This is a genomic window from Streptomyces sp. NPDC029044 (genome assembly GCF_040637495.1).
GTDB lineage: Bacteria > Actinomycetota > Actinomycetes > Streptomycetales > Streptomycetaceae > Streptomyces.
The window spans coordinates 57,048-99,003 of record NZ_JBEZWN010000017.1; the positions used below are offsets into that span (position 1 = coordinate 57,048).

Genomic DNA, 41,956 nt, shown 5'->3' on the forward strand with positions numbered 1-41,956 from the left:
CCACGCCTGGGTCGACGGCCGCAAGAAGGACGCCGACGTCGACGCCCTGGCCCGGCGACTGGAGGACACCGGCATCCGGGACCTGTACGTCCACTCGGGCCCGCTGGAGCACGACGGGACACTCCCGAAGTCGGTCTATCCGAAGGCTCGCTGGTTCATCGACGCCGTGCACGAGAAACTGCCCGGCGTCCGCGTCCAGGCCTTCCTCGGCGACGTCCTCGCCTCCGAGAACAGCGAGGGCATGCTCCTGAACGACCGGGACACCCGCGCGGCCGTCGTCCGCTCCGCGCGTCAGGTCCTGGACACCGGCTACGAGGGCATCCACCTCGACCTGGAGCCGATGCCGTCCGACGACCGCGACTTCCTCACCCTCCTCGACGCCCTGCGCCGCGAGACCCGCTCCCGGGACGCCCAACTCTCCGTCGCCGCCCACCAGATCGACCCGCTCCCGGCCCTCCACACCGTGTTCGGCCTCTTCACCGAACACCCCAAGTGGTGGTCGCAGGAGTTCTTCGGCCAGGTCGCCCGCCGCGTCGACCAGATCGCCGTGATGACGTACGACACCGCGCAGCCGCTGGAGGGCACCTACGGCGGCTACGTCGCCCAGCAGACCTCCCTCGCCCTGGAGGTCACCCCGCCCTCCACCGACCTGCTGATGGGCCTGCCCTTCTACTACGAGAGCAACTTCGACCACTGGGGCCACGCCGAGACCGTGCCGGCAGCCGTCCGGGGCGTCCGGCTCGGGCTCTCCCGCACCGACGCCGACCGGGCCAACTTCGGCGTCGCGCTGTACATCGACTTCGCCGCGACCGAGGCGGACTGGCGTGCCTACAAGGAGGACTGGGTGCGATGACCCGACCGCGCCCTCAGCCTGTTGAAGAGCGCCTCCTGATCTTCGAGCCCAGCCACACCAGCGGGTCGTACTTGCGGTCCACCGCCCGCTCCTTCAGCGGGATCAGCGCGTTGTCCGTGATCTTGATGCCCTCGGGGCAGACCTCGGTGCAGCACTTGGTGATGTTGCAGTAGCCGAGGCCGTGTTCGTCCTGGGCGGTGGTCTTGCGGTCCAGGCCGGTGTCCGCCGCCGCGTCCAGGGGGTGCATGTCCAGCTCCGCCACCCGCATCAGGAACCGGGGCCCGGCGAACGCCTGTTTGTTCTCCTCGTGGTCGCGGACCACATGGCAGGTGTCCTGGCACAGGAAGCACTCGATGCACTTGCGGAACTCCTGCGAGCGGTCCACGTCCTCCTGCATCATCCGGTACTCGCCCGGGGCGACACCGGCCGGCGGCACGAAGGCCGGGACCTCCCTGGCCTTGGTGTAGTTGAAGCCCACGTCGGTGACCAGGTCGCGGACGACCGGGAACGCCCGCAGCGGTGTCACCGTGATCGTCTCGTCCCGGTCGAACACCGACATGCGCGTCATGCACATCAGCCGCGGCCGGCCGTTGATCTCCGCCGAGCAGGAACCGCACTTGCCGGCCTTGCAGTTCCAGCGCACGGCGAGGTCGGGCGTCTGGGTGGCCTGGAGGCGGTGGATGATGTCGAGCACCACCTCGCCCTCGTTGGCCTCGACCTCGAAGTCCTCAAGGCCGCCGCCGCTCACGTCCCCGCGCCACACCTTGAAGTGGGCCGTGTAGCCGCTCATTCGTAGAGCTCCTCTTCGGCGAGGTACTTGACCAGCTCCTCCTTGTCGAACAGAGCGAGCAGGTCGGCACGGACGGGTTCGGTCGTCTCACGGGTGAGGGCGATCTGGCCGCGGACCGGGTCCGTCGCCGCCAGGCCGCCCGTCGGGTCGGTGAGCGCGCACAGCAGGTTGATCCGCCGCCAGGCGCGGTCCATCCCCGGATGGTCCTCGCGCGTGTGGCCGCCGCGCGACTCGGTGCGCTCCAGCGCGGCCCGCGCCACGCACTCGCTGACCAGCAGCATGTTCCTGAGGTCCAGGGCGAGGTGCCAGCCCGGGTTGAACTGCCGGTGCCCCTCGACCCCGGCCCGGCGCGCCCGCACCCGCAGCTCGGCCAGCTTCTGAAGGGCCTGCTCCATCTCCGGCTCCCGGCGGATGATGCCGACCAGGTCGTTCATCGTCTGCTGGAGTTCCTGGTGGAGGGTGTACGGGTTCTCCGGCGGGCCACCCGCAGGTTCCTCGGTCTCCGCCTCGGCCGAGAAGGGCCGCAGGGCCTCGGCGGCGGCCGCGTCGATCTGGACGTCGTCGACGACGGGCCGCGCTCCGGACACCCCCGCCGCGTAATCGGCCGCGTGCCGGCCCGCCCGGCGGCCGAACACCAGCAGGTCGGACAGCGAGTTGCCGCCGAGCCGGTTGGAGCCGTGCATGCCGCCGGCCACCTCACCGGCCGCGTACAGCCCGGGCACCCCGCGCGCCGCCGCCGTGTCGGACTCCACCGCGACCCCGCCCATCACGTAGTGGCAGGTGGGCCCGACCTCCATGGCCTCCGCCGTGATGTCGACGTCCGCCAGCTCCTTGAACTGGTGGTACATCGACGGCAGTCGCCGCTTGATGACCTCGGCGGGCATCCGTGTCGACACGTCCAGGAACACGCCCCCGTGCGGCGAGCCGCGCCCCTCCTTCACCTCGGCGTTGATCGCCCGCGCGACCTCGTCGCGGGGGAGCAGCTCGGGCGGGCGCCGGTTGTGGTCCGGGTCGTCGTACCAGCGGTCGCCCTCCTCCTCCGTCTCGGCGTACTTGTCCTTGAAGACGTCGGGGATGTAGTCGAACATGAACCGCTTGCCGTCGGAGTTGCGCAGCACACCGCCGTCGCCGCGCACCGACTCGGTGACGAGGATGCCCTTCACGGAGGGCGGCCAGACCATCCCCGTCGGGTGGAACTGCACGAACTCCATGTTCAGCAGGGGAGCACCCGCGAGGAGGGCCAGGGCGTGGCCGTCGCCGGTGTACTCCCACGAGTTCGACGTCACCTTGAAGGACTTGCCGATCCCGCCGGTGGCGATCACCACGGCCGGTGCCTCCAGCACGAAGAAGCGGCCCGACTCGCGCTCGTAGGCGAAGACCCCGCAGACCCGGCCGCCCTCTTTCAGCACGCGCGTGACGGTGCACTCCTGGAAGACCTTCAGCCGGGACTCGTAGTCGCCGGTCTCCCTGAAGTCCTCCTGCTGGAGGGAGACGATCTTCTGCTGGAGGGTGCGGATCAGCTCCAGGCCCGTGCGGTCGCCGACGTGGGCGAGGCGCGGGTACTCGTGGCCGCCGAAGTTGCGCTGGGAGATCCGGCCGTCCTTGGTGCGGTCGAACAGCGCGCCCCAGGTCTCCAGCTCCCACACCCGCTGCGGCGCCTCCTGGGCGTGCAGCTCGGCCATCCGCCACTGGTTGAGGAACTTGCCGCCGCGCATGGTGTCGCGGAAGTGCACCTGCCAGGTGTCGTTCTCGTTGGCGTTGGCCATCGCCGCGGCGATGCCGCCCTCGGCCATCACGGTGTGTGCCTTGCCGAACAGCGACTTGCAGATCACGGCCGTACGGGCGCCCCGCTCGCGGGCCTCGATGGCGGCGCGCAGCCCGGCACCGCCCGCGCCCACCACGACGACGTCCCACTCCTGCCGGTCGACCACGGACATCAGTAAGGCCTCATCCCTCTAGAAGAAGCGCGGATCGTCGAAGGCGCCCGACGCGACCAGGTAGACGTAGAAGTCGGCGAGCGCCACGCTCACCAGCGACGCCCAGGCGAGCTGCATGTGCCGGGCGTTGAGCTTCCCCGCCCACTGCCACATCCGGTAGCGCACGGGATGCCGGGAGAAGTGCTTGAGCTTGCCGCCGACGATGTGCCGGCAGGAGTGGCAGGAGATCGTGTACGCCCAGATCAGCACGATGTTGACCAGGAACACGAGGGTGCCGAGCCCCATGTGGCCCCAGGCGTAGGTCTCGTCCCGGAAGGCGAGCACGGTGTCGTAGGTCAGGATCCCGGCGACCGCGATCGCGGCGTAGAAGAAGTAACGGTGGATGTTCTGCAGGACCAGCGGGAAGCGGGTCTCACCGCTGTACTTCCGGTGCGGCTCGGCCACCGCGCAGGCCGGTGGGGACGCCCAGAAGCCGCGGTAGTAGGCCTTGCGGTAGTAGTAGCAGGTCAGGCGGAAGCCGAGCGGGAAGATCAGGATGATGATCGCGGGCGAGATGCCCCACCAGCTGCCGAAGATCTCCCAGTTCGGGCCGGCCTTCATCGGCTCGCAGTTCTCCGCCAGGCAGGGGGAGTAGAAGGGCGAGACGTACGGCGCCGCGTAGTAGTCGGCGTTCGCGAAGGCCCGCCAGGTCGAGTACACGATGAACGCGAGCAGACCGGCCGCGGTGCCGGCCGGGGCCAGCCACCAGCGGTCGGTGCGCAGATGCGGGGCGGCGATCGCGGCGCGCGTACCACCCCGCACACCGCCGCTCTCAGGTCTGGGTTCGGTGGCGGGGGATTCCGTACCAGTGGCCACGTGACGACTCCGGTCGGGTTCGGGGGAGGTGCCGGTCGCGCTCGACTCCTCCCCGGGTCAGGGAGCGCGCCGGTCCCGGGCGCCGAGCCCCTCGTCGTCCGAGTCGCTCCACAAGGCGGAGTCGTACGGCGTGTCCGAGATGGTGACCAGCTCGGGGCGCTTCGGCGCGGCCGGTGACGCGGCGGCGTCGCGCAGCAGGGCGACGCTCTCGCGCAGGTGGTTGGCGTCGGCACGCACGCGGCGCATCTCCAGACCGCCGGTGCCGAGCTGCTTCTCCAGGCGTCCCAGCGATCGGAACACTTCGTCGAGACTGCGCTGGACTGACATCAGTTCGTCGTGAACGGACATGACTTGCCCTCACTTCCACGGGTCTTCGCGGCCCAAGGCGGCAACGCTCATGCGCCTGCGAGTGTTGCGCGTCACACCTTGTGCTGTGAAGGGATGTGCATCGATTGGCCGAGGCGCGTGGGTGCACTGTGCGGTGCGTTGCGCCGCACGGGTGGCTTCCCGCCCGTGACCGCCGTGTCGCCCTGTGTTGCCGAACCCTTTCCTCTTCAGTGGCCGCATACATCAGATGAACTCCAAATACCGCCAAAAGTGATCATAACGCCCGCGGCTTCCCGGAGGTAGCACAGATGTCCCAGCACGGCGTCGGCCCGCGCGCGGTCACGCGTTCGGTCGCCTTCCTCACCGCAGGAGTGCTCGCGGTGCCCGCGCTCGCCGGATGCGGCTCCGAGGACCCGTCCGGCAAGCCGCTCGCCGGGCAGGACATCCAGCCCGCCCCCCGGGACCGGATCGCCGACGGCGGCACCCTGCGCTGGGCCGTCGACTCCGTGCCCGACACCCTGAACACCTTCCAGTCGGACGCCGACGCCACCACCACCCGCGTCGCCCAGGCCGTCCTGCCGTCGATGTTCCGCATGGACGCCTCCGGCCGCCCGGAGCGCAACGCCGACTACCTGGAGTCCGCCGAGGTCGTCGACACCGAGCCCAAGCAGGTCGTCCTGTACAAGCTCAATCAGCAGGCCGTCTGGAGCGACGGCCAGGAGATCGGCGCCGCCGACTTCGCCGCCCAGTGGCGTGCCCTGTCCGGCAAGGACACCGCCTACTGGACCGCCCGCAACGCCGGCTACGACCGCATCCAGAAGATCGAGCGCGGTGACAGCGCCCTGGAGGTCCGGGTCACCTTCAGCCGCCCCTACGCCGACTGGCGTTCGCTGTTCTCGCCGCTGTACCCGAAGGACGTCATGGGCACCCCGGACTCCTTCAACGACGGAGCCCGCAAGAAGCTCAAGGTCACCGCGGGCCCCTTCCGGGTGCAGAAGGCCGACCGCGAGGACGGGGAGATCACCCTCGCCCGCAACCCGCGCTGGTGGGGCGAGCCGGCCAGGCTCTCCGAGATCGTGCTGCGCGCCGTCCCGCGCGACAAGCGGGCCGCGGAGCTGGCCGCCGGCACCCTCGACCTGGCCGAGATCGACCCCGCCGCGGCCCGCCGCATCACCCTCGCCGCCCGCCCCCACAGCTCCAGCAGCCCCCTGATGGGCCCGGGCGCCGACCGGTCCGCCGCGGACTCCCTGAGATCCTGGGCCGTCGCCAACGGCTCCGACGAGGACGCCGCCGACGAGGAGACCGTCGCCCGCAAGAAGCTGCGCAAGGCGGCCGTCAAGTACGCCCGGCAGCAGCGGGCCCTCAGCGGCTTCGAGGTCCGCAAGTCCCTGGAGCCCGCCTACACCCAGCTCGCCCTGAACGGCGCCGAGGGCCCGCTCACCGACGAACGCGTCCGCAGGGCCGTCGCCCGCGCCCTGGACCGCAAGGAACTCGCCCAGGCCGTCCTCAAGCCCCTCGGCCTGCCCTCCGTCCCGGTCGGCAGCCACCTCGCCCTGTCCGGCCAGGCCCACTACGCCGACAACAGCGGCGCCCTCGGCGGCCAGGACACCAAGGAGGCCCAGGCGCTGCTCGCGGACGCCGGGTGGGTACGCGGCGGCCCGGTCAAGGAGCAGAAGAAGGAGAAGGCGGCCGGCCCCGAGGGCGACAAGGCCGACGACACCGGCGAGGACAACAAGGCCCAGCACGGGCCGGACCCGGCCGGTCACCTCGCCCAGGACGGCAGGCAGTACAAGTCGCACCAGGGTGGCGCCCCCGGCGCGTACGCGCCCCGGGGCACCGCCGCCCCGGCGAACCAGGAGGCCGCCCGGCTCGCCAAGAACGGCAAGGCGCTCACCCTCCGCTTCGTGCTCCCCTCCGGGCCCGGCTCCCAGACGCTGCGCACCGTCGCGGACCGCATCTCCCGCATGCTGGAGCGCGTCGGCATCGGCACGGAGATCTCCAAGGTCTCCGACGAGTCCTACTTCAAGGACCACATCGCCTCCGGCCAGTACGACCTCGCCCTGTACTCCTGGCCCGCCACGGCGTACCCGGCCACCGACGCCCGCCCCGTCTTCGCCAAGCCCGTCCCGGCCGCCGACGGCTCGCTGAACGTCGAGCAGAACTACACCCGCGTCGGCACCGACCAGGTCGACCAGCTCTTCGACGAGGCCGTGGCCACCCTCGACGAGGGCGAGTCCCGCTCCCTGATCCGCAAGGCCGACTCCCGCATCTGGGCGGCGGCCGGCTCGATCCCCCTCTTCCAGCGCCCCCAGCTCCTCGCGGCCCGCAAGAACCTCGTCAACGCCGGCGCCTTCGGCTTCGGAACACCGGTCCACGAGGACATGGGCTTCCTGAAGAAGGGCGCGAAGCCGGCGTCCGGCCCCTCGGCGAAGGGCTCGGCCGCCCGGTAGCTCTGGGAACGCTCAAACGCCTTGCCGTCCCCGCCCGGCGTCCGCACCATGAGGAGCAGTGATCATGGTGCGGACGCCGGGCGTCCGCACGCGGGGGACGGGAGCCGGCGAATGCGCGGCATGGTGAGGCGGGCCTGCACGGCCGGACTGGTCGTCGGGGTGCTGGTGACGGGGCTGACGGGCTGCACGGGGGAGGCGGGGGGCGACGGCAAGGCCGAGGCCTGCACGAACGGCGGCTATGCCTGGTCCGGCGTGCAGCGGACGCAGAAGCTGACGGCGCTGGCCGACCCGATCAGGCTAAAGAAGAAGACCAGCAGCTACACCTCCCGCCTCAAGCCCGTCGGCGACACGGTGTACCGGCCCTCGGTGACCGGTACGCCCGAGGGCGTCGGCGCGGCCGACGTGATCAAGGCCCTGGGCAGACACCTGAAGGCCGAGGAACCGCTCGCCGGTCCCTCCGAGAAGGAGGTCCCGGAGGAGGACCACTTCTTCGAGGTGGCGACCGGCGACCTCAAGGGCGCGTACTACTCCTGGGGCTACATCAGGCTGGTCACCGCAGACTTCACGTACACCTGCGGAAACGGCGAGCCCGTCAAGGGGCGGGTGCGGACGTGGGAGGGCACCGGCAGCGGCTTCCTGCCCTGTTCCGAGCCGTTCGACGAAATCGCCGGACGTCTTGCCGCGCAGCGGACCTGTCCGGCCGGTTCCGCGGCCGCGAAGGGCACCTGACCTGCACCGACGCAGCCCGGCTAACCCCTGCGGCCGCAGCCCCGTACCATGGGGTGAGGCCGTGGCACGTTCAGCCCGGCAGGGCCCGCGCACCGCAGACGTCCGCGCAGGGCATTCCTCACACTCCGGGAGAACGCCGCAATATGGCCACGCGCCACGACATCCGCAACGTCGCCATCGTCGCCCACGTCGACCACGGCAAGACCACCATCGTCGACGGCATGCTGAAGCAGGCCGGCGCCTTCGCCGCGCACCAGCTCGACTCGGTCGACGACCGCATGATGGACTCGAACGACCTGGAGCGTGAGAAGGGCATCACGATCCTGGCCAAGAACACGGCGGTGAAGTACCACCCGAAGGACGGGGGGGACGTCATCACCATCAACATCATCGACACCCCCGGTCACGCCGACTTCGGCGGCGAGGTGGAGCGCGGTCTGTCGATGGTCGACGGCGTCGTCCTGCTCGTGGACGCCTCCGAGGGTCCGCTCCCGCAGACCCGCTTCGTGCTGCGCAAGGCGCTCCAGCAGCGCCTGCCCGTCATCCTGTGCATCAACAAGACGGACCGCCCGGACTCCCGGATCGACGAGGTCGTCAACGAGACCTACGACCTCTTCCTCGACCTGGACGCGGACGAGGAGCAGATCGAGTTCCCGATCGTCTACGCCTGCGGCCGCGACGGCATCGCCTCGCTGACCAAGCCGGAGAACGGCACGGTCCCGTCCGACTCCACCAGCCTGGAGCCGTTCTTCTCCACGATCCTGGAGCACATCCCGGCCCCGACCTACGACGAGGACGCCCCGCTCCAGGCCCACGTGACCAACCTGGACGCCGACAACTTCCTCGGCCGTATCGCGCTGCTCCGCGTCGAGCAGGGCGAGCTGCGCAAGGGCCAGACCGTCGCGTGGATGAAGCGCGACGGGTCCGTCAGCAACGTCCGCATCTCCGAGCTGATGATGACCGAGGCGCTCACCCGCAAGCCGGCCGAGATGGCCGGCCCCGGTGACATCTGTGCCGTCGCCGGTATCCCGGACATCATGATCGGCGAGACCCTGGCCGACCCGGAGAACCCGGTCGCGCTGCCGCTGATCACGGTCGACGAGCCCGCGATCTCCATGGTCATCGGCACCAACACCTCCCCGCTGGTCGGCCGTGGCGCCACCGGCAAGGGCGCCGACAACAAGGCGGCCGTCAAGGACCGCAAGGTCACCGCCCGCCAGGTCAAGGACCGCCTCGACCGTGAGCTGATCGGTAACGTCAGCCTCCGGGTGCTGGACACCGACCGGCCGGACGCCTGGGAGGTGCAGGGCCGCGGTGAGCTGGCGCTGGCCATCCTGGTCGAGACGATGCGCCGGGAAGGCTTCGAGCTGACCATCGGCAAGCCGCAGGTCGTCACCAAGGAGGTCGACGGCAAGACCTACGAGCCCGTCGAGCGCATGACGATCGACGTGCCCGAGGAGCACATGGGCGCCGTCACGCAGCTCATGGGCGTCCGCAAGGGCCGCATGGACAACATGTCCAACCACGGCTCCGGCTGGGTCCGCATGGAGTTCGTCGTGCCCTCGCGCGGCCTCATCGGCTTCCGGACCGAGTTCCTGACCCAGACCCGCGGCACCGGCATCGGCCACTCCATCCACGAGGGCTTCGAGCCCTGGTTCGGCGCGCTCCAGACCCGTAACAACGGCTCCCTGGTCGCCGACCGCGCCGGTGCGGTCACCGCGTTCGCGATGACCAACCTCCAGGAGCGCGGCGTGCTGTTCACCGAGCCGGGCACCGAGGTGTACGAGGGCATGATCGTCGGCGAGAACTCCCGCTCCGACGACATGGACGTCAACATCACCAAGGAGAAGAAGCTCACGAACATGCGGTCCTCCACGGCCGATGTGACCGAGTCGATCGTCCCGCCCCGCAAGCTGTCGCTGGAGCAGTCCCTGGAGTTCTGCCGGGACGACGAGTGCGTCGAGGTCACCCCGGAGGCCGTGCGCATCCGCAAGGTGAACCTGGACGCCCGCGAGCGCGCCCGCGCCGCGAGCCGTGCCAAGCACGGCTGACACCTGCCGCACACGACAGCACCGGGCACTCCGCGTGAGCGGGGTGCCCGGTGCCGTTGTCTGAAGGGGAGGTAACGCACGGGCAAGGGGTAGGGAAAACCCTCGACTTGCCGGTGACAGCCGTCAGGGGCGGTCTTCTCCCACTACCCTGCTGCGGAAGTGCCCTGCCTCCCCGGCCCCGGGGAACGCACAACGGCCTTGCCGCACAAGCCTCTTGGGTGCGCGACAGACTCCGGTGGAACCCTGCACGGGACTCACGGTACGTCGCAAGCGGTTTTCTCACTCTCGCGTCCGGAATACGGACAGTCCTTACCGATAGATGTGTAACAAGTCCGTTTCGCAGGGATCTCTCACCAAACCCTTTGTCCGGATTTTGGAAGATGTATACGCGAGCTGTGATCGAACCGAGACCTCGTGGGTGTGGTTCGGCCCAGGCGTTTGGCAGATAGTTAGGCGCGTAGAGCTCGGATGTACGGGTCAGTAGCCGACAGTGGCGCGACTCACGAGCGCGGGGGCACTCGACGAATTCCGGCACCGGCGACGGGCGGGGGCCGTGATGTGTCGTGTGCTCCCTTCGCGGTGAACCAATGACTTCTTAGGAGGAACCCATGCGCGGTGCCAAGAGCGCCAAGTGGGTCGCGGGGGCGATAGTCGTCGCCCTGGCCGCCACCGCCTGCGGCGGCAACGGTGATGGTGAGGGTAAGAGCAAGGGTTCCGGACCCGCCGGCTACGTCTCGATCGACGTCGGCGAGCCCCAGAAGCCCCTGATCCCGGCTGACACCAACGAGTCCAACGGCTCGTACGTCATCCAGTCCATCTTCACCCAGCTGCTGGACTTCGACTCCAAGGGCGACATCGTCTACACGAACGCGGAGTCGGTCACCACCGACGACTCCAAGACGTGGACGGTCAAGCTCAAGAAGGGCTGGAAGTTCCACAACGGCGAAGAAGTCACCTCCAAGTCGTACATCGACGCTTGGAACTGGTACGCCAACATCAAGAACAACCAGCAGAACTCGTTCTGGTTCCAGGACATCAAGGGCTACGACGACGTCCACCCGGAGAAGGGCGACCCGAAGGCCGAGACCATGTCCGGTCTGAAGGCCGTGGACGACCACACCTTCACCATCGAGCTGAAGTACACGATGCCGTACTTCAACTACAAGCTCGGCTACACCACGTGGGCCCCGCTGCCCAAGGTCTTCTACGACGACCCGAAGGCCTTCGGCCAGAAGCCGATCGGCAACGGTCCCTACACGTTCGAGAAGTGGGACCACAAGAAGCTCATCCAGGTCAAGGCCTGGGACGACTACCAGGGCCCGAACAAGGCGAAGAACAAGGGCGTCCAGTTCAAGGCCTACACGACGCTCGAGGCCGCCTACAAGGACGTCGTCTCCGGCAACCTGGACATGATCCGCCAGGTCGGCCCGACGGACCTGCCGAAGTACAAGCAGGACCTCGGCGACGGCGCCATCGAGCAGCCGTACGCGGCCCTCCAGTCGCTGACCCCGGCGTTCTACTCCAAGACCTTCAAGGACATCGACCCGAAGGTCCTCCAGGGTCTGTCGATGGCGATCGACCGTGACACGATCACCAAGACGGTTCTGAACAACACCCGCACCCCGGCGAAGTCCTTCACGCCGCCCGGTGTCAAGGGCAACCAGAACCTGGACACCGACGTGTTCACGTACAACCCGGGGAAGGCCAAGAAGCTCATCGAGGAGGGTGGCGGCGTCCCGGGCAACAAGTTCACCATCCAGTACAACACCGACGGTGGCCACAAGGAGTGGGTGACCGCGGTCTGCGAGTCCATCCGCAAGGCCACCGGTGTCGACTGCACCGGCGACCCCAAGCCGGACTTCGCCACGGACCTCGAGGCCCGTGACAACGACCAGGTGAAGGGCATGTACCGCGGTGGCTGGGTCGCCGACTACCCGGTCAACGCCAACTTCATGAAGGAGCTGTACCACACCACCGCCGAGGCCAACAACGGTCGCTTCTCCAACAAGGAGATCGACGGGCTGATGAACAAGGCCGACAAGGCCAAGTCGCTCGACGAGTCGGTGAAGGCCTTCCAGGAGGTCGAGAAGAAGCTGGTCGACTTCATGCCGGCCATCCCGCTCTGGTACTACCGCATCAACGGCGGCCACGGTAAGAACGTCGACAACGTCAACGTCGACTTCCACGGTGACCTCGAAGTGTGGGCCGTCACCACCAAGTAAGAGGAGCCCTCCGGGCTTTTCCCACTCGGCCGTAAGCCCACCGCCGATTCAGGCGGCGGTGGGAGGTGCGTGGGGCCGTCTCGTCATCGGGAGACGGCCCCCGCACCTGCGTTAACCCCTCACGGAGGCACCTATGGGGCGCTATGTCGCACGACGACTGCTCCAGATGATCCCGGTGTTCATCGGGTCAACCCTGCTCATCTTCTGCATGATGTACGCCCTGCCCGGCGATCCCGTCCGGGCGATGATGGGGGATCAGGCGTACGACCCGACGGTGGTCGCGAGCATCAAGAAGGAACTGGGCCTCGACCAGCCGCTCCTTCAGCAGTACGTGAACTACATGACCGGGCTGTTCCAAGGCGACTTCGGCACCCAGATCGCCAGCCAGCGGCCCATCGCGGACGTCATCGCCGACGCGTTCCCGGTGACGATCAGACTGACGCTGTTCGCCTTCACCTTCGTCACGCTCGTGGGCATCGGCCTCGGTGTCGTCGCCGGACTGCGCCCCGACACGCTGCGGGACCGCGGGCTGCTGACGCTGACGCTGGTCCTCGTCTCGATGCCGTCCTTCGTGCTGGGCTTCCTGCTGCAGTACCTGCTCGCCTTCCAGTGGTCGGTCACCACGCCCACGGTGACGGACTCGACCGACTTCGGCCAGCTCATGCTTCCCGCCATCGTGCTGGCGTCCCTCTCGCTCGCCTACGTCGCCCGGCTGACCCGCACGTCGATCGCGGAGAACCTGCGGTCCGACTACATGCGCACCGCCGTGGCCAAGGGGCTGCCGCGCCGCCGCGTCATCGGTGTCCACCTGATGCGAAACTCGCTGATCCCCGTGGTCACCTTCCTCGGTATCGAGCTCGGCAACCTGATGACCGGCGCCATCGTGACCGAGGGCATCTTCAACGTCCGGGGTATCGGCATCGAGATCTACGACGCGCTCAGCCGGCGTGAGGGCGCCACGGTCGTGGGAATCGCCTCGCTGATGGTGCTCATCTACCTCGCCGCCAGCCTGATCGTCGACCTGCTTTACGCGGTCCTGGACCCGAGGATCCGGTATGCCTGACAAGACCGTCGAGAAGGTCGAAGCCCTTCCCGGTGACACCGCGAGCACTGCGGGCGTCATCGTGACCGACGCCGGCCCGGCTCCCGAGAAGGCCCGCAGCCTGTGGTCCGACGCCTGGCACGACCTGCGTCGCAACCCGCTGTTCCTGGTATCGGCCGTGCTGATCGTGTTCCTGCTGGTGATGTCGCTCTGGCCGGGCCTGTTCACCAGCGCCTCGCCGCGCGACGCCGACCTGGCCAAGCACTACCTGGGCAAGCCGAACTGGGGCCACTTCTTCGCCCCGGACTGGCTCGGCTACGACGTCCAGGGCCGTTCGATCTACGCCCGTGTCGTCTACGGTGCCCGCGCCTCGATCACCGTGGGTGTGGGTGTCACCGTCGCCGTCACCGTGATCGGCACGGTGATCGGCATGATCGCCGGCTACTTCGGCGGCTGGACCGACACCCTGCTCTCGCGGACGACCGACATCTTCCTCGGCATCCCGTTCCTGCTCGGTGCCCTGGTGGTGCTCAACTCCTTCGACGACCGCACCGTCTGGGTCGTCATCATGGCCCTGGCCTTCCTCGGCTGGACCCAGATCGCCCGAGTCGCCCGCGGTGCCGTGATCACCATCAAGCAGGCGGACTACGTGGTGGCCGCCAAGGCGCTCGGCGCCTCGACCTCCCGGATCCTGTTCCGGCACATCCTGCCCAACGCGCTCGCGCCGATCATCGTCGTGGCGACCATCGCACTCGGCGGCTACATCGCGGCCGAAGCCACCCTGTCCTTCCTGGGCGTGGGTCTCGGTGACACGGCCGTGTCCTGGGGCGGCGACGTGGCACGAGGACGTGAGCAGCTCCGTATCGCCCCCCACACCCTGATCATCCCCTCGGTGATGGTCTCGATCACGGTGCTCTCGTTCCTGATGTTCGGCGATGCTGTACGCAACGCCCTCGACCCCAAGCTGCGCTGAGGGAGGCGTACGTGACCATCATCGATGAAACGGCCGAGAGCCCCTCGGCCGACGGTTCGCAGGACGCGGGCCGCCCGCTGCTCGAAGTCCGCGACCTGCACGTGGAGTTCCGCACCCGCGACGGCGTGGCCAAGGCCGTCAACGGCGTCAACTACTCCGTCGCCGCGGGCGAGACGCTCGCCGTGCTCGGCGAGTCCGGCTCCGGCAAGTCCGTCACCGCCCAGGCCATCATGGGCATCCTCGACATGCCGCCCGGCAGCATCCCCAAGGGAGAGATCCTCTTCCGCGGCCAGGACATGCTGAAGATGTCCGGCGAGGAGCGCCGGAAGATCCGCGGCAACAAGATCGCGATGATCTTCCAGGACGCGCTCTCCTCGCTGAACCCGGTGCTCTCCGTGGGCTACCAGCTCGGCGAGATGTTCCGCGTGCACCAGGGCCTGTCCAAGAAGGACGCCAAGGCCAAGGCGATCGAGCTGATGGACCGGGTGAAGATCCCGGCCGCCAAGGAGCGCGTCGGGGACTACCCGCACCAGTTCTCCGGCGGTATGCGTCAGCGCATCATGATCGCCATGGCGCTCGCGCTGGAGCCGGACCTGATCATCGCCGACGAGCCGACCACGGCCCTCGACGTGACGGTCCAGGCCCAGGTGATGGACCTGCTCGCGGAGTTGCAGCGCGAGTACAACATGGGCCTGATCCTGATCACCCACGACCTCGGCGTGGTCGCCGACGTCGCGGACAAGATCGCGGTGATGTACGCCGGCCGGATCGTGGAGACCGCCCCGGTGCACGAGCTGTACAAGCGGCCCGCGCACCCGTACACCAAGGGTCTGCTCGACTCGATCCCGCGCCTGGACCAGAAGGGCCAGGACCTGTACGCGATCAAGGGCCTGCCGCCCAACCTGACGCGTATCCCGTCCGGCTGCGCCTTCAACCCGCGGTGTCCGAAGGCGCAGGACATCTGCCGCACGGACGTCCCGCAGCTGTTCCCCGTCACCGAGCGGGACGGCGGCGAGCTGACCGGCCGCGGCAGCGCGTGCCACTTCTGGAAGGAGACGATCCATGGCTGAGCTGGGCAAGAAGGACGAGTCCATGGACGCCACCCCCAACGTCACCGAGGTCGAGACGGTCGACGTCGCGACCGAGGAGGCGGCGGTGGCCGCGCTCGACGCGCCGGTGGAGCGCGGTGAGCCGATCCTCCAGGTGCGCAACCTGGTCAAGCACTTCCCGCTGACCCAGGGCATCCTGTTCAAGCGTCAGGTCGGCGCGGTCAAGGCCGTGGACGGAATCTCCTTCGACCTCTACCAGGGCGAGACGCTCGGCATCGTGGGCGAGTCCGGCTGTGGCAAGTCCACGGTCGCCAAGCTGCTGATGATGCTGGAGAAGGCGACCGCGGGCGAGATCTTCTACAAGGGCCAGGACATCACCAAGCTGTCCGGGCGGGCGCTGAAGGCGGTCCGCCGGAACATCCAGATGGTGTTCCAGGACCCGTACACCTCGCTCAACCCCCGTATGACGGTGGGCGACATCATCGGGGAGACCTTCGAGATCCACCCCGAGGTGGCGCCGAAGGGCGACCGCCGCCGCAAGGTCCAGGACCTCCTGGACGTGGTCGGCCTCAACCCCGAGTACATCAACCGCTACCCGCACCAGTTCTCGGGCGGTCAGCGCCAGCGCATCGGCATCGCCCGCGGCCTGGCCCTGAACCCCGAGATCATCGTCTGCGACGAGCCGGTCTCCGCGCTGGACGTGTCCGTCCAGGCGCAGGTCATCAACCTGATGGAGAAGCTCCAGAACGAGTTCAACCTCTCGTACCTCTTCATCGCGCACGACCTGTCGATCGTCCGGCACATCTCGGACCGCGTGGGCGTGATGTACCTCGGCAAGATGGCCGAGATCGGCACGGACACGGAGATCTACGACCACCCGACGCACCCCTACACCCAGGCGCTGCTGTCGGCCGTCCCGGTCCCCGACCCGGAGTCCCGCGAGGGCCGCGAGCGGATCATCCTCACCGGCGACGTCCCGTCCCCGGCCAACCCGCCCTCGGGCTGCCGCTTCCGCACCCGCTGCTGGAAGGCCGAGGACAAGTGCGCCCAGGAGGTCCCGCTCCTGGCGGTCCCCGAGCGCTTCAAGGGCGAGGACACCCCGGCGGCCCACGAGTCCGCCTGCCACTTCGCGGAGGAGAAGGACGTGGTCCACGCGGCCTGACCGACTGCTCCCGGTTCCCGGCACCCTCCACAGGGTGCCGGGAACCGGCGTCGGAGGATCACGGCATGCTGCATCACATCGAACTGTGGGTTCCCGACCTGCCGCGGGCGGTCCGCGCATGGGGCTGGCTCCTCGGCCGCCTCGGCTGCCGGCCGTACCAGGAGTGGGAGCACGGCCGTAGCTGGCGGCTCGGCCCGACGTACCTCGTCGTCGAGCAGTCGCCGGCGATGAGTGCGGCCGCGCACGACCGCATGCGGCCGGGGCTCAACCACCTCGCGTTCCACGCCGGATCCCCCGCGCGGGTCGACGCGCTGGCGGCCGAGGCTCCCGCGCACGGCTGGAGGCCGCTGTTCGCCGACCGCTACCCGCACGCCGGCGGTGCGGAGCACTACGCGGCCTATCTCTCGGACAGCGACGGCTTCGAGGTGGAACTCGTGGCGACCGAGACCGGCGACCCCGCGAACCCCGGCCAACTGCGTTAACACGCAGGCAACTTCGCTGACCCGGTTCCGATATACGGACACGTCAGGCTGGTCAGCGTACGGCCGTGCGGGTGCCGTAGACGGGCCGGGCGCCGGCAGGCGTCCCGGCCCGTTGCCGTGTTCAGGCGGTCGGCATGCCCAGGGAGCGCTTCAGGAAGTCGACCTGGAGCAGGAGCAGGTTCTCGGCGACCTGTTCCTGAGGGGTGATGTGGGTGACGCCGGACAGCGGAAGCACCTCGTGGGGGCGGCCGGCGGCCAGCAGCGCCGAGGACAGGCGCAGGGCGTGGGCGACCACCACGTTGTCGTCGGCGAGGCCGTGCACGATCATCAGGGGGCGGTGCGGCCCGGCGGGGGAGGACAGCCCCTCGGCGGTCGCCAGGGAGCTCTTGGCGTAGGACTCCGGGTGGTCCGCGGGCGTCCCCAGGTAGCGCTCCGTGTAGTGGGTGTCGTACAGGGCCCAGTCCGTCACCGGCGCGCCCGCGATGCCCGCGTGGAAGACGTCCGGGCGCCGCAGCACCGCCAGGCCCGCCAGCCAGCCACCGTAGGACCAGCCGCGGATCGCCACCCGGGACAGGTCCAGGGGGTGGCGCTTCGCGAGGTCCTCCAGGGCCTCCACCTGGTCGTCCAGCGACAGCGTGAAGTCGTGGTGGACCGCCTTCTCCCAGGCGGGGGAGCGGCCCGGGGTACCGCGGCCGTCCGCGACCACGACCGCGAAGCCCTGGTCCGCGAACCACTGCGACGTGAGGTGGGCGTTGTGGGCGGCGACCACCCGCTGCCCGTGCGGCCCTCCGTAGGGGTCCATGAGCACCGGCAAGGGGGTGTCACCGTCGTAGTCCCGAGGCATAAGCACGGCGCACGGGACGCGGCGTGCGCCCCCCTCTGTGAGCGTCACGCGGGGGGACATACCGGGATCTTCGGCGTACGAAGGGACAGTCCTGGTCGGTTTTCCGTCGCGCAGGACCTGTGCGAGAGAACCTGGCCGGTTCAGTGTCGCCGAGACCAGGACCGTCACCTCCCCGGCCCGCACCGCCGCGTGCACGCCCGGCTCCTGCGACACCCGTTCCACGCCCAGCTCGTTCACCCGGTACACGTGCACCTGGCCCGTCTCCGGCTCTCCGGCGGCCTCCGCGCCCGCCGACGCCGAGATCAGCACGTCGTGCTCGGAGACGTCCAGCACGGCCCGGACGTGCAACTGTGCGCCGGTGAGCGGCCGGTCCCCGACCGCCAGCACCCGCGCACCGCCCTCGTCGGCGATCCGCACCAGCTGCCCGGACGGGCTCCAGCAGGGCACTCCGGGGAAAAGATCAAGCCATGTTCGATCTTCGTCGGCGTGCACCATCCGCGTCGCCCCGGAATCGGGATCCACGGACAGGATCAGCTGACTGCGCTGGTCGCGCGCCTGTACGAGCAGCAGCGGCGCCCCCGCCGCTGACCAGTGGACATGTGCCAGGTACGGAAAGCGCGCCCGGTCCCACGCGACCTCCGTGCGCAGCCCGTCCAGGCCGACCACGAACAGCCGCACCTCCGCGTTGGCGGTGCCCGCCGCCGGGTACGGCACCCGCTGCGGCTCCCGGTCCGGATGCGCCGGGTCGGCGATCCACCACCGCCCCACCGGCGTGTCGTCCACCCGCGCCATGAGCAGCCGGTCCGACTCCGGAGCCCACCAGAAGCCCCGCGAACGCCCCATCTCCTCGGCCGCGATGAACTCGGCCAGTCCGTACGAGACGTTCTCCGCCTCCGGCTCGGCGAGCGCCCGGTCGCCCTCCCCCTCGGCACCCACCACCCGCAGCGCACCCCGTGCGACATAGGCGACATGCCGCCCGTCGGGCGACGGACGAGGGTCGATCACAGGCCCCGGCGCGGGCAGCTCCCGTGCCGTCCCGGCCCGCAGCTCGGCCGCGAAAAGCCGCCCTGACAGGGCGAAAGAGGCCAACTCGACGGCCGCGTCGGTGGCGTACCCGACGATGCCGGCGCCGCCCTCACGGCTGCGTTCGCGCCGGGCCCGTTCCTCGGCTGAGAGGTTCTCCGAGGCGCCGCCCAGCAGGGCGCGCGGGTCGGCGGCCACGCGCTCTGCGCCCTCCTCCACGTCGAGGACCCGGAGTGCATTCGCCCGGTCCGTACCGGAACCTGAGCGCAGGAACACGACACGCGAACCGTCGGGCGCCACGGTGAAGGAACGCGGCGCGCCGAGCGTGAAGCGCTGGGTACGGGCGTGCCGTCGGGGGAAGGAGTGAGGCTCGGTCGTCATGCCCTGACCATATTGGCCATGCGCCCCCTTGTGCGGCCGTGCGCCGATCGATGCGCGCAGACGGATAGTTATGATCAATGTCGCATAGTGGGTATGAACCTGCTGGCTGCTGTACGGATTTGATGCCCCCATAGTCCGACCCCCCGCGTCCTCGTGGATCTTTGGAGGTGAGCCGCCGTGGCACTCTCGATTTCGGCGGTGGTGCTGCTGGCGATCATCGTCTTCCTGCTCATCAAGAAGTCGGGGCTGAAGGCGGGGCATGCGATCGTCTGCATGCTGCTCGGCTTCTACCTCGCCTCCTCGACCGTCGCTCCCACGATCAACGAGCTGACGACGAACATCGCGGGCATGATCGGCAGCATCAAGTTCTGACCGTCCCGGGACCTCGTAGGCTGGCCCCATGACGGAACTGCCCTCCCCCACGCTCTCCGAGCAGGGGGGACCCCCACCTCGCTCCGCGAGGCGTCTGCTGCTGGTGCACGCGCACCCGGACGACGAGTCGATCAACAACGGCGCGACCATGGCCCGGTACGCGGCCGAGGGTGCCCACGTCACCCTGGTCACGTGCACCCTCGGTGAGCGCGGCGAGGTCATCCCGCCCGAGCTCGCGCACCTGTCGGGCGTCGCCCTGGGGCAGCACCGCCGCCGTGAGCTCGCCGCCGCCATGGCCGAGCTCGGCGTGCGGGACTTCCGCCTGCTCGGCGGCGCCGGGCGCTACAGCGACTCCGGGATGATGGGCCTGCCCGACAACGACGACCCCGGCTGCTTCTGGCAGGCCGACGTCGACGAGGCCGCCGCGCACCTCGTCGAGGTGATCCGCGAGGTACGTCCCCAGGTCCTGGTGACCTACGACGGCAACGGCGGCTACGGACACCCCGACCACATCCAGGCCCACCGCGTCGCGATGCGCGCCGTGGACCTGTGCGCCGACGCCGGCCTGGCGGTCCCCAAGGTCTACTGGAACCGGGTCCCCCGGCCGGTTGTGGAGGAGTCCTTCGCGCGGCTCCGGGAGGACCTGCCCGGCACGCCCTTCACCAAGGCCGCCGAGGTCGACGACGTCCCGGGCGTCGTGCCCGAGGAGCGGATCACCACCGAGATCGACGGCACCGCCCACGCCGGAGCCAAAGCCGCCGCGATGCGTGCCCACGCCACCCAGATCACCGTGTCCGGGCCGTACTTCGTGCTCTCCAACGAACTCGCCCAGCCCATCCTCACGACCGAGTACTACGAGCTGGTGCGCGGCGAGCGGGGCCCCGGCGAGCGGGAGACGGACCTGTTCGCCGGCGTGGAGGAGACCTCGTGAGCGACCGTACGCCGATGCTCGCCCAGCCGATGCGGCCGCCCACCGCCGGACGCGCCGCCGCCTGCCTCGGGTTCTTCGTCCTCGGCGCCGTGGTCGGCGTGGCCGGGGCGCTGGTACAGCCGGGCTGGTTCCCCGGCGGACTGCTGCTCGCCCTGGCCGGCGAGGCCGGAGCCGTCCTGGGCGCCACCCGCGTCCTCCGCGGCCGGGCCGGGGGCGTCGCGGTCGCCGCGGGATGGATGCTCGCCGTCGTCCTGCTCACCGCCAGCCGCACCGAGGGCGACTTCCTTTTCGCCGCCGGGAGCGGCTCCTATCTCTTCCTGCTCGGGGGCATCGCCGTGGCTGTGATCTGCGCCACCCTCGCCCCGGGACGGCAACCGGACGGCGATCCCGTCCGACTTGCCAAGTGACGTACCACTTCGCCAGGAGGTGGCCGTGGGGGTCCGGTGTGGGTTTCCCCGGCGGTCACGGGGTACGGGCGAGAAGTGGCCAGTATGGTGGTGCGCGCCGCCGAGCTGCCCGCGTGAGGTTGTGTCGGGCGGCGGAGCCAACCGGGAGAACCTGCCTTGAGTCGTGAAACTGACACTCCGTCCTCCGGGCCCAACGGGCGCGGTGGAGCCGCCTACCCGTCGGGTACGCCGCCGTACGGGACCCCGACGGTCTCCGACGCCGGTGCGGACGCGGGCCGTTCCGCCACACGGCCGGAGGAACGCAAGACCGAGACCACGCTGACGACCCGGATCCGGATCAACATCCCCGGGTCGCGGCCGATTCCGCCCGTGGTCGTGCGCAAGCCCGTCGCGGAGGCGGAAGGCCCGGCCGACACCGACACGCGCGGTGACGAGCCGACAGCGCCGGGCGCCGCCCCGTCCCCCGGCATGGCCGAGTCGCCCGCCGAGCCCGCCCAGCCGGGCGACGACAAGCCGGCCAGCGACTGGTTCGCGCCGCGCAAGTCCGGTGGAGGCAAGGGCGGTCCGGGCAGCGGCTCCACCAACGGGGCCGGGCTGCCGGGCGGTTCGGGTCCGGCGGCGGGCGGCCCCGCTGCCGGCACGCCGGGTGCCGGTGCCGGTGCGTCCGGCGGGGCCCGGCCGGGTGCCGGGCGGCCCGGAGGCGTGGTCGGGTCCATGAGCGCGCCGGGCGGCTCCCGCTCCGGCGGCACGAACGGTGCCGGGCTCCCCGGCGGTGCGACCGGTGGCCCCGTCGCGCCCGGGCACGGCGGCGGCACCGGCTCCTTCGACGTCACCGAGGCCCTGGCGGCGGGCCCGCTGGGCAACGGCTCGCGTCCCGCGCCGGGCGGCGGCGAACCCCGCCGCGACGATCTGCCGTACTTCTCCGAGAACGGACAGGGCGGCTACGACGGCCAGGGCGGCGGCCCCAGCGCCGCCAACGGCTTCGGCGAGCCGGGCGCGCCCGCCGCGCAGGGCCCGGCCGGCCCGACCGGCGGACCGGTCACCGGCGACGGCCCGATGGTGCCACCGGCCGGCTTCGACGCACCCGGTGGTCCTGGTGCCCCCGGCGGCTTCGGCAACGAGCCGGGCGGACCCGGTGGCCGGACGGGCCCGGGCGCCTTCGACGCACCCGGTGGTCCTGGTGCCCCCGGCGGCTTCGGCGACCCGGCCCGGTCCGGCGCTCCCGAGGCCTTCAACGACCCGGGCCGCTCCGGTGCTCCTGGCGGCCCCGGCTCCTCCGGCGGCCCCGGCGGCTTCGGCGACCCGGGCCGGCCCGGCGCTCCCGAGGCCTTCAACGACCCGGGCCGCTCCGGTGCCCCTGGCGGCCCCGGCTCCTCCGGCGGCCCCGGCGGCTTCGGCGACCCGGCTCGCTCCGGCGCTCCCGAGGCCTTCACCAACCCCGGCCGGCCGGGAGGCCCCGGCGCACCCGCCGGGCCCGGAGCCATAGGCGGCGGCCCCGGTGCCCCCGGCGGCCCTGCGGGGCCGGGCACCCAGGGCGGCACCCCCGCTCCCGGCGCCGCAGGCCCCGGCCCCGGCGGCGGCATGAGCGACGACACCGCCGTCCTCACCCCGCAGAAGCCGGCCCCCGAACCGCCGGACGGCCAGGGCTACGGCCCCCGGCACGACAACGTCTCCGGGCACACGGTCACCAGCGGCATCCCCGTCGTGCCGTCCGGCGCGGCCTCGCCGTTCGGCCCGGGCGCCCCCGGTGACGGCCCGGCGCCGCACACGGCCCCGAAGCTGCCCGAGCCGGTCTCCCCGCCCCCGGCGAGCTCCTCCAAGGCGCCGAAGAAGAAGGGCCGCAGCAAGCTCGTGCTGCTCGCGGTCGGCGTGGTCGTGGCCGCCGGTGGCGTCTACGGCGCCGGCCTGCTGATGAACCGCACCGACGTGCCCAAGGGCACCACCGTGCTCGGCGTCGACATCGGCGGCACCACCCGCGACGGCGCGGTCCGCAAGCTCGACGAGGCCTTCGACGACCGCGTCGGCAAGGAGCTGAAGCTGTCGGTGGGCGGCAAGACCGTCGCCCTCGACCCGGACAACGCGGGCCTCCAGTTCGACATGGACGCCACGGCCGACACGGCGGCCAAGAGCGACTACAACCCGGTCTCCGTGATCGCCTCGCTCTTCGGCAACCACCGCGTCGTCACGCCGGTCATGCCCGTCGACGAGGAGAAGCTGCACGCCTCCCTGGAGGACGCGGCGGGCGGCTCCGGCGCGTCGACCGACGGCACGATCGAGTTCAAGGACGGCAAGGCCGTCCCCGTGTACGGCAAGGTGGGCAAGGGCATCGACCTCGCCAAGGCGACGACCACGGTGGAGGAGGCGTACCGCACCCAGGTGGAGACCGGCACGGCCGGCACGGTGAACCTCCCGACCACCACCCGCCAGCCGACGGTCTCGAACGCCGAGGTGGACCGGGTCCTGAAGGACTTCGCGCAGCCCGCGATGTCGGCCAAGGCCTTCGTGCAGACCGACCCGGCGCACAGCATCCCGTTCGGCGCGCTGTCACTGCCGAAGATCCTCAGCTTCAAGGCCGTCGACGGCAAGCTCGTGGACACCTACAACCTCAAGGCGCTCCAGGAGGCGTACGGCACGACCTTCGACGGCGTGCAGATCGAGGGCGCGAGCGGCAAGCGCGACGTCACGCCGCAGGACGTCGTCACGGCCCTGCGCAAGGCCCTGCGCGGCAAGACGCCCGCGGAGCGCGTCGGAGTCATCGACACCACGCCGAACTGACCTCCGGCCACCGCCGTACGCCGCACGAGAGCCCCTGCCCGGTGAGGGCGGGGGCGCTCGTCGTCACCGCATCGGCATGACACCTGTCATGCGGCACTCCGGACACCCGGCACTGCCCCCGCCGGCACCCCCGAAGCCACCATGGCCGTATGACAACGACAGCCCCGGTGGTCGAGTTCGACCAGGTGAGCAAGGCATACGACGCCGTCCGGGCCGTGGACGGACTGACCCTCGGTCTCAGCCCCGGTCAGACCGTGGCGCTGCTCGGTCCCAACGGTGCCGGCAAGTCCACCACCCTCGATCTGCTGCTCGGCCTCAAGAGGCCCGACAGCGGCACGGTCCGTCTCTTCGGCACCAGCCCCCGGGACGCCATCGTCGCCGGGCGTGTGGGCGCCATGCTGCAGAGCGGCGGCCTCATGGACGAGGTCACGGTCGCCGAACTGGTGCGGCTCGCCTGCGACCTGCACCCGAAGCCGTACCGCCCCTCCGAGGTCCTGGCGCGCGCGGGCGTCGCCCAGATCGCCGACCGCAAGGTCGACAAGCTCTCCGGCGGCCAGGCCCAGCGCGTCCGTTTCGCCCTGGCCACCGCGGGCGACAGCGACCTCATCGTGCTGGACGAGCCCACCACCGGCATGGACGTCACCACGCGCCAGGCATTCTGGGCCACCATGCGCGAACAGGCCGACCAGGGCCGGACCGTGCTCTTCGCCACCCACTACCTCGAAGAGGCCGACGCCGTCGCCGACCGGGTCCTCGTGCTGCACCGCGGCCGGCTCCTCGCCGACGGCACGGCCGCCGAGATCAAGGCCAAGGCGGGCGCCCGCCGGGTTTCCTTCGACGTCACGGGCGCCATCGACGAACCCGCCCTGCGCGCCCTGCCGTTCCTGACCGGGATCGACATCTCCGGCCGGACCGTGCGCATCCAGTCCTCCGACGCCGACGCGACCGTCCACGCCCTGTACGGCCTCGGCGTCTACCCCCGCAACCTCGAAGTCGCCGGGCTCGGCCTGGAGCAGGCCTTCGTCGCCATCACCACCGCCGAGGAGGCGAAGTCCCGGTGAACACGCTGATCAGGCTGGAACTCACCCGCGCCCTGCGCAACCGCAAGTTCCTCTTCTTCTCCGTGATCTACCCGTCGGTGCTGTTCCTGCTCATCGCGGGCAACGCCGACAGCACCACGAAGATCCCCGGCACCGGCCTGACCGTCCCGACCTACATGATGGTCTCCATGGCGTCCTTCGGCGCCCTCACCGCCGTCCTCATGGGCAACAGCGAGCGCATCGCCAAGGAACGCGAGGGCGGCTGGGTGCGCCAGCTGCGCCTCACCACCCTGCCGGGCCGCGGCTACGTCCTCGCCAAGACCGCGAGCGCCGCCGTCGTCAGCCTGCCGTCCATCGTCATCGTCTTCGCCGTCGCCGCGGCGGTGAAGGACGTACGTCTGGCTGCCTGGCAGTGGCTCGCCCTCACCGGCGCGATCTGGGCCGGCAGTTTCGTCTTCGCGGCGCTCGGCGTCGCCATCGGCTACCTGGCCAGTGGGGACGCGGTCCGCCCGATCACGATGATCACCTACTTCGGCCTGTCCATGCTGGGCGGCCTGTGGATGCCCACGACGAGCTTCCCGGACTGGCTCCAGGACATCGCGAAGTGGCTGCCCACGCACGCGTACGCTGCACTCGGGCGGGCCATCGAGCAGAGCCGTGCCCCGCACGTCCAGGACCTCGCCGTCCTGGTGGTGTCGTTCGTCCTGTTCGCGGGCGGCGCTGCCTGGCTGTACCGGAAGGACACCCTGAAGGCGTGAGCGGCGTCGGATTCGGCATGGGGCAGCGCCCGGTGAACCGCCGGCAGCGGGCGGTGAAGTCGCTGTGGACCGGCATCTGGCTGGTCTACCTGAGCGCGCCCGTCACCGACCTGCTGCACGGCGGCCACAGCACGGGCGTGACGACCCTCGGCTGGATCGGCCTGGCCGCGTTCGTCACCTGGTACATGCTGCTGGTCTTCCGTACCGGCCGGGGAGAGCGCAACACCCTGGTGCTCGCCTCGCTCGGGGTCCTCGCGGCCCAGTCCACGCTCCTCGCCCTGACCCTGGGCCGCGAGTGGCTGGTGCTGTTCGTGTACGTCTCCATCGCCTCCGGGGCGGCCCTGCCCCTGCGCATGGCCCGCTGGACGATCCCGGCCGCCTGCGCGCTGCTGACCACGGTGGCGCTCGCGACGCACGACGGAATGGCCTACCTGGCCGGCCTCCTCATCCCGGCCCTGCTCGGCGGCTTCGCGATGACCGGCGTACGCGAACTCGTGCGGACCACCATCGCGCTGCGCGAGGCCCGCGCCACCGTCGCCCAGCTCGCCGCCAACGAGGAGCGCCTGCGCCTGGCCCGGGACCTGCACGACCTGCTCGGCCACTCCCTGTCCCTGATCACGCTGAAGAGCGAGCTGGCCGGGCGCATGCTGCCCGGCCGGCCCGACCAGGCGGCCCAGCAGGTCGCCGACATCGAGCAGGTCAGCCGCCAGGCCCTGGTCGACGTACGCGAGGCCGTCACCGGCTACCGCCGCCCCCGCCTGCACGCCGAACTCGCCGGTGCCCGGGCCGCCCTGGCCGCGGCCGGCGTCACCGCCGAACTGCCCGCCGAGCCCGGCCTCGACGGAGTTCCCGAGGAGAGCGAGTCCGCCCTCGCCTGGGCATTGCGCGAAGCGGTCACCAACGTCGTGCGGCACAGCGGTGCCCGCCGCTGCACGGTCGAGCTGCTGCGCCGCCAGACCCTCGACGGACCGGTGCTGGAACTCACCGTCGAGGACAACGGCTCGGGCGGCCCGGACGCCGGCCACGGAAACGGCCTCGCGGGCCTCACCGAACGCCTCACCAAGGCCGGCGGCACCCTGGAGGCGGGCCCGCTCAAGCACGGCTTCCGCCTGGTCGCCCGCGTGCCGACGGCCGGAGCGGCGGACGTAGGATCCCCGGCATGAGCCGCACGATCAAGGTCCTGCTCGCCGAGGACCAGTCGATGGTCCGCGAGGCCCTGGCCGCCCTGCTCGGCCTGGAGGAGGACATCGAGGTCGTCGCCCAGGTGGCCCGCGGCGACGAGGTCCTGCGGGCGGCCCGCGAACACGCGGTCGACGTGGCCCTCCTGGACATCGAGATGCCCGGCCTGACGGGCATCGAGGCCGCGGCCCGGCTGCACGCCGAACTCCCGGCCGTGAAGCTGGTCGTCCTCACCACCTTCGGCCGCCCCGGATACCTCCGCAGCGCCATGGAGTCCGGCGCCGACGCCTTTCTGGTCAAGGACGCTCCCGCCGCCCAGCTCGCCGAGGCGGTCCGCAAGGTCCTCACCGGCGAACGGGTCATCGACCCCACCCTCGCGGCAGCGGCCCTCGCGGACGGCGCCAACCCGCTGACGGACCGGGAGCGCGAGGTCCTCCGGGCCGCCGCCGACGGCTCCACCAACGCCGAACTGGCAGCGTCCCTGCACCTCTCCCAGGGCACGGTCCGCAACTACCTCAGCACAGCCATCCAGAAGCTGGCCGTGAGAAACCGCGCGGAGGCGATCCGGACAGCACGTGAAAAGGGCTGGTTGTAAAGCTCTCAGGGGCGCGGGGAACTGCGCGATCAACCACGACGAGCCCGCACACGCACACCACGCGCAGCCCTACGGCGAGAGGTCAGTTCAACATCGCCCTGGCCGCCAAGGCCTCCCCCCGCACCCGCTCCGCGGCCCCCTCATCCACCGCCGAGACGACCTCCGCGTAGGCCTCCAGCTCCGAGGCCCCGCCCAGGAACTCCCCCCGCCGCACGAGCAACTGCGCCCGCTCGTACCGCAACCGCGCCGGATGCGAGGGCAGCAGCAACGACAACTCGACCGCCCACAACGCCACGTCCGACCGCTCGGGACGGGCCGCGGCCCACGCCCGCACGTTGTTCAGGATCCGCAGCACCACATCCAGCGGATCGGCCGGCCGCAGCATCGACGGGTCGACCCCCCTCCCCGTCGCCCCGACCACCATCAACTCGGCGTCCGCTCCCGACAGCACCCGCCCACCGTCGAACGGATCCGCCAGCACCTGCCCCTCGTCGGGCCCGAACCCGACCACGAAATGCCCCGGCAGGGCCACCCCGTACACCGGCGCCCCGGCCCGCCGGGCCACCTCCATCCACACCACGGACAACAGGATCGGCAGCCCCCTGCGGCGCACCAGCACCTCGTGCAGCAGCGAGGACTCCAAGCGCTGGTAGTCGCCGGGGGTCCCGTGGAACCCCATCCGCTCACCGAGCAGCTCGCGCAGGGCCACCGCCCACGCGCGCGGTCCCCCGGGCCGGAACGGCAGCAGCCCGGCCAGCCGGTCCAGCTCGACCTGCGCGGCGTCCAGACCCGCCTCGTCCAGCTCCCGGTCCGCCTCCGCGCCCACCAGCAGGCACAGCGTCGACAGATCGGGCCGCTCGGACCGGGCCTCTTCGGCGAACCGCCGCCGCAGCTCGGCGGACCGTTCGGGGGACGGGGGGTACGGGGGACGCATATCTGGCTCGTGCCCTCTCACGACGATCGGTTACCGGCCGGTGCCGTGGGCGTCCGGCGCCCGGTAATGGTGGTAGGCGTGGTGCGCGGTGAAGCCCATCGGGGCGTACAGCGCCCGCGCTCCCGCGTTGTCGGCCTCGACCTGGAGCCACGCGGCCGACGCCCCCTCGTCGAGCGCCCGCCGGGCGAGCGCGGCCATCACGGCCGTGCCGAGCCCCTGCCGCCGCAGCGCCGGATCGACCTCGACGGCGGCGAACCCGGCCCACCGGCCGTCGACGACGCACCGCCCGATGGCGGCCGGAGGCGCCCCCTCGGTCGCCCCGGGAACGGTCGCGAACCACACCGACGGCCCGCCCCGGAGCACCCGCAGCGCCACCTCGCTCACGCCCTTGCGCTGGTACCGGGCCAGCCACCCCTCACCGGCCTCCCGGGACAGCGCGACGCCCGCCGGGTCACCCCGGTCGGCGACCGGCGCCAGCGGCCCGGTCCACAGCTCGGCGGTCACCTCCCGCACCCAGCCCCGCCGCTCCAGCTCCGCGCAGAGCAGTTCCTGCGTCCCCTCGGCGCCGGTCGCGGTCTGGACGTAGGCGGGCAGCCCGCGCTCGCCGTACCACCGCCGCACGGCGTCCAGGGCCTCGTCCAGGGGCAGGCCAGGCGCGCCCAGCGGCAGCACCGAGTTGGCCCGCCGCGTGAACCCGGACGCGGCCCGCAGCTCCCACGCGCCGAGCCGCTCGCTCTCCACGGGCCGCCAGGCCCGCGCGGCGACCCGGGCCAGCTCCTCGTACGAGGCGGCCGGACCGCGGCGACGCGCCGGTGCCGCGGGCACGGCCTTGCCCGCGACCAGCGCGGATTCCGCGATACGGACACTCTCGCCGCTCTTGCGTGTGATCAGCAGCACACCGTTGTCCCATGATGTGAGAACACCGACCGTATCGGTGAACTTCTCACCCGGGGGACCATGTTCGATCAAGCTCCGGACGGAGACCCGTTTGCCCACGTCAGCAGCGGTGATGCGGACCTCGAGGCGCCCGGCGGCAGAGATTTCCACAGGTCAGTTCACCCCTCCTGTTCGGATCATGCCCAAGAACGGAGATACTAGGGGCGGGCATCGACGACGCCGCGCTCCCGCGCGCCAGGCGGCGGAGCCTGAGGAGGCCCGCCAGCGCCCTATCGAGGAGGAACGACAGCGTGACCTACGTCATCGCGCAGCCTTGTGTCGACGTCAAGGACAAGGCGTGCATCGAGGAGTGCCCGGTCGACTGCATCTACGAGGGCCAGCGGTCCTTGTACATCCACCCGGACGAATGCGTCGACTGTGGTGCCTGTGAGCCGGTCTGCCCGGTCGAGGCGATCTTCTACGAGGACGACACTCCCGAGGAGTGGAAGGACTACTACAAGGCGAACGTCGAGTTCTTCGACGAGCTCGGTTCGCCCGGCGGAGCCAGCAAGCTGGGGCTGATCGAGCGCGACCACCCCTTCGTCGCCGCGCTGCCGCCGCAGAACCAGTAAGAGCGGCCCGCACTCCGTGCCGCCTCGGTCCCGTACGGCCCGATCAGCCCGCTGATCGCCGTACGGGGCCGAGGCGTTTGCCGTAACCGGCTCGTACGTACGAGAAAGTGAGCCAGAACCCGTGTCCGCAGTCTCCGACCGCCTGCCCACCTTCCCCTGGGACAAGCTGACCCCGTACAAGGCCACGGCCGCCGCCCATCCGGACGGCATCGTCGACCTGTCCGTCGGCACCCCGGTCGACCCGGTACCCGAGCTGATCCAGAAGGCGCTGGTGGCCGCGGCCGACTCGCCGGGCTATCCGACCGTCTGGGGTACGCCCGAACTGCGCGACGCGATCACCGGCTGGGTCGAGCGCCGCCTCGGCGCCCGGGAGGTCACCCACCGCCACGTGCTGCCGATCGTCGGCTCCAAGGAACTCGTCGCCTGGCTCCCCACCCAGCTGGGCCTCGGCCCCGGCGACCGGGTGGCCCACCCGCGCCTGGCCTACCCGACGTACGAGGTCGGCGCCCGCCTGGCCCGCGCCGAGCACGAGGCCTACGACGACCCGACGGAGCTGGACCCCGAGGGCCTGAAGCTGCTCTGGCTGAACTCCCCGTCCAACCCCACGGGCAAGGTGCTGTCCAAGGAGGAGCTGACCCGGATCGTCGCCTGGGCCCGCTCGCACGGCGTCCTGCTCTTCTCCGACGAGTGCTACCTGGAGCTGGGCTGGGAGGCCGACCCGGTCTCGGTGCTGCACCCGGACGTCAACGGCGGCTCCTACGACGGCATCGTCTCCGTCCACTCGCTCTCCAAGCGCTCGAACCTCGCCGGCTACCGCGCGGCCTTCCTGGCGGGTGACCCGGCGGTCCTCGGCCCGCTGCTGGAGATCCGCAAGCACGGCGGCATGATGACGTCGGCTCCGACGCAGGCGGCGGTGATCGCGGCCCTCGGCGACGACGACCACGTCCGTGTCCAGCGCGAGCGCTACGTCTCCCGCCGCGAGCTGCTGCGCGAGGCCCTGGTCACCCACGGCTTCCGCATCGAGCACAGCGAGGCCAGCCTCTACCTGTGGGCCACCCGGGGCGAATCCTGCTGGGACACGGTCGACCACCTCGCCAAGCGGGGCATCCTCGTGGCTCCGGGCGACTTCTACGGCCCGGCCGGTGCCGAGTTCGTCCGGGTGGCGCTGACGGCGACGGACGAGAGGGTGGCGGCGGCCGTACAGCGGCTGTGACCGCGGCCGAGCACACCGAAGGGGCCCGGGGAAGCTCCCCGGGCCCCTTCGACGTCACAACGCGGCTGCGTCAGCCGACCGGCAGGCTCTTCACCGGCAGGGAGTCCGCGGACGGCACGCCACCCTTGGTCAGGGAGTCCGTGGGCAGACCGCCCTTGGCCGAACCGGCCGTGTCACCGACCAGCTGCCCGGCGGAGCCCGCCGCGTCACCGGCCGCCTTCTGCGCCACGGGCGTGGTCTTCTTGACCGTCTGGCCACCGGTCTTGCCCGCGGCCGGCACCGCCTTCTTGACGGTCTTGCCGCCGGTGTCACCCGCGGACTCGGTGACGTTCTGAGCCGCGCCGTCGACGGTGTTGCCGACGTTGGCCCCGTCCACGGCGGTCAGGCCGCCGAGGTTCGGGGTGGCGGGCAGCTCGGGGGCCGCGCTGGCGGAGCCGGCCGCACCGACCCCGGCAGCCGCTCCCGCAGCGACGATCAGCGCGGCACGGGCGATCCGGCGGGTCAGGGGGAGGGACATGGTGCTCCTTCGACGGGAGAGAACAATGAGCTTCGTGAAGTGTCCGACCGGGTCCGGCAGTTGATCGACCGGCTGTGGATCACCCCGGCTCGGACGCAGTGACTACCGCTCGAAGCCCGCGAAGGTTGCGGCAGCGCAACGTAAAGAGTTGGTAATGCGTCGCATTATCGGCTGCGGATAAAAACGGTCAAAGAGGCCTGGTCGCGCACCTCCGCCGAATCCTTCCAGCCCTGTGTTCCCAAGGGTTCTCGCGGCGGCCCGGGTGAGGGGGCGAAAACCTGCGCACACCGTCGCCGCAGGGGCGCGCGGGTAACCCCACGGGGTGAGTTCCCGCACCCCTGCGCGATCTAGCGCATCGTGACGATACGGACCGCGTCCGTGTCCCGTTCCGCGCCCGCGGTGCCCTTCGCCGAGGGCTCCCGCCACTGGCTCGCGGTGTTCCCGGCGACCCACTCCCGCCCCGCGTAGGTGACCCGGGCGATGTGCAGCTCGGAGGCGTTGGCCACGGCCCAGTGCGCCAGCTGCCAGCCGCGCTGGTCCAGGCTCCGCCCGCCGGCGGAGGGCGTGTCGGCGCTCACCGGGAGCGTCACGGTGCGTCCGCCGGAGCCGTCCGACCCGCTCGGGGAGGGCGTCGGCGTGGCCGCCGGGGAGCCGCCCACCGTGGCGCCGGCCGGCTCCAGCACGTCCCGTCCGAAGTCGCGCACCAGCGCGGCACGCACCCCGCTCGGGCCCGAGGCCCGGGTCGCGGCCGGGCGGCCCTCGCAGGTCAGCGTGGCCGCGGACTGCCCGGTGAGGGCCGCGGCGAGCAGTGCGGCGTCCGGCTCGTGCTTGGCGTAGGCCTGCGGGAAGCCGCTGCGCTGCACGCGCTGTGCCGCGACGGTGAGCGGCAGCCGGGTGTAGCCGGGCACCTTGACCAGGTGGTCGTAGAACTCACCGGCCGAGTACGTCGGGTCCATGATCTCCTTCGGCGTGCCCCAGCCCTGCGAGGGCCGCTGCTGGAACAGGCCGAGGGAGTCCCGGTCGCCGTGCTTGATGTTGCGCAGGGCCGACTCCTGCAGCGCGGTCGCGAGCGCGATGGTCACGGCCCGCTCGGGCAGACCACGCGCGGTTCCCACGGCGGTGATGGTGGCGGCGTTGACCGCCTGCTCGGGCGTGAACCGGTACGTCGCCCCGTCGCCCCTGCCGGAGACGACCTTGCAGCCCGGTCCGCCCGAGCCCCCGGTGACGTACTGCACGACGAGGTACCCGACGACCGCGAGCAGGGCCACGAGGGCGGCTCCGCATCGGAATAGGCGGCCACGGCGCTTGGGAGAGGACTGCTCTGGCACGCCGTACAAGGTACTGGAGAGTACGGAGTGGCATGTGCCGGGTGTGGAGAGTGAGGCCGGGGTCTGGCGCGTTAGGGTCGACGGCATGGCCGACACCTCGCTTGACCTCACGCTGGACGCCGCGGAGCTCACCGCCCGGCTCGTCGACTTCCGTTCCGAGAGCGGCACCGAGAAGCCCCTCGCCGACGCGATCGAGACCGCGCTGCGCGCCCTGCCCCACCTGACGGTCGACCGGTACGGCAACAACGTCGTGGCCCGCACGAGCCTGGGCTGTTCGGAGCGGGTGATCCTGGCCGGGCACATCGACACCGTGCCGATCGCGGACAACGTCCCGTCCCGGCTCGACGAGGACGGCGTCCTGTGGGGCTGCGGCACGTGTGACATGAAGTCCGGCGTCGCCGTGCAGCTGCGCATCGCGGCCACGGTCCCGGCTCCCAATCGCGACCTGACCTTCGTCTTCTACGACAACGAGGAGGTCGCCGCCGAGCTGAACGGCCTCAAGCACGTCTCCGAGGCGCACCCCGAGTGGCTGGAGGGCGATTTCGCGGTGCTCCTGGAGCCGTCGGACGGCCAGGTCGAGGGCGGCTGCCAGGGCACCCTGCGGGTGCTGCTGAAGACCACGGGCGAGCGGGCCCACTCGGCACGCGGCTGGATGGGCTCCAACGCGATCCACGCCGCCGCCCCGATCCTCGCCCGCCTGGCCTCCTACGAACCCCGCTGGCCGGTCATCGACGGCCTGGGGTACCGCGAGGGGCTGAACGCGGTCGGCATCGGCGGGGGAGTGGCCGGCAACGTCATCCCCGACGAGTGCGTCGTCACCGTCAACTTCCGCTACGCGCCCGACCGCACGCCCGAGGAGGCGGTCGCCCACGTCCGTGAGGTCTTCGCGGACTGCGGGGTGGAGGAGTTCGAGGTCGTCGACCACAGCGGCGCGGCGATGCCCGGACTGTCCCACCCGGCGGCCAAGGCGTTCATCGAAGCGGTCGGCGGCACCCCGATGCCGAAGTACGGCTGGACGGACGTCTCCCGCTTCTCCGCGCTCGGCGTCCCGGCGGTCAACTACGGCCCCGGGAACCCCCACTTGGCGCACAAGCGGGACGAGCGCGTGGAGATCGCCAAGATCCTCGCGGGCGAGGAGCGCCTGCGGAACTGGCTGACCGCCTGACCCCACCGGGACGCCGTCGTGTTTACGGCGCTCCATCGCGGACATGCTCACGTCCCTCGTTCGTAACCCGCGTAGATCTACGCTGAGGTGGAAAGACAGGCACGACGGAGGGAGCGCACATGGCGACCGGCAACCCCGAGGGGAAGAAGCAGCCGCCGGAGGAAAAGCGCCTGGGCCCGGTCCTCCAGAGGCGGGACCAGGTGCAGGCCAGCACCACCGACCAGCGGCTGCTGGACGAGCGGGCGCCCTCCGACTGGGTCCACACCGACCCCTGGCGCGTGCTGCGCATCCAGTCGGAGTTCATCGAGGGCTTCGGCACGCTCGCCGAACTGCCGCCCGCGATCAGCGTGTTCGGTTCGGCCCGGACGCCTGCCGACTCACCCGAGTACGAGGCGGGGGTCCGGCTGGGGCGGGGCCTGGTGGACGCCGGCTTCGCGGTCATCACGGGCGGTGGCCCGGGCGCGATGGAGGCGGCCAACAAGGGCGCCCTGGAGGCCAAGGGCGTCTCGGTCGGCCTCGGCATCGAGCTGCCGTTCGAGCAGGGACTGAACCCGTACGTCGACATCGGCCTGAACTTCCGCTACTTCTTCGTCCGGAAAATGATGTTCGTCAAGTACGCCCAGGGCTTCGTCGTCCTGCCCGGCGGCCTCGGCACCCTCGACGAACTCTTCGAGGCCCTCACGCTGGTCCAGACCCAGAAGGTCACGCGCTTCCCGATCGTCCTCTTCGGCAGCGACTACTGGGGCGGCCTGGTCGACTGGCTCCGCGACACGGTGATCGCCCAGGGCAAGGCGGCGGAGAAGGACCTGCTGCTGTTCCACGTGACGGACGACGTGGACGAGGCGGTGGCGTTGGTGTCGAAGGAGGCGGGGCGCTGAGGGGCTTGTCGAGCCCAGCCTTCCGTCCGACCGATTCGGGTGGCGGGTGGGCATAGGTCCGGGGGTCCAGGGGGCTGAGCCCCCTGGTACCTCGGTCAGGCCAGCCCGCGCCGGGCGACGGCAGGACCCCGATGCCCCGCGATCGCCGAGACCATCTCCAGCACCTGCCGCGTCTCGGCGACCTCGTGCACCCGGTACACCCGCGCCCCCAGCCACGCGGACACCGCCGTCGTCGCCAGCGTCCCCACGACCCGTTCCTTCACCGGCCGGTCCAGCGTCTCGCCCACGAAGTCCTTGTTGGACAGCGACACCAGCACCGGCCACCCCGTGGCGACCATCTCGTCGAGCCGCCGCGTCGCCTCCAGGCTGTGGCGCGTGTTCTTCCCGAAGTCATGCCCCGGGTCGATCATGATCGACTCCCGCGGCACCCCCAGCGCGAGCGCCCGCTCGGCCAGCCCGACCGTCACGCCCAGGATGTCCGCCATGACGTCGTCGTACTCGATCCGGTGCGGCCGGGTCCGAGGCTCCGCTCCGCCGGCGTGGGTGCACACCAGCCCCACCCGATGACGCGCGGCGACCTCCGCCAGCCCCGGATCGACCCCGCCCCACGCGTCGTTCAACAGATCGGCCCCGGCCTCGCAGACCGCCTCGCCGACCTCGGCCCGCCAGGTGTCCACGCTGATGACCACGTCCGGGAACCGCCGCCGCACCTCCGCCACGAATCCCACCGTCCGGCGGGCCTCCTCCTCGGCCGTGACCTCCTCGCCCGGACCGGCCTTGACCCCGCCGATGTCGATGATCGCGGCGCCCTCGGCCACGGCCTGCTCCACGCGCGCGAGGGCGGGCTCGTCGCGGAAGGTGGCGCCCCGGTCGTAGAAGGAGTCCGGGGTGCGGTTCACGATCGCCATGATCACCGGCTCGTGCGTCCCGAATTCCCGCCTGCCCAGCCTGAGCATCCCCTGTGACCTTTCCTGGTACGTCCCGTCTTCCGCCGCCTGCGACCCTAACCGCCGGACGCTCATGGCACGATCGGAGCCTGACAACATCCGACTCGGAGGACTTCCGAAGAGTCCGATCCATCCGACCGTGGGGGCCCCGCGATGGTTATGTTCCTGTTCCTGGTCGTCGCGCTCGCCGTCGTGGTCGCCGCGGTGACGCTGGCCGTGGTGGGCGGCGGCGAGAACGGTCCGCTGCCCGAGGCCGCCCCCGAGCGGCTGCGGGACCCGCTGCCCCCGGACCGCCCGGTCGGCCGCGCGGACGTGGAGGGCCTGCGCTTCCCGCTCGCCGCCCGCGGCTACCGCATGGCGGACGTGGACGACGCCCTCAGCCGCCTGGGTGCCGAGCTCGCCGAGCGCGACGCCCGCATCGCCGATCTGGAGTCGGCCCTCGCCGGAGCCCGGTCCTCCGGCCACGGATCGGTGCGCGCGTCCGGGGAGAACCACGTGTCCATGGACAAGCCCGCCCCCGGCAAGGAGGACCGGCCGTGAGCGACGGCGCCGCCCTGGCCGGCCCGGACGGCGCGCTGCGCTGCCCCTGGGCCCTGTCCGCCCCGGAGTACGTGGCGTACCACGACGAGGAGTGGGGCCGCCCGGTCCACGGCGACGACGCGCTCTTCGAGCGCCTCAGCCTGGAGGCCTTCCAGTCCGGCCTGTCCTGGATCACGATCCTGCGCCGCCGCCCCGGCTTCCGCGCCGCCTTCGCCGACTTCAAGATCGCTTCGGTCGCCGCCTTCACCGACGACGACCGCGAGCGCCTCCTGGCCGACGCCGGCATCATCCGCAACCGCGGCAAGATCGACGCGACCCTCGCCAACGCGCGGGCGCTGACGGAGTGGTCCCCGGGCGAACTGGACGCGCTGATCTGGTCCCACGCCCCCGACCCGGCCGGTCGCCCAACCCCGAAGACCCTCTCCGACGTCCCGCCCGTCACCCCCGAGTCGACGGCCCTGTCCAAGGCCCTGAAGAAGCGGGGCCTGCGCTTCGTGGGCCCGACGACGGCGTACGCGCTGATGCAGGCGTGCGGTCTGGTGGACGATCACCTGGAGACCTGCGTCGCCAGGAGGGGCGCGTAGGGGGGCGCGGGACGAGCTCTAGCGCCCCAGGTACTTCGGCTTCTCCTTGTTGACGAAGGCCTGCACGGCGATCGCGTGATCCTCGGAGGAGCCGGCCCGGGTCTGGAGCTCGTCCTCCTTCTCCAGGGCCTCCTCCAAGGAGTGCGTCAGCCCGAACGCCACCGACTCCTTCAGCGCCGCGTACGCCACCGTCGGGCCCTCGGCCAGCGCCCGCGCCACCTTCTCGGCCTCCGCCCGCAGGTCACCCGCCGGCACCAGCCGGTTGGCGATGCCCAGCTCGTACGCCTCCTGCGCGCTGATGCTCCGCGGGAAGAGCAGCAGGTCGGCGGCCCGGCCCGGGCCGATCACCCGCGGCAGCGTCCAGGAGATCCCCGAGTCGGCGGTCAGCGCCACCCCGGCGAACGAGGTGTTGAACGCCGCCGTGTCCGCCACGATCCGGTAGTCAGCGGCGAGCGCGAAGCCGAAGCCCGCCCCGGCCGCCACCCCGTTCACCGCGGCGACGACGGGCTTGGCCGCCCCGGCCAGCGCCCGCACGATCGGGTTGTAGTGCTCCCGGACCGTGTTCATGGTCTGCCGGGAGCCGGTCTCCCGGTCCTGGACCAGCAGCCCGATGTGCTCCTTGAGGTCCTGTCCGACGCAGAACGCCCGGTCACCTGCGGCCGTCAGCAGCACCGCGCGTACGGCGCCGTCACCCGCCGCCGACTCGACCGCCTCCCGCAGGGCGACCTTGGCCGCCACGTTCAGCGCGTTCATCGCCTCCGGGCGGTTCAGCGTGATCGTCGCGAGTCCGTCGCTCACCTCGTAGAGCACGGTGTCGGTCATGCGTATCCCCTCCGGGTCGCGGATGGGGACGTACCGGCCGGTACGTCCCGGGTCTGCAGGACAGCATGACGGAGATCGCGGACGGGGAACCGGACCGGACGTGTGACCTGCGTCAAACAATTCTCGTCCGGATCGGTTCGGCGGATGTGTGTGCGGCGGCGGAGTATCGCAGTTTCATCGCCGAATTGAGTGGTTTTGCTCGCGTGCGTTGCCCAAGCGATGCCTACTGATGTTGGTCATCGGGTCCTGAGATGCGGGATAATGGCTTGGAAGCAATGTGTTCGATGCCGGTGTCGCGTGTCCTGCCACAAGGAACCGCACGTGTGCCCTTCTCAGGGGCCGTCGGCTTTGACGATGAGCTGGGTTTCAGGAAGGGGAACGAGCATGGCGGCCATGAAGCCGCGGACGGGTGATGGCCCGCTCGAGGTGACCAAGGAGGGGCGGGGCATCGTCATGCGCGTTCCGCTCGAAGGCGGCGGTCGGCTCGTCGTCGAGCTGACCCCGGACGAGGCCGACGCGCTGGGCGACGCCCTCAAGAAGGTCGTCGGCTGACGCGCAAGCGACCATACCCTTTCAGTTGCCCCGGCATCACCCGTGATGCCGGGGCGGCTGTTTTCTCACCGATGACACTCGCCTGCCCCCGCTCAGGCTCCGCTAACGTGTCATCCGGTCAGCGTTTCACCGCGCACAGCAGCCCGTCGCCCACCGGCAGCAGTGACGGCACCAGCTCCTGGCTCTCGCGCACCGCACGCAGCAGCTCGCGCAGCCGCAGCACCTCCGTGGGCTGCGGACCGGAGTCCACCGTGCGGCCGTTCGCGAAGGCGCCCTCGAAAACGACCAGCCCGCCGGTGCGCAGCAGACGCAACGATTCAGCGAGGTAGTCCATGACCTCCAGGCGATCACCGTCGCAGAAGACCAGGTCATAACCGGCGTCCGCGAGGCGGGGCAGCACGTCCAGGGCGCGGCCCGGGATGAAGCGGGCCCGGTTGCTGGCGAAGCCGCAGGCACGGAAGGCCTGGCGGGCGAACTGCTGGTGCTCCGGCTCCGGGTCCACGGTCGTCAGAACACCGTCGGGCCGCATACCGTGCAGGAGGTGGATGCCGGAGACTCCGCAGCCGGTCCCGATCTCCGCCACGGCCTTCGCGTCGACGGACGCGGCCAGCAACCGCAGCGCGGCGCCCGTGCCGGGCGTCACCGAGCGCAGCCCTGCCTCACGGGCCCGGTCCCGGGCCCAGTGCAGCGCTTCGTCCTCGGCGACATAGGCGTCGGCGAACGCCCAGCTCGTCTGCCGGTTGCCGGTAATGACCCTCTCCTGTCCCCGTGAATGCCTGGGCGTGACTGTATCCGTTGGGCACGGGAACCCGCAGATGGGACCGGTCGTTTAAAGGGATGAGCAAGTGGCGCGGGCCGGGACGGGGGGCGGGCGGTGGATCAGGACGCGAAGCAGGACGTCGTACACGTGCCGACGCAGCAGTACGAGGCGTATCAGCCCAGATCAAATTCTCGTAAAACCGCTTATCCGGTCCTAACGGGCGAGGTGGCTATGGTAGGGGCTCCACTGGACACCACCAGAGCTGACAGGGGAGGTGCGGCTGCGCCTGTGGATCGCGGAGGAGTGCTCCGGCGCTTCCTCGGATCGGCGGGCAGGCCGACATCCGTGAACGACACCGCTGCTGACCACAGTCACGCCGCTGACTTCGCCCAGACCGCGACCTTCACCACCGACGCGGACGGGCAGGCGTGGACTCCGCCCACGTGGGAGGAGATCGTCAGCACGCACAGCGGCCGGGTCTACCGGCTCGCCTACCGTCTGACCGGCAACCAGCACGACGCGGAGGACCTCACGCAGGAGGTCTTCGTCCGCGTCTTCCGCTCCCTGTCGACGTACACGCCGGGCACCTTCGAGGGCTGGCTGCACCGCATCACCACGAACCTGTTCCTGGACATGGTCCGCCGCAAGCAGCGCATCCGTTTCGACGCGCTCGGCGAGGACGCGGCCGAGCGGCTGCCCAGCAAGGAGCCCACGCCGCAGCAGGTTTTCAACGACGCGCACTTCGACGCGGACGTCCAGCAGGCCCTCGACACCCTCGCCCCCGAGTTCCGCGCCGCGGTCGTCCTGTGCGACATCGAGGGACTGTCGTACGAGGAGATCGCCGCGACCCTCGGCGTCAAGCTCGGGACGGTCCGCTCGCGGATCCACCGCGGCCGCTCCCAGCTGCGCAAGGCCCTTGCGCACCGCTCTCCGGAGGCCCGTGCCGAGCGCCGCTCCTTCGTGCCCCGTGTTCCCGCCCTGGGAGGAGGGGGCGCGAGCGCGTGAGCGGATCTCGGCCGAAAGCCTCCGAGGGTCACCTTGCAGAGCAGCATCTGGGAGACCGACTCTCCGCCCTGGTGGACGGAGAGCTCGGTCATGACGCGCGTGAGCGCGTACTGGCGCACGTGGCCACCTGCCCGAAGTGCAAGGCGGAGGTGGACGCCCAGCGCCGGCTGAAGAACGTCTTCGCCGAGGCGGCCCCGCCGCCCCCCTCCGAGAGCTTCCTGGCCCGCCTGCAGGGACTACCCGCGGGCGGCGGCCCGGACGGTGATCTCACACCGCCGGGCGGAGGAGGGCTGCCCGGAGGACTGTCCGGCCGGTTCGGATCGTCCGGTGCGTTCGGAGTGAAGCGCGGCGAGCGGTTCGAGTTCGGGTACGCCCCGTCCCGGCCGCACCTGCCCGGCCTTCCCGCCTCCCCGGGAAGCCCGAGCCTGCCCTCCGACGGCGGTGCTCTGCCCCCGGACCACCGGGGCCTGCCCTCGGGGAAGGGGTTCCGCATTCACGAGGTCGGCCGGCCCGACACCGAACGGTCATCGTCGCGGCTGCGGTTCGCGTTCGTCGCCGCCGGTGCCGTCTCCCTGGCCGCGATCGCGCTGGGTGGCGTCTCCACCGTCACCCCGGCCGACACGGAGGCCCGCGGCGGCCAGGGTTCGGGCAGCAACGTGACCCCGATGCGCACCCAGGGCACCGGCCCTGCGACCCCGACCGAGTCCCAGCGCCGCCGGACGGCGCCGCTGCTCGGGCAGGCGCACGGCCAGGACGTGCTCGGGCACGGCCCGGTCGCCCCGACCGAGGTGTCCGCGCCGCTGCTGCCCGGAGTGCCGTCCACCGTCCGGCACCACGCGCTGCACGCGCTGACCGCCCCGGTGATGGCCGGTGCGGCCGCCATGTCCCCGCTGATACGTCCGCTCGAAGCGGCCACGCCCGCCGCCCTGACCTCGTGGTCCACGGTCCCCCAGATCACGGCCCCCCTGTTCGCCGAGCCCCTCCCGGAGGCGGCCTCGTCCCCGACGTCCCCCGCCTCCTCACGTACGGCTCGCTGACCGGCCTCTGCGCACCGGCCCGCGAACCTGATTGAATCCGGGGGTTGTCGCCCACGGCCGAGGTGTGGCCGGGCGCCGATTCGACGAACCGCGGCCACGGCGACGAGCCGTGCCGCGGCTGTGGGGAGAGCATGAACGAGGGGAAGCCCACGAAAGCGAAGTGGTGGAGCCGTCCACGGCCGCAGGAGCTTGCGGAAGAGCCGGAGGGTACGGACGGGGCCGTCGAGCAGGACCCGGGCGCGCACGGGCCGGTGACGGCCGCGGCGGCGCCGACCGGCACCGACGGGGACTTCGAACTGGCGCGGTCGGTGGCTCGCCCCGCCGAGGACGGCGACTACGAGTTGAGGCGCCCCGAGGCGGTTCCGTCCGGGGGGCCGGCCGGAGGTTTGGAGAAGCCTGTCGCACCGGCACCCGGCGCGAGGGAGACCGCCCCCGGCCAGGCCGCCCGAGAGGCGGTTGCCTCGGTCCCCGCCGCCCGGGCGCCCGGCGGCCAGGACGCCCCCGCCGCCTCCGTCCCGTCCGCCGGACCGCCCCAGGGCGCTCCCAGGCCGTTGCACGACCCCGACCCCTACAGCACCCCGCCCTACGGCGAACCCGGCCCCTGGGCGCCCGCGCCTCCCGTGCAGCACCCGGCGAGGACTCCCGCGCAGGGCGTGGCGATACCGGGGCAGCAGCCGACCGTGCCGGGCGCCCCCGCCGCGCCGCCGGGACACGCCACCACCCCTCCTGCCCCGCCCTCGGGCGTTCCCTCGCCCGTGCCGACGGAGAGGCCGCCGTCCGCCGGCGATCATGGGCCTGCATCGCCCGTGCCGACGGAGAGGCCGCCGTCCGCCGGCGATCACGGGCCTGCATCGCCCGTGCCGACGGAGAGGCCGCCGTCCGCCGGCGATCACGGGCCTGCATCGCCCGTGCCGACGGAGAGGCCGCCGTCCGCCGGCG

40 protein-coding genes and 1 pseudogene (1 of these 41 running past the window's edge) are annotated in these 41,956 nt (G+C 71.3%); 29 read left to right on the top strand and 12 right to left on the bottom strand.

Going from position 1 to position 41,956, the window contains the following annotated elements; genetic code table 11:
- Positions 1–853 carry the 3' portion of a glycosyl hydrolase family 18 protein gene (locus AB0E85_RS16685; RefSeq protein ID WP_361927208.1) on the top strand. The gene continues 239 nt to the left of window position 1, outside the view, so only the last 853 of its 1,092 coding nucleotides appear in the window; its start codon lies off the left edge, out of view; the stop codon is at positions 851–853.
- A 13-nt stretch (positions 854–866) separates the two neighbouring features.
- On the opposite strand, the gene AB0E85_RS16690 is transcribed toward AB0E85_RS16685, so the two are convergent.
- Genes AB0E85_RS16690 through AB0E85_RS16705 form a run of 4 tightly spaced genes read right to left on the bottom strand, consistent with a single transcriptional unit; the run spans position 867 to position 4,783 of the window.
- Entirely contained in the window at positions 867–1,643 is a 777-nt protein-coding gene (locus tag AB0E85_RS16690; RefSeq protein ID WP_361927210.1) for a succinate dehydrogenase/fumarate reductase iron-sulfur subunit, read from the bottom strand.
- The gene (locus AB0E85_RS16695) at positions 1,640–3,580 is read right to left on the bottom strand and encodes a fumarate reductase/succinate dehydrogenase flavoprotein subunit (protein ID WP_361927212.1); all 1,941 of its coding nucleotides are present in this window, start codon (positions 3,578–3,580) and stop codon (positions 1,640–1,642) included. Before AB0E85_RS16695 ends, AB0E85_RS16690 begins: the two co-directional genes overlap by 4 nt.
- A gap of 18 nt (positions 3,581–3,598) precedes the next feature.
- Positions 3,599–4,435, bottom strand: coding sequence for a hypothetical protein (locus tag AB0E85_RS16700; protein WP_361927214.1), 837 nt, complete (start codon positions 4,433–4,435; stop codon positions 3,599–3,601).
- 57 nt (positions 4,436–4,492) lie between these two features.
- Entirely contained in the window at positions 4,493–4,783 is a 291-nt protein-coding gene (locus AB0E85_RS16705) for a hypothetical protein (RefSeq protein WP_234846170.1), read from the bottom strand.
- A gap of 287 nt (positions 4,784–5,070) precedes the next feature.
- Here AB0E85_RS16705 and AB0E85_RS16710 point away from each other — a divergent pair, with 287 nt between their 5' ends.
- From AB0E85_RS16710 to AB0E85_RS16750, 9 genes are all read left to right on the top strand, one after another.
- On the top strand, positions 5,071–7,212 hold the full coding sequence (locus AB0E85_RS16710; protein ID WP_361927218.1) for an ABC transporter family substrate-binding protein: 2,142 nt from the start codon (positions 5,071–5,073) through the stop codon (positions 7,210–7,212).
- A gap of 111 nt (positions 7,213–7,323) precedes the next feature.
- Positions 7,324–7,941, top strand: a complete 618-nt coding sequence (locus tag AB0E85_RS16715) for a hypothetical protein (RefSeq protein WP_361927221.1) — start codon at positions 7,324–7,326, stop codon at positions 7,939–7,941.
- A 143-nt stretch (positions 7,942–8,084) separates the two neighbouring features.
- Positions 8,085–9,992, top strand: a complete 1,908-nt coding sequence (typA, locus tag AB0E85_RS16720) for a translational GTPase TypA (RefSeq protein ID WP_361927224.1) — start codon at positions 8,085–8,087, stop codon at positions 9,990–9,992.
- A gap of 608 nt (positions 9,993–10,600) precedes the next feature.
- The gene (locus AB0E85_RS16725; RefSeq protein ID WP_361927227.1) at positions 10,601–12,214 is read left to right on the top strand and encodes an ABC transporter substrate-binding protein; all 1,614 of its coding nucleotides are present in this window, start codon (positions 10,601–10,603) and stop codon (positions 12,212–12,214) included.
- Between the two features lie 133 nt (positions 12,215–12,347).
- Positions 12,348–13,277, top strand: a complete 930-nt coding sequence (locus AB0E85_RS16730; RefSeq protein WP_361927229.1) for an ABC transporter permease — start codon at positions 12,348–12,350, stop codon at positions 13,275–13,277.
- Positions 13,270–14,229, top strand: a complete 960-nt coding sequence (locus tag AB0E85_RS16735) for an ABC transporter permease (RefSeq protein ID WP_361927231.1) — start codon at positions 13,270–13,272, stop codon at positions 14,227–14,229. Before AB0E85_RS16730 ends, AB0E85_RS16735 begins: the two co-directional genes overlap by 8 nt.
- A gap of 17 nt (positions 14,230–14,246) precedes the next feature.
- Positions 14,247–15,299: an ABC transporter ATP-binding protein gene (locus AB0E85_RS16740; RefSeq protein WP_361927342.1), complete on the top strand. Its 1,053-nt coding sequence runs from the start codon at positions 14,247–14,249 to the stop codon at positions 15,297–15,299.
- A complete protein-coding gene (locus AB0E85_RS16745) occupies positions 15,292–16,440 on the top strand; it encodes a dipeptide ABC transporter ATP-binding protein (protein ID WP_361927235.1) in 1,149 nt (382 codons plus the stop codon). The genes AB0E85_RS16740 and AB0E85_RS16745 overlap by 8 nt, the downstream gene beginning before the upstream one ends.
- Before the next feature lie 65 nt (positions 16,441–16,505).
- Positions 16,506–16,922 (top strand): VOC family protein, encoded by a 417-nt coding sequence (locus AB0E85_RS16750; RefSeq protein ID WP_361927238.1) that lies wholly within the window; start codon positions 16,506–16,508, stop codon positions 16,920–16,922.
- 121 nt (positions 16,923–17,043) lie between these two features.
- Here AB0E85_RS16750 and AB0E85_RS16755 read toward each other — a convergent pair whose 3' ends face one another.
- Complete coding sequence (locus tag AB0E85_RS16755) at positions 17,044–19,170, bottom strand: prolyl oligopeptidase family serine peptidase (protein ID WP_361927240.1); 2,127 nt, start codon at positions 19,168–19,170, stop codon at positions 17,044–17,046.
- 177 nt (positions 19,171–19,347) lie between these two features.
- On the opposite strand from AB0E85_RS16755, the gene AB0E85_RS16760 reads away from it, so the two are divergent.
- The 8 genes from AB0E85_RS16760 to AB0E85_RS16795 all read left to right on the top strand — a co-directional run bounded on the left by AB0E85_RS16760 (position 19,348) and on the right by AB0E85_RS16795 (position 27,227).
- Entirely contained in the window at positions 19,348–19,542 is a 195-nt protein-coding gene (locus AB0E85_RS16760; RefSeq protein WP_030842840.1) for a hypothetical protein, read from the top strand.
- 28 nt (positions 19,543–19,570) lie between these two features.
- Positions 19,571–20,473 (top strand): N-acetyl-1-D-myo-inositol-2-amino-2-deoxy-alpha-D-glucopyranoside deacetylase, encoded by a 903-nt coding sequence (mshB, locus tag AB0E85_RS16765; protein WP_361927243.1) that lies wholly within the window; start codon positions 19,571–19,573, stop codon positions 20,471–20,473.
- Positions 20,470–20,880, top strand: a complete 411-nt coding sequence (locus AB0E85_RS16770) for a DUF6113 family protein (RefSeq protein WP_361927245.1) — start codon at positions 20,470–20,472, stop codon at positions 20,878–20,880. The genes mshB and AB0E85_RS16770 overlap by 4 nt, the downstream gene beginning before the upstream one ends.
- 156 nt (positions 20,881–21,036) lie before the next feature.
- Complete coding sequence (locus AB0E85_RS16775) at positions 21,037–23,655, top strand: hypothetical protein (protein ID WP_361927248.1); 2,619 nt, start codon at positions 21,037–21,039, stop codon at positions 23,653–23,655.
- Positions 23,656–23,804: 149 nt separating this feature from the next.
- Positions 23,805–24,716, top strand: a complete 912-nt coding sequence (locus tag AB0E85_RS16780; protein WP_361927250.1) for an ABC transporter ATP-binding protein — start codon at positions 23,805–23,807, stop codon at positions 24,714–24,716.
- On the top strand, positions 24,713–25,453 hold the full coding sequence (locus AB0E85_RS16785; protein WP_361927252.1) for an ABC transporter permease: 741 nt from the start codon (positions 24,713–24,715) through the stop codon (positions 25,451–25,453). Before AB0E85_RS16780 ends, AB0E85_RS16785 begins: the two co-directional genes overlap by 4 nt.
- Positions 25,450–26,616: a sensor histidine kinase gene (locus AB0E85_RS16790; protein ID WP_361927255.1), complete on the top strand. Its 1,167-nt coding sequence runs from the start codon at positions 25,450–25,452 to the stop codon at positions 26,614–26,616. Before AB0E85_RS16785 ends, AB0E85_RS16790 begins: the two co-directional genes overlap by 4 nt.
- Entirely contained in the window at positions 26,613–27,227 is a 615-nt protein-coding gene (locus AB0E85_RS16795) for a response regulator transcription factor (RefSeq protein WP_361927257.1), read from the top strand. Before AB0E85_RS16790 ends, AB0E85_RS16795 begins: the two co-directional genes overlap by 4 nt.
- Before the next feature lie 82 nt (positions 27,228–27,309).
- Here AB0E85_RS16795 and AB0E85_RS16800 read toward each other — a convergent pair whose 3' ends face one another.
- The gene (locus AB0E85_RS16800) at positions 27,310–28,161 is read right to left on the bottom strand and encodes a transglutaminase-like domain-containing protein (RefSeq protein ID WP_361927260.1); all 852 of its coding nucleotides are present in this window, start codon (positions 28,159–28,161) and stop codon (positions 27,310–27,312) included.
- 30 nt (positions 28,162–28,191) lie between these two features.
- On the bottom strand, positions 28,192–29,208 hold the full coding sequence (locus AB0E85_RS16805; RefSeq protein ID WP_361927262.1) for a GNAT family N-acetyltransferase: 1,017 nt from the start codon (positions 29,206–29,208) through the stop codon (positions 28,192–28,194).
- 140 nt (positions 29,209–29,348) lie between these two features.
- Here AB0E85_RS16805 and fdxA point away from each other — a divergent pair, with 140 nt between their 5' ends.
- Both fdxA and AB0E85_RS16815 read left to right on the top strand, forming a co-directional pair.
- Complete coding sequence (fdxA, locus tag AB0E85_RS16810) at positions 29,349–29,669, top strand: ferredoxin (protein WP_003973842.1); 321 nt, start codon at positions 29,349–29,351, stop codon at positions 29,667–29,669.
- Positions 29,670–29,790: 121 nt separating this feature from the next.
- Positions 29,791–30,882 (top strand): bifunctional succinyldiaminopimelate transaminase/glutamate-prephenate aminotransferase, encoded by a 1,092-nt coding sequence (locus tag AB0E85_RS16815; protein ID WP_361927265.1) that lies wholly within the window; start codon positions 29,791–29,793, stop codon positions 30,880–30,882.
- Between the two features lie 70 nt (positions 30,883–30,952).
- Here the strand turns inward: AB0E85_RS16815 and AB0E85_RS16820 are convergent, their stop codons facing one another.
- Together AB0E85_RS16820 and AB0E85_RS16825 are read right to left on the bottom strand one after the other, a co-directional pair.
- Positions 30,953–31,399: an ATP-binding protein gene (locus AB0E85_RS16820; RefSeq protein WP_361927268.1), complete on the bottom strand. Its 447-nt coding sequence runs from the start codon at positions 31,397–31,399 to the stop codon at positions 30,953–30,955.
- Between the two features lie 347 nt (positions 31,400–31,746).
- Positions 31,747–32,667, bottom strand: a complete 921-nt coding sequence (locus AB0E85_RS16825) for a heavy metal transporter (RefSeq protein WP_361927270.1) — start codon at positions 32,665–32,667, stop codon at positions 31,747–31,749.
- A 145-nt stretch (positions 32,668–32,812) separates the two neighbouring features.
- Between AB0E85_RS16825 and dapE the strand changes: the two genes are divergently transcribed.
- Entirely contained in the window at positions 32,813–33,892 is a 1,080-nt protein-coding gene (gene dapE, locus AB0E85_RS16830; protein ID WP_361927273.1) for a succinyl-diaminopimelate desuccinylase, read from the top strand.
- A 119-nt stretch (positions 33,893–34,011) separates the two neighbouring features.
- A complete protein-coding gene (locus tag AB0E85_RS16835; RefSeq protein ID WP_361927276.1) occupies positions 34,012–34,770 on the top strand; it encodes a TIGR00730 family Rossman fold protein in 759 nt (252 codons plus the stop codon).
- A 95-nt stretch (positions 34,771–34,865) separates the two neighbouring features.
- Here AB0E85_RS16835 and folP read toward each other — a convergent pair whose 3' ends face one another.
- Positions 34,866–35,726: a dihydropteroate synthase gene (gene folP / locus AB0E85_RS16840; RefSeq protein ID WP_361927279.1), complete on the bottom strand. Its 861-nt coding sequence runs from the start codon at positions 35,724–35,726 to the stop codon at positions 34,866–34,868.
- A 144-nt stretch (positions 35,727–35,870) separates the two neighbouring features.
- Between folP and AB0E85_RS16845 the strand changes: the two genes are divergently transcribed.
- Complete coding sequence (locus tag AB0E85_RS16845) at positions 35,871–36,257, top strand: DivIVA domain-containing protein (RefSeq protein WP_361927282.1); 387 nt, start codon at positions 35,871–35,873, stop codon at positions 36,255–36,257.
- Positions 36,254–36,841, top strand: a complete 588-nt coding sequence (locus AB0E85_RS16850; RefSeq protein ID WP_361927285.1) for a DNA-3-methyladenine glycosylase I — start codon at positions 36,254–36,256, stop codon at positions 36,839–36,841. Before AB0E85_RS16845 ends, AB0E85_RS16850 begins: the two co-directional genes overlap by 4 nt.
- Positions 36,842–36,859: 18 nt before the next feature.
- Here AB0E85_RS16850 and AB0E85_RS16855 read toward each other — a convergent pair whose 3' ends face one another.
- On the bottom strand, positions 36,860–37,663 hold the full coding sequence (locus tag AB0E85_RS16855) for an enoyl-CoA hydratase-related protein (protein ID WP_361927287.1): 804 nt from the start codon (positions 37,661–37,663) through the stop codon (positions 36,860–36,862).
- Between the two features lie 65 nt (positions 37,664–37,728).
- Between AB0E85_RS16855 and AB0E85_RS16860 the strand changes: the two genes are divergently transcribed.
- Positions 37,729–37,893, top strand: a complete 165-nt coding sequence (locus AB0E85_RS16860) for a hypothetical protein (RefSeq protein WP_361927290.1) — start codon at positions 37,729–37,731, stop codon at positions 37,891–37,893.
- A gap of 154 nt (positions 37,894–38,047) precedes the next feature.
- On the top strand, positions 38,048–38,215 hold the full coding sequence (locus tag AB0E85_RS16865) for a DUF3117 domain-containing protein (RefSeq protein ID WP_003966491.1): 168 nt from the start codon (positions 38,048–38,050) through the stop codon (positions 38,213–38,215).
- A gap of 118 nt (positions 38,216–38,333) precedes the next feature.
- Here AB0E85_RS16865 and AB0E85_RS16870 read toward each other — a convergent pair whose 3' ends face one another.
- Complete coding sequence (locus tag AB0E85_RS16870; protein WP_269465895.1) at positions 38,334–39,032, bottom strand: O-methyltransferase; 699 nt, start codon at positions 39,030–39,032, stop codon at positions 38,334–38,336.
- 246 nt (positions 39,033–39,278) lie between these two features.
- Between AB0E85_RS16870 and sigE the strand changes: the two genes are divergently transcribed.
- The 3 genes and pseudogenes from sigE to AB0E85_RS16885 form a co-directional block, all read left to right on the top strand.
- A complete protein-coding gene (gene sigE / locus AB0E85_RS16875; RefSeq protein WP_033311073.1) occupies positions 39,279–39,980 on the top strand; it encodes an RNA polymerase sigma factor SigE in 702 nt (233 codons plus the stop codon).
- Positions 39,977–41,017 carry a zf-HC2 domain-containing protein gene (locus AB0E85_RS16880; protein WP_361927293.1) on the top strand — a complete coding sequence of 347 codons (1,041 nt, stop codon included), beginning with the start codon at positions 39,977–39,979 and terminating at the stop codon, positions 41,015–41,017. The genes sigE and AB0E85_RS16880 overlap by 4 nt, the downstream gene beginning before the upstream one ends.
- A 131-nt stretch (positions 41,018–41,148) precedes the next feature.
- Positions 41,149–41,956, top strand: a pseudogene (locus tag AB0E85_RS16885) (protease); the annotation flags it as partial.

Bases quoted from the DNA above. Each gene is read 5' to 3' on its own strand.
- AB0E85_RS16730 (WP_361927229.1), top strand. From the start codon at position 12,348: ATGGGGCGCTATGTCGCACGACGACTGCTCCAGATGATCCCGGTGTTC.
- AB0E85_RS16750 (WP_361927238.1), top strand. From the start codon at position 16,506: ATGCTGCATCACATCGAACTGTGGGTTCCCGACCTGCCGCGGGCGGTC.
- AB0E85_RS16710 (WP_361927218.1), top strand. From the start codon at position 5,071: ATGTCCCAGCACGGCGTCGGCCCGCGCGCGGTCACGCGTTCGGTCGCC.
- folP (WP_361927279.1), bottom strand. From the start codon at position 35,726: ATGCTCAGGCTGGGCAGGCGGGAATTCGGGACGCACGAGCCGGTGATC.
- AB0E85_RS16835 (WP_361927276.1), top strand. From the start codon at position 34,012: ATGGCGACCGGCAACCCCGAGGGGAAGAAGCAGCCGCCGGAGGAAAAG.
- mshB (WP_361927243.1), top strand. From the start codon at position 19,571: ATGACGGAACTGCCCTCCCCCACGCTCTCCGAGCAGGGGGGACCCCCA.
- typA (WP_361927224.1), top strand. From the start codon at position 8,085: ATGGCCACGCGCCACGACATCCGCAACGTCGCCATCGTCGCCCACGTC.
- AB0E85_RS16820 (WP_361927268.1), bottom strand. From the start codon at position 31,399: ATGTCCCTCCCCCTGACCCGCCGGATCGCCCGTGCCGCGCTGATCGTC.
- AB0E85_RS16800 (WP_361927260.1), bottom strand. From the start codon at position 28,161: ATGCGTCCCCCGTACCCCCCGTCCCCCGAACGGTCCGCCGAGCTGCGG.
- AB0E85_RS16780 (WP_361927250.1), top strand. From the start codon at position 23,805: ATGACAACGACAGCCCCGGTGGTCGAGTTCGACCAGGTGAGCAAGGCA.
- AB0E85_RS16860 (WP_361927290.1), top strand. From the start codon at position 37,729: ATGACGGAGATCGCGGACGGGGAACCGGACCGGACGTGTGACCTGCGT.
- AB0E85_RS16690 (WP_361927210.1), bottom strand. From the start codon at position 1,643: ATGAGCGGCTACACGGCCCACTTCAAGGTGTGGCGCGGGGACGTGAGC.
- AB0E85_RS16795 (WP_361927257.1), top strand. From the start codon at position 26,613: ATGAGCCGCACGATCAAGGTCCTGCTCGCCGAGGACCAGTCGATGGTC.
- AB0E85_RS16845 (WP_361927282.1), top strand. From the start codon at position 35,871: ATGGTTATGTTCCTGTTCCTGGTCGTCGCGCTCGCCGTCGTGGTCGCC.
- dapE (WP_361927273.1), top strand. From the start codon at position 32,813: ATGGCCGACACCTCGCTTGACCTCACGCTGGACGCCGCGGAGCTCACC.
- AB0E85_RS16705 (WP_234846170.1), bottom strand. From the start codon at position 4,783: ATGTCCGTTCACGACGAACTGATGTCAGTCCAGCGCAGTCTCGACGAA.
- AB0E85_RS16735 (WP_361927231.1), top strand. From the start codon at position 13,270: ATGCCTGACAAGACCGTCGAGAAGGTCGAAGCCCTTCCCGGTGACACC.
- AB0E85_RS16755 (WP_361927240.1), bottom strand. From the start codon at position 19,170: ATGACGACCGAGCCTCACTCCTTCCCCCGACGGCACGCCCGTACCCAG.
- AB0E85_RS16745 (WP_361927235.1), top strand. From the start codon at position 15,292: ATGGCTGAGCTGGGCAAGAAGGACGAGTCCATGGACGCCACCCCCAAC.
- AB0E85_RS16865 (WP_003966491.1), top strand. From the start codon at position 38,048: ATGGCGGCCATGAAGCCGCGGACGGGTGATGGCCCGCTCGAGGTGACC.
- AB0E85_RS16855 (WP_361927287.1), bottom strand. From the start codon at position 37,663: ATGACCGACACCGTGCTCTACGAGGTGAGCGACGGACTCGCGACGATC.
- AB0E85_RS16725 (WP_361927227.1), top strand. From the start codon at position 10,601: ATGCGCGGTGCCAAGAGCGCCAAGTGGGTCGCGGGGGCGATAGTCGTC.
- AB0E85_RS16695 (WP_361927212.1), bottom strand. From the start codon at position 3,580: ATGTCCGTGGTCGACCGGCAGGAGTGGGACGTCGTCGTGGTGGGCGCG.
- AB0E85_RS16715 (WP_361927221.1), top strand. From the start codon at position 7,324: ATGCGCGGCATGGTGAGGCGGGCCTGCACGGCCGGACTGGTCGTCGGG.